This window comes from Gilliamella sp. App4-10 (assembly GCF_001690495.1).
GTDB lineage: Bacteria > Pseudomonadota > Gammaproteobacteria > Enterobacterales > Orbaceae > Gilliamella > Gilliamella apicola_G.
Window position 1 is genome coordinate 57,672 of sequence record NZ_LZGS01000002.1, and the last position, 57,671, is coordinate 115,342.

General features: G+C 36.5%; 55 protein-coding genes, 1 pseudogene and 1 CRISPR repeat array (2 of these 57 cut by a window edge). Of the genes and pseudogenes, 26 read left to right on the forward strand and 30 right to left on the reverse strand.

Features of this window, described 5'->3' with window-relative positions; all coding sequences use genetic code 11:
• The 4 genes from A9G23_RS00795 to rph form a co-directional block, all read right to left on the reverse strand.
• Positions 1-1,060, reverse strand: the 5' portion of a protein-coding gene (locus A9G23_RS00795) for a type I restriction-modification system subunit M (RefSeq protein WP_065585881.1). Its footprint begins 482 nt before the window's first position; only the first 1,060 of its 1,542 coding nucleotides appear in the window; the start codon lies at positions 1,058-1,060; its stop codon lies beyond the left edge, outside the window.
• A 624-nt stretch (positions 1,061-1,684) separates the two neighbouring features.
• A CRISPR array of direct repeats spans positions 1,685-2,374; the repeat unit is 28 nt; unit sequence GTTCACTGCCGTGTAGGCAGTTTAGAAA.
• A 335-nt stretch (positions 2,375-2,709) separates the two neighbouring features.
• Positions 2,710-3,807 carry a lactate oxidase gene (locus A9G23_RS00800; RefSeq protein WP_065585809.1) on the reverse strand — a complete coding sequence of 366 codons (1,098 nt, stop codon included), beginning with the start codon at positions 3,805-3,807 and terminating at the stop codon, positions 2,710-2,712.
• A gap of 456 nt (positions 3,808-4,263) precedes the next feature.
• Positions 4,264-4,911, reverse strand: a complete 648-nt coding sequence (pyrE, locus tag A9G23_RS00805) for an orotate phosphoribosyltransferase (protein WP_065585810.1) — start codon at positions 4,909-4,911, stop codon at positions 4,264-4,266.
• Positions 4,912-4,924: 13 nt separating this feature from the next.
• Entirely contained in the window at positions 4,925-5,641 is a 717-nt protein-coding gene (gene rph / locus A9G23_RS00810) for a ribonuclease PH (RefSeq protein WP_065585811.1), read from the reverse strand.
• A 158-nt stretch (positions 5,642-5,799) separates the two neighbouring features.
• On the opposite strand from rph, the gene A9G23_RS00815 reads away from it, so the two are divergent.
• Positions 5,800-6,666 carry a YicC/YloC family endoribonuclease gene (locus A9G23_RS00815; RefSeq protein WP_065585812.1) on the forward strand — a complete coding sequence of 289 codons (867 nt, stop codon included), beginning with the start codon at positions 5,800-5,802 and terminating at the stop codon, positions 6,664-6,666.
• Positions 6,667-6,835: 169 nt separating this feature from the next.
• Here the strand turns inward: A9G23_RS00815 and A9G23_RS00820 are convergent, their stop codons facing one another.
• The gene (locus A9G23_RS00820) at positions 6,836-8,215 is read right to left on the reverse strand and encodes an MATE family efflux transporter (RefSeq protein WP_065585813.1); all 1,380 of its coding nucleotides are present in this window, start codon (positions 8,213-8,215) and stop codon (positions 6,836-6,838) included.
• Between the two features lie 178 nt (positions 8,216-8,393).
• On the opposite strand from A9G23_RS00820, the gene yejK reads away from it, so the two are divergent.
• Together yejK and nfo are read left to right on the forward strand one after the other, a co-directional pair.
• On the forward strand, positions 8,394-9,398 hold the full coding sequence (gene yejK / locus A9G23_RS00825) for a nucleoid-associated protein YejK (protein ID WP_065585814.1): 1,005 nt from the start codon (positions 8,394-8,396) through the stop codon (positions 9,396-9,398).
• A 31-nt stretch (positions 9,399-9,429) separates the two neighbouring features.
• Positions 9,430-10,269, forward strand: a complete 840-nt coding sequence (nfo, locus tag A9G23_RS00830; RefSeq protein ID WP_065585815.1) for a deoxyribonuclease IV — start codon at positions 9,430-9,432, stop codon at positions 10,267-10,269.
• A gap of 60 nt (positions 10,270-10,329) precedes the next feature.
• Here nfo and yccS read toward each other — a convergent pair whose 3' ends face one another.
• The 3 genes from yccS to A9G23_RS00845 form a co-directional block, all read right to left on the reverse strand.
• The gene (yccS, locus tag A9G23_RS00835; protein ID WP_065585816.1) at positions 10,330-12,483 is read right to left on the reverse strand and encodes a YccS family putative transporter; all 2,154 of its coding nucleotides are present in this window, start codon (positions 12,481-12,483) and stop codon (positions 10,330-10,332) included.
• Positions 12,484-12,782: 299 nt separating this feature from the next.
• On the reverse strand, positions 12,783-14,420 hold the full coding sequence (pgm, locus tag A9G23_RS00840; protein ID WP_065585817.1) for a phosphoglucomutase (alpha-D-glucose-1,6-bisphosphate-dependent): 1,638 nt from the start codon (positions 14,418-14,420) through the stop codon (positions 12,783-12,785).
• A gap of 100 nt (positions 14,421-14,520) precedes the next feature.
• The gene (locus A9G23_RS00845) at positions 14,521-15,024 is read right to left on the reverse strand and encodes a hypothetical protein (RefSeq protein ID WP_065585818.1); all 504 of its coding nucleotides are present in this window, start codon (positions 15,022-15,024) and stop codon (positions 14,521-14,523) included.
• Positions 15,025-15,398: 374 nt separating this feature from the next.
• Between A9G23_RS00845 and A9G23_RS00850 the strand changes: the two genes are divergently transcribed.
• Positions 15,399-15,899: a glycine zipper 2TM domain-containing protein gene (locus A9G23_RS00850; RefSeq protein WP_065585819.1), complete on the forward strand. Its 501-nt coding sequence runs from the start codon at positions 15,399-15,401 to the stop codon at positions 15,897-15,899.
• A gap of 213 nt (positions 15,900-16,112) precedes the next feature.
• Positions 16,113-16,520: a lactoylglutathione lyase gene (gloA, locus tag A9G23_RS00855; protein ID WP_065585820.1), complete on the forward strand. Its 408-nt coding sequence runs from the start codon at positions 16,113-16,115 to the stop codon at positions 16,518-16,520.
• Positions 16,521-16,579: 59 nt separating this feature from the next.
• Here gloA and gmk read toward each other — a convergent pair whose 3' ends face one another.
• On the reverse strand, positions 16,580-17,203 hold the full coding sequence (gmk, locus tag A9G23_RS00860) for a guanylate kinase (protein WP_065585821.1): 624 nt from the start codon (positions 17,201-17,203) through the stop codon (positions 16,580-16,582).
• 226 nt (positions 17,204-17,429) lie between these two features.
• Here gmk and A9G23_RS11790 point away from each other — a divergent pair.
• Both A9G23_RS11790 and A9G23_RS00870 read left to right on the forward strand, forming a co-directional pair.
• A pseudogene (locus A9G23_RS11790) lies at positions 17,430-18,123 on the forward strand (AzlC family ABC transporter permease).
• Positions 18,120-18,443, forward strand: coding sequence for an AzlD domain-containing protein (locus A9G23_RS00870; RefSeq protein WP_065585822.1), 324 nt, complete (start codon positions 18,120-18,122; stop codon positions 18,441-18,443). The pseudogene A9G23_RS11790 and the gene A9G23_RS00870 overlap by 4 nt, the downstream one beginning before the upstream one ends.
• A gap of 95 nt (positions 18,444-18,538) precedes the next feature.
• On the opposite strand, the gene A9G23_RS00875 is transcribed toward A9G23_RS00870, so the two are convergent.
• The 8 genes from A9G23_RS00875 to A9G23_RS00910 form a co-directional block, all read right to left on the reverse strand.
• Positions 18,539-19,438, reverse strand: coding sequence for a heme biosynthesis HemY N-terminal domain-containing protein (locus A9G23_RS00875; RefSeq protein ID WP_065585823.1), 900 nt, complete (start codon positions 19,436-19,438; stop codon positions 18,539-18,541).
• Positions 19,439-19,448: 10 nt separating this feature from the next.
• Positions 19,449-20,921 carry a uroporphyrinogen-III C-methyltransferase gene (locus tag A9G23_RS00880; protein WP_065585824.1) on the reverse strand — a complete coding sequence of 491 codons (1,473 nt, stop codon included), beginning with the start codon at positions 20,919-20,921 and terminating at the stop codon, positions 19,449-19,451.
• Between the two features lie 126 nt (positions 20,922-21,047).
• Positions 21,048-21,776: a uroporphyrinogen-III synthase gene (locus tag A9G23_RS00885; RefSeq protein WP_065585825.1), complete on the reverse strand. Its 729-nt coding sequence runs from the start codon at positions 21,774-21,776 to the stop codon at positions 21,048-21,050.
• Positions 21,773-22,693, reverse strand: a complete 921-nt coding sequence (gene hemC / locus A9G23_RS00890) for a hydroxymethylbilane synthase (protein WP_065585826.1) — start codon at positions 22,691-22,693, stop codon at positions 21,773-21,775. Before hemC ends, A9G23_RS00885 begins: the two co-directional genes overlap by 4 nt.
• A gap of 141 nt (positions 22,694-22,834) precedes the next feature.
• On the reverse strand, positions 22,835-24,205 hold the full coding sequence (gene purB, locus A9G23_RS00895; RefSeq protein WP_065585827.1) for an adenylosuccinate lyase: 1,371 nt from the start codon (positions 24,203-24,205) through the stop codon (positions 22,835-22,837).
• Positions 24,206-24,253: 48 nt separating this feature from the next.
• Positions 24,254-24,901, reverse strand: a complete 648-nt coding sequence (gene hflD / locus A9G23_RS00900; protein ID WP_065585828.1) for a high frequency lysogenization protein HflD — start codon at positions 24,899-24,901, stop codon at positions 24,254-24,256.
• Position 24,902: 1 nt separating this feature from the next.
• Positions 24,903-26,021, reverse strand: a complete 1,119-nt coding sequence (gene mnmA, locus A9G23_RS00905; RefSeq protein ID WP_065585883.1) for a tRNA 2-thiouridine(34) synthase MnmA — start codon at positions 26,019-26,021, stop codon at positions 24,903-24,905.
• Between the two features lie 279 nt (positions 26,022-26,300).
• Positions 26,301-26,990: a LexA family transcriptional regulator gene (locus tag A9G23_RS00910; protein ID WP_065585829.1), complete on the reverse strand. Its 690-nt coding sequence runs from the start codon at positions 26,988-26,990 to the stop codon at positions 26,301-26,303.
• 152 nt (positions 26,991-27,142) lie between these two features.
• On the opposite strand from A9G23_RS00910, the gene A9G23_RS00915 reads away from it, so the two are divergent.
• Positions 27,143-27,370, forward strand: coding sequence for a helix-turn-helix domain-containing protein (locus tag A9G23_RS00915; protein ID WP_065585830.1), 228 nt, complete (start codon positions 27,143-27,145; stop codon positions 27,368-27,370).
• Positions 27,371-27,448: 78 nt separating this feature from the next.
• Here A9G23_RS00915 and tpiA read toward each other — a convergent pair whose 3' ends face one another.
• Positions 27,449-28,213 (reverse strand): triose-phosphate isomerase, encoded by a 765-nt coding sequence (gene tpiA, locus A9G23_RS00920; RefSeq protein ID WP_065585831.1) that lies wholly within the window; start codon positions 28,211-28,213, stop codon positions 27,449-27,451.
• 100 nt (positions 28,214-28,313) lie between these two features.
• Between tpiA and zapB the strand changes: the two genes are divergently transcribed.
• The 4 genes from zapB (at position 28,314) to A9G23_RS00940 (ending at position 31,789) form a co-directional block, all read left to right on the forward strand.
• Positions 28,314-28,559, forward strand: coding sequence for a cell division protein ZapB (gene zapB / locus A9G23_RS00925; protein ID WP_065585832.1), 246 nt, complete (start codon positions 28,314-28,316; stop codon positions 28,557-28,559).
• 78 nt (positions 28,560-28,637) lie between these two features.
• Complete coding sequence (locus tag A9G23_RS00930) at positions 28,638-29,945, forward strand: DUF2868 domain-containing protein (protein ID WP_065585833.1); 1,308 nt, start codon at positions 28,638-28,640, stop codon at positions 29,943-29,945.
• A 1-nt stretch (position 29,946) separates the two neighbouring features.
• A complete protein-coding gene (locus A9G23_RS00935; protein ID WP_065585834.1) occupies positions 29,947-31,302 on the forward strand; it encodes a DUF3482 domain-containing protein in 1,356 nt (451 codons plus the stop codon).
• Positions 31,253-31,789: a C40 family peptidase gene (locus A9G23_RS00940; RefSeq protein WP_081296884.1), complete on the forward strand. Its 537-nt coding sequence runs from the start codon at positions 31,253-31,255 to the stop codon at positions 31,787-31,789. The genes A9G23_RS00935 and A9G23_RS00940 overlap by 50 nt, the downstream gene beginning before the upstream one ends.
• An 81-nt stretch (positions 31,790-31,870) precedes the next feature.
• On the opposite strand, the gene A9G23_RS00945 is transcribed toward A9G23_RS00940, so the two are convergent.
• The 8 genes from A9G23_RS00945 to rsmE form a co-directional block, all read right to left on the reverse strand.
• Complete coding sequence (locus A9G23_RS00945) at positions 31,871-33,040, reverse strand: pyridoxal phosphate-dependent aminotransferase (RefSeq protein WP_141674880.1); 1,170 nt, start codon at positions 33,038-33,040, stop codon at positions 31,871-31,873.
• A 281-nt stretch (positions 33,041-33,321) separates the two neighbouring features.
• Positions 33,322-36,864: a pyruvate:ferredoxin (flavodoxin) oxidoreductase gene (gene nifJ, locus A9G23_RS00950; protein WP_065585837.1), complete on the reverse strand. Its 3,543-nt coding sequence runs from the start codon at positions 36,862-36,864 to the stop codon at positions 33,322-33,324.
• Between the two features lie 303 nt (positions 36,865-37,167).
• Positions 37,168-38,205, reverse strand: a complete 1,038-nt coding sequence (gene purM / locus A9G23_RS00955) for a phosphoribosylformylglycinamidine cyclo-ligase (RefSeq protein ID WP_065585838.1) — start codon at positions 38,203-38,205, stop codon at positions 37,168-37,170.
• Positions 38,206-38,304: 99 nt separating this feature from the next.
• Complete coding sequence (ruvX, locus tag A9G23_RS00960; RefSeq protein WP_065585839.1) at positions 38,305-38,715, reverse strand: Holliday junction resolvase RuvX; 411 nt, start codon at positions 38,713-38,715, stop codon at positions 38,305-38,307.
• A 3-nt stretch (positions 38,716-38,718) separates the two neighbouring features.
• The gene (locus A9G23_RS00965) at positions 38,719-39,276 is read right to left on the reverse strand and encodes a YqgE/AlgH family protein (RefSeq protein ID WP_065585840.1); all 558 of its coding nucleotides are present in this window, start codon (positions 39,274-39,276) and stop codon (positions 38,719-38,721) included.
• A gap of 21 nt (positions 39,277-39,297) precedes the next feature.
• Complete coding sequence (locus tag A9G23_RS00970; protein WP_065585841.1) at positions 39,298-39,750, reverse strand: GNAT family N-acetyltransferase; 453 nt, start codon at positions 39,748-39,750, stop codon at positions 39,298-39,300.
• Between the two features lie 3 nt (positions 39,751-39,753).
• Positions 39,754-40,710, reverse strand: coding sequence for a glutathione synthase (gene gshB / locus A9G23_RS00975; RefSeq protein ID WP_065585842.1), 957 nt, complete (start codon positions 40,708-40,710; stop codon positions 39,754-39,756).
• 235 nt (positions 40,711-40,945) lie between these two features.
• Positions 40,946-41,671 (reverse strand): 16S rRNA (uracil(1498)-N(3))-methyltransferase, encoded by a 726-nt coding sequence (gene rsmE / locus A9G23_RS00980; protein WP_065585843.1) that lies wholly within the window; start codon positions 41,669-41,671, stop codon positions 40,946-40,948.
• Between the two features lie 98 nt (positions 41,672-41,769).
• Between rsmE and folB the strand changes: the two genes are divergently transcribed.
• From folB to A9G23_RS00995, 3 genes are all read left to right on the forward strand, one after another.
• Positions 41,770-42,141, forward strand: coding sequence for a dihydroneopterin aldolase (gene folB / locus A9G23_RS00985; protein ID WP_065585844.1), 372 nt, complete (start codon positions 41,770-41,772; stop codon positions 42,139-42,141).
• 470 nt (positions 42,142-42,611) lie between these two features.
• A complete protein-coding gene (locus A9G23_RS00990; protein ID WP_065585845.1) occupies positions 42,612-42,818 on the forward strand; it encodes a hypothetical protein in 207 nt (68 codons plus the stop codon).
• Between the two features lies 1 nt (position 42,819).
• The gene (locus tag A9G23_RS00995; RefSeq protein ID WP_065585846.1) at positions 42,820-43,248 is read left to right on the forward strand and encodes an EamA family transporter; all 429 of its coding nucleotides are present in this window, start codon (positions 42,820-42,822) and stop codon (positions 43,246-43,248) included.
• 87 nt (positions 43,249-43,335) lie between these two features.
• Here the strand turns inward: A9G23_RS00995 and moeA are convergent, their stop codons facing one another.
• From moeA to rsmI, 3 genes are all read right to left on the reverse strand, one after another.
• Positions 43,336-44,562 carry a molybdopterin molybdotransferase MoeA gene (gene moeA, locus A9G23_RS01000; RefSeq protein ID WP_065585847.1) on the reverse strand — a complete coding sequence of 409 codons (1,227 nt, stop codon included), beginning with the start codon at positions 44,560-44,562 and terminating at the stop codon, positions 43,336-43,338.
• 166 nt (positions 44,563-44,728) lie between these two features.
• Positions 44,729-45,820: a redox-regulated ATPase YchF gene (ychF, locus tag A9G23_RS01005; protein ID WP_065585848.1), complete on the reverse strand. Its 1,092-nt coding sequence runs from the start codon at positions 45,818-45,820 to the stop codon at positions 44,729-44,731.
• A 215-nt stretch (positions 45,821-46,035) separates the two neighbouring features.
• Complete coding sequence (gene rsmI / locus A9G23_RS01010; RefSeq protein ID WP_065585849.1) at positions 46,036-46,863, reverse strand: 16S rRNA (cytidine(1402)-2'-O)-methyltransferase; 828 nt, start codon at positions 46,861-46,863, stop codon at positions 46,036-46,038.
• Positions 46,864-47,295: 432 nt separating this feature from the next.
• On the opposite strand from rsmI, the gene nlpD reads away from it, so the two are divergent.
• The 7 genes from nlpD (at position 47,296) to A9G23_RS01045 (ending at position 53,498) form a co-directional block, all read left to right on the forward strand.
• Positions 47,296-48,387: a murein hydrolase activator NlpD gene (gene nlpD / locus A9G23_RS01015; protein ID WP_065585850.1), complete on the forward strand. Its 1,092-nt coding sequence runs from the start codon at positions 47,296-47,298 to the stop codon at positions 48,385-48,387.
• Between the two features lie 117 nt (positions 48,388-48,504).
• Positions 48,505-49,257: a 2,3-diphosphoglycerate-dependent phosphoglycerate mutase gene (gene gpmA, locus A9G23_RS01020; RefSeq protein WP_065585851.1), complete on the forward strand. Its 753-nt coding sequence runs from the start codon at positions 48,505-48,507 to the stop codon at positions 49,255-49,257.
• Positions 49,258-49,368: 111 nt separating this feature from the next.
• Positions 49,369-49,947, forward strand: a complete 579-nt coding sequence (locus A9G23_RS01025) for a thymidine kinase (protein WP_065585852.1) — start codon at positions 49,369-49,371, stop codon at positions 49,945-49,947.
• Positions 49,948-50,127: 180 nt separating this feature from the next.
• Positions 50,128-51,336, forward strand: a complete 1,209-nt coding sequence (locus A9G23_RS01030) for an aldose 1-epimerase family protein (RefSeq protein ID WP_065585853.1) — start codon at positions 50,128-50,130, stop codon at positions 51,334-51,336.
• Between the two features lie 274 nt (positions 51,337-51,610).
• Complete coding sequence (locus A9G23_RS01035; RefSeq protein ID WP_065585854.1) at positions 51,611-52,204, forward strand: UbiX family flavin prenyltransferase; 594 nt, start codon at positions 51,611-51,613, stop codon at positions 52,202-52,204.
• 148 nt (positions 52,205-52,352) lie between these two features.
• Positions 52,353-52,655 carry a hypothetical protein gene (locus A9G23_RS01040; RefSeq protein WP_218058712.1) on the forward strand — a complete coding sequence of 101 codons (303 nt, stop codon included), beginning with the start codon at positions 52,353-52,355 and terminating at the stop codon, positions 52,653-52,655.
• A 516-nt stretch (positions 52,656-53,171) separates the two neighbouring features.
• Positions 53,172-53,498, forward strand: coding sequence for a Grx4 family monothiol glutaredoxin (locus tag A9G23_RS01045; protein WP_065585884.1), 327 nt, complete (start codon positions 53,172-53,174; stop codon positions 53,496-53,498).
• A 78-nt stretch (positions 53,499-53,576) separates the two neighbouring features.
• On the opposite strand, the gene rnt is transcribed toward A9G23_RS01045, so the two are convergent.
• Positions 53,577-54,266 (reverse strand): ribonuclease T, encoded by a 690-nt coding sequence (gene rnt, locus A9G23_RS01050; RefSeq protein ID WP_218059457.1) that lies wholly within the window; start codon positions 54,264-54,266, stop codon positions 53,577-53,579.
• Positions 54,267-54,488: 222 nt separating this feature from the next.
• Here rnt and A9G23_RS01055 point away from each other — a divergent pair, with 222 nt between their 5' ends.
• From A9G23_RS01055 to purC, 4 genes are all read left to right on the forward strand, one after another.
• The gene (locus A9G23_RS01055; protein WP_065585857.1) at positions 54,489-55,247 is read left to right on the forward strand and encodes a Nif3-like dinuclear metal center hexameric protein; all 759 of its coding nucleotides are present in this window, start codon (positions 54,489-54,491) and stop codon (positions 55,245-55,247) included.
• Between the two features lie 96 nt (positions 55,248-55,343).
• Positions 55,344-56,222: a 4-hydroxy-tetrahydrodipicolinate synthase gene (gene dapA, locus A9G23_RS01060; protein WP_065585858.1), complete on the forward strand. Its 879-nt coding sequence runs from the start codon at positions 55,344-55,346 to the stop codon at positions 56,220-56,222.
• Positions 56,223-56,258: 36 nt separating this feature from the next.
• Positions 56,259-57,014 (forward strand): outer membrane protein assembly factor BamC, encoded by a 756-nt coding sequence (gene bamC, locus A9G23_RS01065; RefSeq protein WP_065585859.1) that lies wholly within the window; start codon positions 56,259-56,261, stop codon positions 57,012-57,014.
• Positions 57,015-57,079: 65 nt separating this feature from the next.
• Positions 57,080-57,671 carry the 5' portion of a phosphoribosylaminoimidazolesuccinocarboxamide synthase gene (gene purC / locus A9G23_RS01070; protein ID WP_065585860.1) on the forward strand. It continues 119 nt past the right edge of the window, so 592 of the gene's 711 nt are visible here — the first part of the coding sequence; its start codon is at positions 57,080-57,082; its stop codon lies off the right edge, out of view.

Genomic DNA, 57,671 nt, shown 5'->3' on the forward strand with positions numbered 1-57,671 from the left:
CAATCGCGGCTCGCCCACACTCGGACAGGTAACTTAATGCATGCATAATAAAGGCAAAATCGGCTTTCGATTTTGGTGCTAGCACGCCAGCGGGCGCATATCGGTCATCATTAATTAAGGTTGGATCATCACTGCCAATCCATTTAATTGAATAGGGTGGATTAGAAACGATTGCATCAAATGGTTTTTCGTCGCCAAACTTTGGATTAAGTAACGTGTCGCCTAAAGCAATTTCGAATTTATCATAGTTGATATTGTGTAAAAACATATTCATTCGAGCAAGGTTATAGGTGGTATGATTAATCTCTTGACCGAAAAATCCATCCTCAATGATATGTTCATCAAACTGTTTTTTCGCTTGTAACAATAAAGAACCCGAACCTGCCGCTGGGTCATAGATTTTATTGACCTTTGTTTGATTATGTAAGGCTAATTGTGAGATTAGTTTCGATACATTCGGTGGTGTAAAAAATTCACCACCAGATTTACCGGCATTCGAGGCATAATTAGAGATCAAAAACTCATAAGCATCGCCAAACAGATCGATTTGATTGTCGGCAAAATCACCAAAATCCAGTTCGGCAACACCATTAAGTACTGCCGCTAACCGTTTGTTTTTATCGGCAACAGTATTACCTAATCGGTTACTGGTGGTATCAAAATCGGCAAATAATCCTTTAATATCGCTTTCTGACGGGTAACCATTAGCTGAGCTTTCAATTGCATTAAAAATATTGGCCAAATCAGTATTTAAACTTGAATTGGTATTGGCTTGAGCTACAATTTTACAAAATAATTGGCTAGGATAAATAAAATAGCCTTTGGTTTTTATTGCGTCTTTTTTAATTTCATCGGTAATGACATCGTCGGATAAAGTGCTGTAATCGATACCTTCTTCACCACCTTCAATATAATTAGCGAAATTTTCACTAATAAAGCGATAAAACAAAGAACCAAGTACATACTGTTTAAAATCCCAACCATCGACCGCACCACGGACTTCGTCGGCAATTTTCCATATTTGGCGTTGTAGTTGATCGCGTTGTTGCGTTCCGGACATTGATTGGGTGTTATTAGAAGTCATATTTTCAAAATTCCTAAATAAAAAATAGGTGTTGCCTGATTAGAAAGTAACTAATTTTTACTTCCTTATTAGTCATTTTATCGCTCACTGTTATAGGTGCTATATCATAGCTGATTTGTTATTAATTTTCTATCTATGAGCTTTGATTTGCTTTATTAAGGTTGATAAATCCAACCTTAATCATTTCTCTGACTTTCATGTATCCCAAAAATTTGAGCTGGTCGCGCTTCTTCATTCTATTGTTGCTTGAAAGTTGTTGATGAAAATCATTCAATATCTTTTAAGAAAGATAGGGAAGAATTTAATTGATATAGGCTATTTTTCTATTGATAGGTAGATAAAATCAGAATCCGAAAACGCTTAACGCTATTTTTAAGGCTTTTATTAAAAAATTAAGCAAATTGATCTTTTGGTTTTTAGGTTTGGGTAGTACTAAGTCATGACACAGTCAAAAAACTAAAAAACAGAACCCTTTTTTTTTGCCATATTTTAAAAATAAATAAAATCAAATAATTAAAAACTCACCGCAAAAAAGGGTTTTTAAAACCTAAATAGCTATTTGCCTTTTTACATACAATATTGATAGTATATTAGCTTCTAGTTCACTGCCGTGTAGGCAGTTTAGAAAATCTGATAGTCAAATAAACAATTGGAGAAAAAGTTCACTGCCGTGTAGGCAGTTTAGAAATTCAGAAGTTTTAGAAATTAGCAATAAAAATGGTTCACTGCCGTGTAGGCAGTTTAGAAATATCTTTTTACCGGAGGAAGTTGATGAATATCGTTCACTGCCGTGTAGGCAGTTTAGAAAGTCTAGGCGGTTATTATTTTTTGAGCGTCATTGTTCACTGCCGTGTAGGCAGTTTAGAAAAATAGTAACACACTGCGTATACTAATAGTAACGTTCACTGCCGTGTAGGCAGTTTAGAAAGTATTTCGCACTAGAACTCGTGGACGAGTTTTGTTCACTGCCGTGTAGGCAGTTTAGAAATAGGTGTCCAAACGTCTTTATGTCTAGCCGTCGTTCACTGCCGTGTAGGCAGTTTAGAAATTCAGTTAACTCACAGTACTCATCTCAACATTGTTCACTGCCGTGTAGGCAGTTTAGAAATTGGAGTAGTGACAACGATTTAGGATCGAAAGGTTCACTGCCGTGTAGGCAGTTTAGAAAAAAATGGTTATACTCAAAATTATATAATGATTTAGTTCACTGCCGTGTAGGCAGTTTAGAAATGATACCCGAAAAAAAATTCCTGATACCCGATGTTCACTGCCGTATAGGCAGTTTTAATTCATCACGAAACGGTATAGAATCCTGAATATTTTTTACAAAAATATAGCCTAAAACGTAACAGTTGTGTAAATACTTCATAATGAGCATACAACTTAATAAATAATTACGCCGCTTGTTTTTGTGTTGTATATGCAATGGAAATCATGTTAGTTGATGTTTCATGAGGTCTTTTGGGGGTAGATAGCAACGGGTCATAATACGTTTAGCCAAATCAATGACGGCTATTTTTTTATATCATCGCCATAACACTTGTTGATGATATGGCGTTGTTTTTTTATATATTTATTAGAGTCATTTTTTTACTACTGTAACCGAAGCAAGTAATTTCTAACCATTATATTAATAGGGTATTTTTAATATCTTCGATCGTTTTTGTGCCAGCTAATTGCATGGTAATAGACAGTTCTTTGTTAAGATGATCAAAGACGGATTTTACTCCCTCAGCTCCACCTAAATTTAGACCATAAAGAATAGGGCGTCCAATAGCAACAAGATCAGCGCCACTTGCTAAAGCTTTAAATACATGTTCGCCACGGCGTATACCGCTGTCAAAAATGATTGGAACACGTTTAGCAACAGCAGCTGAAATACTAGGTAATACCTCAAATGAAGCGGGAGCGCCATCTAATTGTCTTCCACCATGATTTGATATCCAAATCCCATCAGTTCCAGCAGATATTGCAATGGATGCATCTTCAGGTGACTGAATGCCTTTTACAATAATAGGTAAATTTGCCATATCTTTAATTTTTTGAATATCAGAAGGAACGATACCTTGTTTTGCTGCGGCATAAATTTCGCTAATGCCTTTACCTGAACCATCGCCATTGCCGTTTGATTGACTGTAAGCACTGAGATTTTTCATAGGAAGTGGAAATTGAAATTTATTGACGATATCCTCTTCGCGATAACCGCCTAACGTTGAATCAACTGTTAGAATGATTGCTTTTGCGCCTGCTTTAACGGCTTTATCGATAATAAATTGGTTAAAATCATCATCTTTACTCATATAGAGTTGAAAAAAATACGGAACATTGGGCGCCGCATTTGCGGCATCTTCAATAGAGGTATTTGCATAAGTACTAATACAGAAAATAGAGCCAGCGGCAGCGACGCCTTTAGCGGTGTCTTTTTCGCCTTCTTCGTGAGCCAATCCTTGGGCTGCTGAAGGTGCTTGAATAATGGGTGTTTTTAATGAGATATCCCATAATTTTGTTGATAAATCTGCATGATCAATACCTTGTAATACCCGAGGGATAATTTTTTTGCGATTAAACGCTAAGGTATTTTCTCGCATTGTCCATTCGTCTTCCGCACCACCCCGAATATAACCAAAAGCACCCAACTCCATTCTGGCTTTGACTAATGCTTCTAAAGAAGCAATATTAACAATCTCTATAGCGTGTTCTTCATTACTTGTATGGTATGACATGATTCGCTCCTGATTATGAGAATTAATGTTGCAGTATTGTTATATCACAGCTTTTTTATTTAAAATTAAATAAAAATCATTTTTGACAAAATAGCATTTTTTATATTTATCTTTCTAGGAACTGTTTTAAATACCATTTTATAACAGTTATTGGTTGTTGTATTATTAATGCTTTTTTCTGTGGTTCAATATATCAATAGATGACAGTATGGTAGAAAAAAATTAAGGTGTTAAGGAGTATGTTTATATAGAATCAGCTTTTGTTTTTGTAAGGCTATAAATTAGTTTTCTAAAACTGTTTAATTATTTAAAATGTATTCAATAATTTCAATGTTACTATTACTTCAAATAGTACTGAGTTGAATATCTATTTTATTCATCAGTAAAAATGCGAAAAAAGCATCTTTCGATACTTTTATATTATAGCAGGGAATGTATATTCAAATTACTTATGATTTATTTTATTCCATACTCTGCACGATAAGCTTCAACTTGTGTGACTTGATCTTTTCGTGACGGATCTTGGTAAAGGTATTGGATTAAATCATCAAGCGTAATAATGGAAATAACATCACAATGATAGTTTTGTTTAATTTCTTGAATAGCGGATAGTTCACCACGACCTTTTTCTTGACGGTCTAGGCAGATGAGTACGCCAGCCAGTTTAGATTGGTTATCTGCTAATATATTCATCGATTCACGAATCGCAGTTCCGGCAGTAATAACATCATCAACCAGCATAACGCGTTGTTGATAGATCGAACTACCAACTAAGTTACCTCCTTCACCATGGTCTTTGGCTTCTTTGCGGTTAAAGCAGTAAGGCACGTCAACATTATGATGTTCAGAGAGTGCAACAACGGTTGATGAAACAATAGGAATACCTTTATAAGCCGGACCAAAAATGACATCGTATTCTAAATTAGCATCCATGAGCGCAGCTGCGTAAAAACGACCTAATAAAGCTAGATCTTTACCGGTATTAAACAATCCTGCATTAAAAAAATAGGGGCTTTTACGTCCTGATTTTAAGGTGAATTCACCAAATTTTAATGCTTGCCTATTTAAAGCAAATTCAATAAATTCACTTTTATATGATTTCATCGATTTTCTCCAATTACTCTTTTAAGGCCTGTCTTTGAGCATCAATAATGGTTGCAATGCCACTTTTTGCTAGCGCTAACAGTTTTAATAATTCGTCATGACTAAATGGTTCGCCTTCGGCAGTGCCTTGCACTTCAATCATACGTCCATCGTCAGTCATCACAATATTCATATCGGTTTCTGCGTTTGAATCCTCTATATATTCTAGATCACAGACCGCTTGACCATCGACAATACCGACAGAAACAGCAGCAACCAATGATTTAATTGGATTTTGCTTTATTTTACCTTCTTCAACCATTTTGTTGATTGCATCATTAAGTGCCACACAAGCACCAGTAATTGACGCCGTTCGAGTGCCACCATCGGCTTGAATGACATCGCAATCTAACGTGATGGTGTATTCGCCTAATAATTTAAGGTCAATCATGGCGCGTAGTGAACGGGCAATAAGGCGTTGAATTTCCATAGTGCGACCGGTTTGTTTGCCTTTAGCCGCTTCGCGCTGGGTGCGTGAATGGGTTGCACGCGGTAGCATGCCATATTCAGCCGTTACCCAACCTTGGTTTTGACCTTTTAAAAAACGTGGCACACCTTCATCAATAGTAGCATTACAAAGTACTTTAGTTTCACCAAATTCAACTAATACAGAACCTTCTGCATGCTTAGTATAATGACGGGTTATTTTGATAGGGCGGACTTGTTCCGCAGATCGACCAGACGGGCGCATGCAATTCTCCAACTGTTACAATTAAAAAATATTTTTGAACTAATTATTTAGGAGGACATCAACAAGATATGGTTGATGTTTAGCCTAAGCTAAGAGCGTATTATACAGAATATGTGATACAATGCCCAGTAAGTTTTTTACAAATTTAGGAAGCAATTATGATTTCCAGCATGACCGCTTATGCCAGAAAAGAGTTAAATCAACCTTGGGGAACTGCCTCATGGGAACTCCGTTCAGTTAACCAACGTTATTTAGAAACCTATATTCGCCTACCGGAACAGTTTCGCTCACTCGAACCGATAATCCGCGAAAGACTGCGCAATCGATTAACTCGAGGCAAAATTGAATGTAATTTACGCTTTGAATTAGATCCCACTGCGCAGAATCAAGAACTGTCATTAAATCAAGATCTTGCCAAGCAAATTTTAGATGCAGCGACCTGGATTCAAACAACACATCAATCAGGTCAAGTCAACCCGATTGATGTGTTGCGTTGGCCGGGAGTGTTATCGGCAAAAGAACAAAATCTTGATACTATCTCACAAGAAATTTTAGCGCTGCTTGATTCAGCTATCGACGAATTTATCGTCGTTCGTGAGCGTGAAGGTAAAGCACTGAGTGATTTAATTGTTAAACGCTTAGAAGCCATTACTGTAGAAATCGATAAGATTCGTGCTTGGATGCCTCAAATACTTGAGTGGCAAAAAGAACGCTTAAAAAGTAAATTAGCTGAAGCTAATATTGAACTTGATCATTCGCGCTTAGAGCAAGAAATAGTCATGGTTGCTCAGCGAATTGACGTTGCCGAAGAGCTTGATCGGTTAATGACGCATGTTAAAGAAACTTACTCAATCTTAAAGAAAAACGAAGCTATAGGACGCAGATTAGACTTTATGATGCAAGAATTTAATCGAGAATCGAATACTATAGCCTCTAAATCAATTAATGCGGATGTGACTGCTAGCGCTATAGAATTGAAGGTCTTAATAGAACAGATTAGAGAACAAGTGCAAAATATTGAATAATTTTATTTTTTAAAATTATTTATTAGCACACCCCCAATATAAATGTAATAAATTTTGCATTTATATTGGAATCTTCTTTATCTTTTTTGTTGCTAATTTAGTCTAATAAAATATTAAGGGGCATTTCGCCCCTGTTGATGTAATCTATCTTTGTATTAAGTGACCATTATTAATTACAATAATGTCTATTTTTAATAGATTTAAAATACCAATAAAGCACAATACAAGCCGTACCGGTTGATAACAGATCAGCCGTAGGTGCAGCAGTCCAAACACCATCAAAGCCAAAAAATAATGGCAAAATATAAAGTGCTGGTAATAAGATCAAAATTTGCCTTGAAAGACTTAATAAAATAGAAATTTTTGCCATGCCTATACATTGGAAAAAGCTCGTTGTCACCATTTGAAAGCCAACAAAAGCAAAAGACAGCGTAGTAAAGCGTAGCGCAATGGCTGATAGGGCAACAAGATCTTCTTCTGAACTAAATGCACGTACCAATGTATCAGGAATAAAAAATCCAAGCACAAAACCGAGCGAAGTCACCACCGTTGCCACTTTAACCGCATAAAAAAAGGTATTTTTAACTCGATCATAATTTTTAGCACCATAATTATAACCAATAATGGGTTGCATACCTTGGTTAATACCGATCACAATCATAATGACTAACGTTATAAGTCGATTAGCATTAGAAAAAGCGGCAATTGAATCATCGCCCGATACGTTAGCAAGCGGTGCATAACGATTAAGTTGCCAGTTAATGAATACTACGACAATTGACGCGGCCATTTGCATTGAAAAAGGCGATAAGCCAATTGATATAACAGATTTTGCAATTGACAGATCAAGCTTAAAGTTGCGGCGATAAAGCTTGATATTACTATTTTTATTTAAAAAATGCTGCATAACAAAAGCAAAACTGATCATCATGGACAGTGTAGTTGCCAGTGCCGCACCATGCATTCCCCAATCTAAGCCAATAATAAAAATTGGCGCCAAAATAATATTGGCAATCACACTGACAAACATAGTCACCATGGCTTTAAAGGGATAACCGCTGGCACGCATCATATTGTTATAATTAAACGTGAGCGTTAAAAAGATACTACCAGGTAAAAAAATCTCTAAAAACTCTTTAGCGTAAACATGATTAACAGGGCTTGAACCAACAAAGTGTAACACTGGATCTACAAAGTAGAGCAATAATGAAAGTGTAATTCCGCTCAATATTGCAGTTAATATAAACGAGGTTCCGGCGACTTTTTCGGCTTTTTCGTTTTCACCCCGACCTAAAAAAATCGAAATTCGACTGGCTGAACCGATCCCAACTAACATACCAATTGCCGCAGCTAAATTCATTACCGGCAAAATAAGACCGGCGGCACTTAATGCCTCGCGCCCGATCCAATGCCCAATAAAAATACCATCAATAATATTATAAAGTGTATTAACAATTGTACCGATAATTGCTGGTAACGCATATTGCCAAAATAAAGCGCTAACTTTTTTATGCCCAAAATCATGATAAATATCGTGAGATTTCATCATATTTTTTAATTCCCACTGTTAGATATTGTTAAAAAGTTTCAGATAAGGTATATGTTTAAGTATAATTTTGCAATTTAGGGACTATTAGTCTATCAGACTTATTAATTGTTGATAGCACTTTTTTAGCGCTTTGATAAAATAGTCGCTAATTTTTCGCGATCCAAACAGGAATCCCACAATGAGCGTACAATTAGAAAAGATCGTACTACATAAATTAATTAGAAAAAGCGATACCGAAATCGAATTACAACTGCGTGAGTCAATGTTAGGTAGTGAGCAAGCAGTTGTTAATCTAATTGAAGATATCAACCGTATCTACAACAACAAAAGCAAAGCCTATGGACTATTTAATAGCGACAGTTTATTTGAACAATCACTTAAAGAACTACGCCTTGGCAATCAAAACTTCTTACATTTTAGCCAAGAATCCACCAAACAACTGCGCAATGAACTAGCCAAATACCCTTTTGCGGAAGGGGGAACAGTAGTATTTTGCCAGTATCGTTATTTGGCGGTTGAATACTTGATTATTGCGGTTTTAAATAGTTGTTTAAGTATGCTAGTTAATGAAGACTTAGATATCAGCGAAACACAATACCTAGATATTGATCATGCCGATATTATTGCCCGTATAGACATCACCGAATGGGAAACCCAAGCCGACTCAAAGCGATATTTGACCTTTCTAAAAGGACGAGTCGGGCGCAAAGTATCTGACTTTTTTATGGACTATTTAGGTGCAAGTGAGGGATTAGATACAAAAGCGCAAAATAAAACACTGGTTAAAGCGGTTGATGATTACTGCCAAGAAATGCAATTTGACAAGCAAGACAAAACCAGCGTGCGCGAAAACGTTTACAACTACTGCCAAGCCCAATTACAAGCAGGTGAAGAAATTGAACTGAAAAATTTGGCCAACGAACTACCTGCCAGTGTTGACAATAACTTTATTGAATTTATTAAAAACAGTGAATATGATTTAGAAGAAACGTTTCCTGTTGATCGTAGTGCACTGCGTCAGCTTAAAAAATTCTCAGGTAGTGGTGGGGGATTAACATTAAGCTTCGATTCGAATTTATTAGGTGAGCGCATTAAGTGGGATCCGCAAACTGATTCTCTAGTGATTAAAGGGATTCCACCTAATTTACGTGATCAGCTACAACGCAATAGCGGTTCCAACTAATTATCAACCAACAACGTTATTAGGACAAAACATGAAATACATTGGTGCACATGTAAGTGCAGCAGGTGGGGTAGATAATGCCCCAATTAACGCTTACCAAATTGGCGCAACCGCATTTGCGCTATTTACCAAAAATCAACGACAATGGCACGCTAAACCGCTTGAGACCACAGTCATCGACAGCTTCAAAAAGCGTTGTGAAAGGTATGGCTTTACTAGCAAACAGATCTTACCGCACGATAGTTACTTAATTAATTTAGGTCATCCAGATCGAGAACAGCTTGAAAAATCTCGCACCGCCTTTTTAGACGAAATGCAACGGTGCGAACAGCTAGGACTGACATTACTTAATTTTCACCCAGGTAGTGACTTAAAACAGATTTCGGTTGATGAATGTTTAGCACGTATTGCCGAATCGATTAATATCACGCTTGATAAAACACAAAATGTCGTTGCTGTTATTGAAAATACTGCCGGACAAGGATCTAACTTAGGCTATAAATTTGAACATCTTGCCCAGATCATTGACCAAGTTGAAGACAAAAGCCGAGTTGGCGTTTGTATTGACACTTGCCACGCCTTTGCTGCTGGCTATGACTTGCGCACTGAAAAAGCTTGCCAAGAGACCTTTGCCGAATTTGAAAAAATTGTTGGATTCCAATACTTGCGAGGCATGCACTTAAACGATGCTAAAAGTGAATTTGCCAGTCATGTCGATCGCCATCACAGTTTAGGCAAAGGCAATATTGGTGAAACTGCATTTAAATATATAATGCAAGATCCAAGAATTGACGAAATTCCTCTTATCTTAGAAACCATCGATCCCGATATCTGGGCGCAAGAAATAAGCTGGTTAAAGGAGCAATGTTAATTGCAATAAAAAACTAGTTAGTCATAAAGGCGAATAATAGACAGCGATTTAAAAAATGCTCTATGTCGTTTTTGTATCAAGTATGGTAACCAGCTCAATAACCTCGGGCAGAATATCTAAAATTAAAGCCAATTGTTGCATCACTAACAGATCATTATTGGCTTTCTCATCATCAGTCGAAAGAACCGAAATTGTCTCAATATAATCGGTCACGGACTTTTTAATGGGTTGGTATTCGCCGTCCAACTTTTTATCGCTTAACAGATTAATAATATAGACTGACAAATCATCAAACAGATCGAGTGTCTGTTTTGAAATACACTTATCACGGTGGGCACCTAAAGTTGAAAGATAACTAATCAACGTATGATTCAGTGTCAATAAACGAAATCCCTGATCAATAGCTGCTGGATTCATATGCGGCTCTTTAGTCATCAAACTAATTAAAGAGGATAAATCCGCATTACTATCATGCGCTGCTCGTCTTGCTAATCGATATTGCGGATCATTAGTTTTGCCAGACAAATACTGACGCCCAATTAACGCCAAGTAATGGCTATCGTCATGACAAACACGATCGACAAGTTTAGGTAGATTTCTAAACTGCCAGTCAGGCCAAATAAAGCTCACTGCAAACCAAGCAATAAAACAACCAATCAATGTTGCAATAATGCGCGAAACCGCTACGTCTATACTGCTTTCACCAATCAAACTAAAGCTAAAAAACACCAGTAACGTAATAAACGCCGTAGCATAAGCGTATTGAGAATTCTTAAATAGAAAAAATAGCCAACCGGTAATAATAATTAACACTAATTGTTCAGGTACGCTTGGAAACAAAAATGTTAACGGAATACCCACTGTAATCCCTAAAATAGTGCCTATTACGCGCAATTTTAACCGATGCTTTGTGGTAGAATAGTTAGGCTGGCACACAAATAAGCTGGTTAAAATAATCCAATACCCATGTGGTAAATTAGAAAAACAAATGACCATATAACCCACAAAAAATACCACACACATACGAATTGCGTGGCGAAACAGTGCGGACTTAACCGTCACATTTCCTTTGATTTTGACAAAAATATCATGAAAACGAGTTAACTCCTCATCAATTAACTGATTATCTTCTTGCGCTTTTGACAAATGCTGCTCGGTATCAATATTGGCAAGTAACAGATCGATAGACAGCAAATTTTGATGTAAACTTCTTAGCGCCTTCACCATTATCATATCGGCCTTATTGCTTGCGTGATACTGATTAATTGCCTCTTCAAGGTACAAAAAATAACGCGAAAACAACGGATCATGCTGATAAGTTTGATTTAGCTTAATTGCCATTGCCAGTTGTGCACAAGCCTTAGCTTGTAAATTTAAAATACGTGCAAACCGAAATAAAATATCACTATGCTTAAAATGCACACTCAGCGCCTGATAATGCCCATGCGCCGAACTTGCACGTTCATGAATATCTTGCGCCACAAAATAATAGCTAAGCATCTTTCTAATATAAGCTTGTCCACGATAACTCTTTAAGCGATTAAATAGTGAGCGCTTGGTGTTATTAAAAGCACTAATTAATTGATTATTGCTATCGGTTAACTGCAAAGTTTGCTTTTTAAATCCATCTGACTCATCTGGATCGAACATTGCTGCCTTAGCATCAAGATATTGAGCCAAATGAATAAAACACATCGATAACGATTGTTGGGTTGTACGAATGGGTTGGATGATAGATTCAATTAACGAAACAACATTATACCAAAGTGCACCAAGCAACAAAAAACAAGGCAAGGTATAATTATCGGTATATAAATTATGCCCAAGCATAGTATAAGCGGCAATCAAAAGTGAGCCAAAGGCAATTACTCCATAACGTTGCCCAAGCGATCCAAGCATAATAAAAATAAACGTCGAAGATACTAAACCAATAATAAACAATATAGGATAATCAAATAACAATTCGACCGAAAACGTCGCAATAGTAAAACAGATCAACGTAAGGACTAAATTAATACAGCGGCTTAATAAACGCGTATCGATCTCGGTCAAACCTGCTGCTACAACGCCAAGTGTAAGAGGAATCACAAGCGAAGTGTACCCAAAATACCATGGAACCAAAGTCGAACCTGTTAAACTAATTAACATCCGAAGGCTAAAAAGAAGATTACTACTGTAAAAGACTTTACGTAATGTCAAAGTAAATGCGTGCACGGTATATGGGTTTTGTGTGAGTTCAAATGATAACCAGTAGGATACTATATTGTGGGGATTTGGGGAAGAGTTGTTTATTTTTTAGATATAAAAGATAAATAAAAAATCAAATAAAATCAATAGTAAACCTGAAGTTTTTTGACGTGTTTTAAGTCCTTTCTAAAAAACTATTTGTTTTTGGCTAGGTTGAGGACGTGGTGACCGTAGCTATTTTGATCTCAAAACTTAAAATGTCCTAAACCAACCTAACCTAATAACAGCAACCATATGGCTGCTGTTATTTATTGTGTTTTGAGCGGTTATTTAATCACTTTTGCCACAATTTCTTGCGCTTCTTGTTGAAGTGTATTTAAATGCTTGTTGCTTATAAAGCTTTCAGCATAAATTTTGTAGGCATCTTCTGTGCCTGAAGGGCGAGCGGCAAACCAGCCATTTTCTGTGATTACTTTAAGTCCACCAATTGGCGCATTATTAGCTGGCGCAGTCGTTAGGCATTGGATGATCTTTTCGCCGGCGAGTTTGTCAGTAGTTAATTGACTAGCATCAAGTTTGGCTAGTTTTTGTTTTTCACTAAACGATGCCGGTGCTTGAATTCGTCCATAATAAGAAACCCCAAATTTAGCTTCGAGTTCTTGATACTGTTCTTGTGGGTTTTTACCTAATTTAGCTGTCATCTCGGCAGCAAGTAGGCATAAAATAATACCGTCTTTATCGGTTGTCCAAACTTTGCCGTTAGTTCTTAAAAACGATGCGCCTGCGCTTTCTTCGCCTGCAAAACCAAGTTTGCCGTGGTAAAGCCCATCGGCATACCATTTAAAGCCAACTGGGTATTCTAGGTACTGTTTGTTCAAGCTATTTGCCACGCGGTCAATCATCGAGCTTGTGACAAGCGTTTTACCAATCGCGATATTTTTGTGCCATTGTGGACGGTTTTGGAACAAGTAATTAACACAGGTTGAAAGATAGGCATTTGGATTCATTAGTCCTTTTGGCGTTACAATGCCATGACGGTCAAAGTCAGTGTCATTGCCAAAAGCCAAATCAAATTGATCTTTTAATGTTAATAGCCCTGCCATCGCCCAACGGCTTGAGCAGTCCATGCGAATCACTTCGTCATGATCTAGATGCATAAAGCTGAAGGTTGGATCGACATTATTATTGACAATATCAAGGTTAATACCATATTTTTCGGCAATTCGTGGCCAGTAAGTAATGCCTGCACCACCGAGTGGATCAACTCCAATTTTGATCGATGATGATTTGATAAGCGACAGATCTAAGATGCTTTCAAGATCATTAATATAATCGGTCTCGTATTCTTTATTGTGGATATAATTTGAATTTATAGCCTTATCTAAGGTAATGCGTTTCACATCATTTAATTTGTTTTTTAGTAGTTCGTTAGCGCGGTTTTCAATTTGTTTGGTGATGTTTGTATCCGCAGGTCCGCCATTGATAGGGTTATATTTTATACCACCATCTTCTGGTGGGTTATGCGATGGAGTGATTACAATGCCATCTGCCAGTTGTGATTGTTTGCCCTGATTATAGGTCAAAATAGCATGCGAAATGACAGGCGTTGGTGTATAGCCCCAATCATGCGCCATAACTACGGTTTGTTGGTTAGCCGCAAACACTTCAAGCACTGATTTTAGTGCAAGTTCTGATAGGGAATGGGTGTCTTGTCCAATAAAGCAGGGACCCGTAATATTATTGGTTTTGCGGTATTCGGCAATCGCTTGGGCAACGGCTAAGATATGTGCCTCATTAAATGTACCTTTGTTTGAACTCCCTCGATGGCCTGATGTGCCAAAAATAACTAATTGGCTAGCATTATCCGTATCAGGTTGGATTTGGTAATAATTATTGCGTAATGTTTCAACGTTAATAAGATCCGATGGTTGTGCTAACATTCCTGCGCGGTTTTGCTTGGCCATTTTTTACTCCTTTTTCATAAAATAATATTTTTATACGGCTAAAAACATGAATTGCTTGAGTGAATATCACGTTTTTAGCTTTATATTTTTTATTTAACCGTTAAGGTAAAAAAGCATTGGTGACTTGATTTATCATGGTTTCAGATATACCCATGTCACTCATTATAGATTCAATAATATACAGCTTTCTGGCAGTATTAGTGTTACTAATAACCCAATAAGGCGTGCCAATGATTTCGCGGGGCTTAGTGTTTTTGCCAGATGTTTCAAGTAATTGTTTATCTTTGGCCAAATATTGTCGTTTGCTGCCATGTAATGATGTAGCGGCAATGGCAAAAAGTGCAGGGTTATAATTATACAAAGCACTAAGCAATAATAAAAAGCGACTAATAATGGATTTTTCGTTTGTGAAGGTGTCACTCGTTAATAAGTCATTAAAAAGGGGATAGTGATTTCCTTTTTGTGCGATAGTTTGTTGTTTTGCCAATGCCGGCTGGTTTATATTCAATAAACGTCGTAATATGCTTGATGCATCTTCGCCAATGTGTTTAGTTTGGCCTGCAATAAATTGGTATAATTCTTCGTCTATTTCGATAGTTTTCATTATTTTACATATGCCTATTAAATTATTTTACGGGACATCCTAAAGCAGGAATTTTGTCAAAATGCGAGTCTTTAGCCGTTTGGTTATTTAAACAATCATTTGATGTCTTTTCAAAAAACGCATTATCGTGTTTTTATGGCGTTTGATTTACATCATGACTGTCAATTATCATAACTGATAATATTAATTGAAAAAATAACCGTTTCATATACTCATTGCATGCTTGATAAACTATTGTGCTGAGTATAACTCAACTTAAACATAAATTGTATTGACTATTGATAAAATAATGAAAATGCTATTGTCGTTTTTTCAAAACGATATTATGCTGAATAATATATAACAAGTTTATACGAATATTATATGAGGAATAAATCATGAAAAAAATCATAACATTAGCTGTTTTAGCTGCAATCTTATCTGGATGTAGTAATAGTGATCTTTATTCTGGCGATGTTTATACCGCGGATCAAGCAAAACAAGTTCAACAAGTGAGTTATGGTACAGTTGTTTCAGTACGACCAGTTAAAATTCAAGCTAATGCGTCAAATGGTAAGAGTGAAAATGTAGCAGGTAGCTTAGGTGGTGCTGTTTTAGGTGGCGTTTTAGGTAATACTATTGGTGATGGTACTGGACGAGTATTAGCTGTAGCTACTGGTGCTATTGGTGGCGCAATTTTAGGTGATGCTATTCAAGATAAAACGAGTCAAGCCAGTGCAGTTGAATTAGAAATTAAACAAGAAAATGGCTCAAATATTGTTATTATACAAAAAGGTTCGGCTAACAATTTTTATGCTGGACAACCTGTTCGTTTAGTCACTAATGGTAAAAAAATTAGCGCTTCGCCACGTTATGATAACGGTTCAAGAGAATAATACTTAATTTTTATTTTTAATTTTCTTGGGGGTATATTGCCCCTAATTTACCTATAACTTTCGCTCATCTTCATAGTAACGTGTTAAGCTGAGTTAGTCATGATTGCTTGCCTTTTATCCATAATCACTAAACCTTTAATAAAAATTTGCCTGTCTAAACACTAACGTATAAACTCAACCCAATTCTTAATCGTTATAAGGAACAATAAAGCAATGCGTATATTACATACTATGATCCGAGTTGGCGATCTACAGCGCTCAATCGATTTTTATACTCGTATAATGGGAATGCGAGTGTTAAGAACTAGCGAAAACACACAATACAAATATTCATTAGCCTTTGTGGGTTATGGCGATGAAACAACCAGTTCAGTTATTGAATTAACTTATAATTGGGATACTGATAAATACGATCATGGTTCCGCGTTTGGTCATATTGCTATTGGTGTTGATGATGTAGCTAAAATGTGTAATGATGTAAAACAAGCTGGAGGCAAAGTAACACGTGAAGCTGGGCCTGTAAAAGGGGGCACAACTATTATTGCTTTCGTTGAAGATCCTGATGGCTATAAGTTAGAGTTAATTCAAAACGATCAGGCCGATAAAGCGTTAGGTCATTAATTTATTTCATAAAAAATATCGCCGAGAGATCAGCGATATTTTTTGTATTTTAATTCGAATCAGTCCCCTAACAAATCTTTTAATAATTGCTTATTAACGATAGCTTGCTTTGGTTGTTCTAGGCTAGCAGCGGTAATAATTGCACTTAAGGCGTGTAATGAGGTATCAAAATCGTCATTAATAATGACATAGTCATATTCGCTATAATGCAAAATTTCGGCTTGCGCTTTTTGCATTCGTTTTTCAATCACACTACTATCATCTTGACCGCGTTTAACAAGGCGATTTTCAAGTTCTTTTAGCGAAGGTGGCAATATAAATATGCTTTTAGCTTGAGGCATTTTTTTGCGTACTTGCCGCGCACCTTGCCAATCAATATCTAAAAAAACATTAATTCCTTGCAATAGGCTTTGTTCGATTTCGGCTTTAGATGTACCGTAATAGTTGTCAAATACGTTAGCATATTCGACAAACGCCTGCTGTTCAATTAAAGATTCAAAGTGTTTGTGATCCACAAAATAATAATGTTCGCCATGTACTTCGCCTGGGCGAGGGTTACGTGTAGTATGGGAAATGGATACCTTGGCTTGATGCCGATTTTTTTGGGTTAGATAAGCTTGAATAAGACTTGATTTACCCGCACCGCTTGGTGCAGAGATGATAAATAGAGTTCCTGTATACATAGATATGTTTGCCACGTTAATTGCTATTGCGTTCTTTTGATTGTCATTAATATTAGTTAAGCGATATTATAGCAAAATTTGGCAATATATTGTGGCTTATTGTGAGTTAAGCTGTTTAATTTGGTGTTCAGGTTATTAGTACATAATAAACTCAATCAGTACGCCTTATTACGTATTTACAATAAACCAATATTAAATTGTAACATTTTGTTATCGTTAAGAAATTATGATGCCTTTAATATTTAAAGATGGTGTTTATGCTTGTGTTCCAACTTTACTTGGCTATATTGGTATTGGATTTACCGCCGGTGTAGTAGGTAAATCAGCTCATCTATCTGTATTAGAAGTGACATTATTAGCTGTCATTGTTTATGCTGGGACTGCACAATTTATTATTACTGGATTAATGATGGTTGCAACGCCCATTTCAGCCATTATTTTTACTGTTTTTTTTAGTTAATTCACGCCATTTTTTAATGAGTATGGCAACAGCCCCGCTTTTCGAAAATTCTCTTTGTTAAATAATATTGATATTGGTAGCTTATTGACAGATGAAAGCTTTGCCGTTGCAATGCATGCTATTACCAATAAAGTGCCGGTTATGCCACTTGGATGCATGGTATTAATTTAACTGCTTATCTTACTTGGATTTTATCTTGTTTGGTGCTTTAATTGGTGAGTGGTTGCTAGACCCGACTCAATTTGGTCTAGATTATGCTTTAGTTGCCATGTTTGTGGGTTTGCGCTATTTCCAATTGCTTGGCGATAAAAGCAAAATTCTTAAAAATCGACTTTTAGCCATGTTAACCGTTGCAGTTATGCTGATTATATTAATACGTTTTATGTTACCCGAAATGGCAATTTTAATCAGCACTTTTGGCAGTTGTTTTATGGGCATAGCAATGGATAGTGATGCATGACAACTTATAGCTTATATATCATGTTAGGTTGTGGCCTAGTGACTTGGTTGCCAAGAGTTATTCCATTTGTGTTGATTCGAAAGTTGCAGTGGCCCAATGCTGTGATTCGGTTCTTGTCGTATGTACCTTTATGTATTTTAACAGCACTATTAGTACAAAATCTATTTGTGAAAAAAGAAGGGCATTTTCCTGATTTTAACGTAGAATATTGCTTAGCAACAATTCCAACCACAATTGTTGCCTTTGTGACTAAGAATTTAATGTGCATTGTGGTTGCAGGTATGTGTTCTATGGCGTTAATTCGCTATTTTATGATTTGATTGATATCAATAGCTAACTGATTTTTAAAGATTATATTTGTAAAATGAATGGTGAGTTAAAATAAAACAGGGCAATTACCCTGTTTTTATGCATTTTATGTTCTTTCTTTTTGTTCCAGTTTACTAATCGATTTTAATAGCTTTTCAGCTTGGCTATTTTCACCTAGTTGGTTAAGATAATTGACCATCGCTTTTTGATAAGTAATATTATTCAAAATAGCTTTTGGTTGTGAGTTCCACCATTTTACGAGTGTTTGTGCATCACTATTAGTTGATAATTGCTTAATTCGACCGATATAGGCTGCTTGTTTAAATTGATCTAATTGCGATTCGCTATACACTTTAGCTTTATACATTGCAGGCAATAGGTCAATAATCGCTTGGTAATCACCTATTTCATAATAAAGTTGATCAGCCAATTTAAGCACTTCAGCATTACGAGGTTTTTCGTTTAGTAGCTGATCTAATGTCATTCGTGCGGCGGTGTATTCACGGTTTTTTAATTGCAATCTAATTTGCACTAATTGAAAGGCAAACAACTCTTTAGGCTGGCAACTTCTAGCAGCTTGTTCTAGCGATTGGTTGGCTGGAATTAATTCATCATTATCGATTTGGGCTTGCGCGGCAAGTAAATACGATAAGGCGGTATTTTTTGTTCCTTTAGCGCTTTTTAGGAATAGTTTAGCGGCTTGTTGATAATCACCCTCTAGCAATAAGATTTGCGCTTGTTCGATACGTTTTATCGATTTTTTAGGTGACTTTAAGCGTAACCAATTGCCAAATGCTGTTTTAGAATTAAAAATTTTATTAAAAAAACAATAAATTAAATAAAGGCAAAGTAGGCCAATTAATTCAAGTATCATAAATGAATTAAACGACATACTGACACGATACTTGGCAAACTCAAATACCGCTGAACCTTGGTGTCCTTGTAATAGTGGTCCAAGAAAGAATCCACTCACTAGCACTAAGAAAATAATTAGTATTTTTATCATCATTATTCTCCTATTTTGTCAACATTGAACGAACGCGGGTTTGCATGAGTTTTTCAAGCTTGCCAATGCTAGTTAGGTTTTCAGGTACATTTTGATTGCTGATTGATTGACTTTGTAAATTCTCGAGTTCATTAATGAACGCTTTAACGCTTGGTGCATTGCCATCAAAATAAGCATTAACCCAAATTGCGGTATCGTTAAGCGCACGTTGGTAAATAAGATCTTGATGTCTTGGCACCGCTTGTGCTGCAATCAATAGGCGGAAGCGGATGTTTTCTCGCAGGTAAAGTGATTGTTCTAAACTTAGTGGTGCTTTTAATATTTGGCACTTGACGATTTGTTTTTCGTCTTGGCCTGCTTGTTCTAAGCACGCTTTAAAGTTGTTATCTTTATCGTCAATTTTTTCAATGGTGATAAATTTATCCATAAAAGTCTTGGTATTGCTTAACAAATTATCTGACCAATCGCCGACCGATGATACGTCATTGTTAGCGTCGTCAGTCATATTGTTAGTATTCGTTTGGTAGTTATTTGTTACACTAGCGTTTTCTGTTTTAGTTACATTGGCGTCTGTATTTGTGGCATCTTCGGCATATTGGGTCATGCCAAGATCAAGATCTTTGTAATTACCTACTAATGGTAATTCGGTAAGTGATTCAGACAAACCAATCAAATTCATAATAATACCATCAGTATCAATAAAGCTCACTTGAGCGAGTGAGTTAATATCTTTACTAATAGCTTGTCGTGCAGGTAATAGACTCGGGTCATCAGCTTGGGCTAGACTTTCATCGGCACTTTTTAGTAGTAATCGGGCTGATGTGTAATCTTGGTCATTCCAAATTTTTCGACCTGCTAAATGTACTAAATAATTCGCTTGTGAAATTAACCAAACATTATGATCGGTAGTTGACATAGCCGCTAAGCGCTCATTGATGTTTTGCAGGCTTTGCTCGGTGATTTTTGATGCATCATTAACTTGATTGCTTAATTGTTGTTGTAATTTTTGTTGATCACCCAGTTCTCGATTAACACGTTGCTCTAACAAGTTAAATTGCTGATTTTGTTTATTAGCAGCCTCGATAATACTATTTTGCAAATCGGTTGTTATACTTTGCTTAGTTGTTTGTTTTAAATTGGCCAGTTCAGTTTGCAAGGTTGAGATGGTCTTTTTTTGCTTCTCAATTTGCTGGTATCCATAATAAAAACCAAAACCCCCCAAGCAAACGGTTAATGCTATAGCAATAATCGATAGTTTTGAAACAGGCGTGTTGTTTGTGTTATTGGTGTTACTGCTATTATTAGTTTTTGACTGAGCTGTAGATTCTACTGTTGTGCTGGATTGTGCGTTTGCTGGATTTTTTTTATCTTCTTTCATAGTCTTATTCACTTCATTTTGAATCGCTGTGATTGTTGATTGACTAAATGAAGTTGTGCTTATTGTTGAAAGTGTTGCATTGGCACCATAATATTTTGGTGGCATAAATGACCTCATCTAGATGTGTTAGAAATTTATATTGGCATTATGACATAGAGTTAACATTGTTTTAAATAAATTTTAATTATTGTCTTACTGATCAACTATGATATACCATCTAATTTATTTAAATTATTGGGTATGACGATAGTTTATCGTTACCGCATTAAAAAGATTTTGATTATTTGCGCTATTGACCAGTAGAATTTTTTGCCATTTGAGTTGTTTGGCTTTTACAAAGATTCGTTGACTGGTTACAACAAGATTAGCCTGCGTTTTATGTTCAAGATTGCTATATAATTCAAGCTGGATTAGGTGTTCTAGGCTAGTAATAATGATTATTTGTTTTTTAATATTACTAGATAAGATATTTGGCAGATAGGGAATCGATTCGCGGCAGTAACAAACAATTGATTTTACTTTGACTTTTCGATTTTCTAGCGTTTGCGTTAATAATTGCCGACCTGAATTACCGCATAAAATTAAAATAGTGTGGTTTTGAATCGGTTCTTGTTGAAGTTTTGCTAATAGTCCTTCGCTGTTTTCTTTGTCAGGATAATTGACTTTTGTAGTGGTAAATTGGTTAAATAATTTTGCCGACTTTTTACCTATCGCATAATAACGAATATTATCCGGTAGTATTAAATTGGGAAGGTAAGCGTTAATAACATGTGTAACTTGTGGCGACACAACGATGACAATATCGTTGGGTAAAAGTTGATTTAGTTGCTCTTGTAAATTGAGTAGATCATTGCCTTGTGACATATTAAAAAATGGAAGATGCTGTGCAGGCAGGTTTGCTTGGTTAAATAATTGGGTGAGTTTTTCACCCTCTGGAGAGGGTCTAGTAACATAAATCATCCGCCATTTAATTCCTGTAATATTGCTTTTGCACCTTGATCTAATAAACGTTTTGCTAATTCTTTCCCTAACATTTCGGGTTCAGTTATATCACCTGTTAGTGCAACTTTGACTATTTTAGAACCGTCAATGCGCCCAACAAGACCTTGTAATGATAAGACATCATTATTTAATTGGCTATAACAAGCAATGGGCACTTGGCATCCACCTTGTAAGGCTTTATTCATTGTTCTTTCGGCTTCGATACAAACTCGACTATTTTTATCATCAAGCACAGAAAGAACCTCTAGGATTTGTTTATCATCTGTTCGAGTTTCGATGCCAATTGCGCCTTGTCCAACAGCGGGTAAAATTAAGTTTGTATCAATATACTGCTTGATTCTATCTTCTAATGATAAACGTTTTAAGCCAACTGCAGCTAAAATAATGGCATCATATTCTTTATTATCAAGTTTAGCTAAGCGAGTGCCAACATTACCACGAAGATCTTTAATTTGTAAATGGGGGTATTTTTCCCGTAACTGACATTGACGTCGTAGGCTTGATGTACCAATTACAGCACCATTTGGTAACTCATCTAAACTTAAATATGTATTTGAGATAAACGCATCACGCACATCATCACGCTTACAAATAGTGGCGAGTGTTAGCCCTTCAGGAAACGCGACAGGAATATCTTTTATAGAGTGAACGGCAATGTCTGCTTCGTTATTTAATATGGCTTGCTCAAGTTGTTTAACAAACAGTCCTTTGCCGCCAATTTTTGATAGTGGACTATCTAACAATACATCGCCTTTAGTGACCATGGGAATCAATTCCACCGTCAAATTTGGATGAGCAGCTAAAAGTTGTTTCTTAACAAAATTTGCTTGCCATAGTGCTAATGGGCTTTTACGTGTTGCAATGCGAATGTTCAATTGATTTCTCTATTTTTCTTTTTTGCTTAGGTGATTTGTATTACCGCGTAACTTGCATATCAGATTGATTAATGCGATTACATGAAAGTCAATATTGCCTAACACAGTGTGACCAATATTAGGCTGATTGATTTTAAGTTGTTATTCTAAATTATCAACAAAGCTAACAGCATAACCAACATAGTTAGCCGGTGTTAACTGCTTTAATCGTGTTTTTTCACTTTCGGGCAGATTTAACGAGTCAATAAATTCTTGTATACCTTTTGCATCCACTCGTTTACCACGAGTCAGTTCTTTCAACTTCTCGTATGGCTTTTCAATGCCATAACGTCGCATTACTGTTTGAATGGGTTCAGCTAATACTTCCCAGTTGCGATTCAGTTCTTCAAGTAAGTAGTCTTGATTGACTTCAAGTTTATTTAAGCCTTTTAAAGTTGATTGGTAAGCTATAATGGCATAACCAATACCTACACCTAGATTACGTAGTACTGTTGAATCAGTTAAATCGCGTTGCCAGCGAGAAATTGGTAATTTGCTACCTAAATGGTTCATGATTGCATTGGCAATTCCTAAGTTGCCTTCTGAATTTTCAAAGTCAATTGGGTTAACCTTGTGTGGCATCGTTGAGGAGCCGATTTCGCCAGCAATGGTTTTTTGCTTAAAGTGATTTAATGAAATATATCCCCAAATATCACGATCGAAGTCAATCATAATGGTATTAAAGCGCGCTATACAATCAAAGAACTCGGCAATATAGTCGTGTGGTTCGATTTGGGTCGTATAAGGATTCCATTTTAATCCTAGTGAGCTAACAAAATCCTCACTAAACTTATGCCAATTAACATGTGGATATGCTACAATATGCGCATTATAATTGCCTGTGGCTCCATTAATCTTACCCAGTATTTCAACCGATTGTAGTTGTTGTAATTGACGTTTTAGTCGGTAGGCTACATTGGCAAATTCTTTACCGATAGTTGATGGCGTAGCGGGTTGGCCGTGCGTTCTTGAAAGTAACGGTAAATCACGATAGGCTTTTGCCTGCGAAGTAATTTTATCAATCAATTTATTCCAATATGGCACTAAGACATCTTCTCTAGCTGTTTTTAGCATTAACGCATAAGATAAATTGTTAATATCTTCTGATGTACAGGCAAAATGGATAAATTCATTAACCGCATGTAATTCTTTATTGGTGCTGACTTTTTCTTTTAAAAAATATTCTACCGCTTTGACATCGTGATTAGTGGTTTTTTCGATTTCTTTTATGCGATTTGCATCTTGCTCACTAAATTGGTCAACAATTTGATTAAGGTGATCAATAGCTGCTTGACTTAAGGTTGGAACCTCTAAAATATCTGCGTTCGAGGCTAACTTTTGTAACCAACAAATCTCGACTTGAACGCGGTATTTTAATAAACCATATTCGCTAAAAATAGTGCGTAGCTCTATTGTTTTGTTACCATAACGTCCGTCAATTGGCGAAAGGGCAGTGAGTGCAGATAATTCCATCGGTTTAACTCCGTTACTATATTTGAAATATCAGTTATAAAGTGTAAATTAGATTGCTCGATTAATTTGGTCTAATAGCTGTTGTGCAGCATTACAAATGCGTTTACGGCTAAAAATAAACTGAAAGCGATTGCCACCAACTTGATACCATAATATGGACGATCGAACACACCCCAAAAGTGCTGTTCTTACTTTTGCTTGTACTAATGTGTTTTGCAAAAATTCGACTTTGCCAATCACTTTAATTTTAGTTGATATTGGGCTGATGATATCAGAATAAATTCCCGCTAATGAATAGGACAGATCATCAACATTAGCGCTAACAGTTTCATCATTCATCTCTGAATAAAGTCCTGCAATGCGTTTTAATCGCTGGTCTATCTTATCTAATGCGTCATTATTTTTTAATAATTTGCTTGTAATACTAAGCGTACCAAACAGATAACGTATAATTTGGACTTGTTCTTTTTGTTCTGACGATAATAATTGTATGAGCGTTTGTAACCCTGTTTTGATATTTTTAATGCCATCATAAACATCATCCGTTGTTTTGGGTGAGGTTTTAAACACACTTTTAATGGTTTGTTCATACAGAGTGGCAGTGCAACTCCCGGTGTTAGCAAGTTGAGGCACCAATATTGCGCTTTGCACTGCACCAGCAAGGGCAATAGTAATATGATTATATTTATTATCCACTCTAGCACTCCTTAATGCTTTTAATCCGTTCCTCTATAATACCTCCACCAAGGCAGACTTCGTCCTTATAAAAGACGGCAGATTGACCCGGCGTAACAGCCGCAACAGGATTATCAAAAATGACTTTGATTTTGTCATCGTCTAGTGGGATAACTTGACAAGCGATATCTAGTTGGCGATAGCGCGTTTTTACGGTACAACTAAATGGTTTGGTTACTACTTTACGGTCGACCCAATGGAGTTGCTGTGCAATTAGTCCTTCGGAAAATAGCGCAGGATGCTCATGACCTTGTGCCACAATTAATTCATTATTGATAAGATCTTTGTCAACTACATACCATGGTGTATCATCGGCTTGTTTTAAGCCACCAATACCCAGTCCTTTACGTTGTCCTAACGTATGGTACATCAGACCTTGATGTTGACCAATAACCTTTCCATCAACAGTGCGAATATTACCTGCTTGAGCAGGTAAATATCGAGCTAAAAAGTCGCTAAATTTACGTTCACCAATAAAGCAGATGCCAGTAGAGTCTTTTTTAGTGGCAGTTGCTAAGCCAAGTTGCTGCGCAATTTTGCGTACCTCAGTTTTTTCAAGTTCACCAACTGGAAATAAGCTTTGACTTACTTGTGCTTCGCTTAGGGTATAAAGAAAGTAACTCTGATCTTTGTTAGTGTCGATCCCACGTAATAATTCAACTTTATTGCCTGTTTCACGTTTACGAACATAATGCCCTGTGGCAATAAAGTCAGCATTGAGATCTTCAGCCGCATATTCTAAAAAAGCCTTAAATTTAATTTCTTTATTACATAAAATATCAGGATTTGGCGTTCGCCCTGCTTTGTATTCCGATAAAAAATGTTCGAATACGTTGTCCCAGTATTCGGCAGCAAAGTTAACAGTGTGTAATTTGATATTTAATTTATCACAAACTGCTTGTGCATCCGCTAGGTCAACAGCAGCAGAACAATATTCTTCTGTATCGTCTTCTTCCCAATTTTTCATAAATAATCCAACAACATCGTATCCTTGTTGTTGCAATAAATAAGCTGAAACAGAAGAATCCACGCCGCCAGACATGCCGACAACGACTTTTTTTCGAGTATTTATATTTGACATAGTTATTATATTAATAGATAAAATTAATAAAAATTTTGACACTAATTTTAACATAATTAGCGGAAAAAGCATAAAGTTATGCAGACAACGATTGCTGTGTTGATTTGTTTTTTATACTAATTTTACACTAGCTTTATACTGAAACGTATACATTTCTGAAACTTTTTGCCATTTTTTAATGTATTGATTGCCGTAGAAAAAAATGAAATTGCACCAGATTAAAATAGCTTTATAAACCAGCGTTTATAAAGCTGTAATTATATAAAGGTTAAATGAGCGTTAGTTAAGATCTTTTAAAAGGTAAACAACAAGCCCAATAATTTTAAACTCTTGTGGTCCGTGCTTATCACCAATGATGGCTGGATACTTAGGATTATCACAAAGTAATGCTAAATTGGCTCCTTGATTCTGAATGCGTTTAATACTGATTTGATCTTCATATTCAACAGCATACAAATAGCCATCAATAGGTTTGTAATGCGCTTTATTGATAATAAGAATATCATGGTTTGATATCGTGGGTTCCATGCTATCGCCTTTAGCCCATACGGCGGTTAAGTCTTCGTGGTTGCAACCTTGATGTTTTATTAAAGTAACATCAAATGGAATTGATTTGATTTGGGAATATGATTTACCCATTTCATTTATATGATGAAATGGAATATGTACTGAGCCACGGCCTTCAGAGTCTGGTAATAATCGACATTCTCCTTTTCCTGTTGCTAACCACTCAATAGGGACATCACATTTTTGGGCAATAATGGCTAATCTATTTAATGCTGGATAGGTTTTGCCCGATAGGTAATCGCGTATTACCGCTTCTGACATGCCGACTTTTTTGGCGAAGGCATTGCCAGATATACCTTCTAATACTAGATTTAATCTATTCCTAAAGTTAATTACTCCTGTATCAGTCAAGATTCGTGTTTTTTCTTTCTCATCTTGCTTTTTTACTTTGCTTTTATTCATTTTCTATTACATTCCATATATTTTTTGTTTTTTTATGTTTTAATTCGTTTTTTTGTGTGATATTCTTTGTTGGTAATTTTTTATCTTTATAAACATTGTAATACCGATAATCTTTACAATGACAAAAAATTTAACCAATAGAGGATCTCATAATGAGAGAGCAAGATCAAGACTGGACAGCATCTAGAGTTGTTGGCGAAATTAAAATTAGAGGCGGAAATTTAAGAGCGCTTTCAAGAGATAGCGGATTGCAGGCGGATACTTTAAGAAACGCATTATATCGGCATTGTCCTAAGTATGAGCGAATAATTTCTGACTATTTGCAAGTTCCTGTTGAGCAAATTTGGCCATCACGCTATCAGCCAAAAGCTAAAAAATAATATTAGTTTCAATAATAAAAAGACGCTAATAAGCGTCTTTTTATTATTTGCTATTTTGTAATTTATTACGTTTTTGACTTATTTTTTAGCTTTTTCAGCTGCTTTAACAATTGCTGCAAATGCGTCAGCTTTTAATGATGCACCACCAACTAATGCACCATCAATGTCTGGTTGCGCAAATAGTTCTGCTGCATTTTTATCATTAACAGAACCACCATATTGAATGATTACTTGTTCAGCCACTTTTGCATCTTGTTTGGCGATATGATCACGAATAAATTTGTGAACTGCTTGTGCCTGTACTGGCGTTGCTGATTTGCCAGTTCCAATCGCCCAAATTGGCTCATAAGCAATAACCGCCCCGTTAAATGCTTGAACGCCAATCGATTTAATTACTGCATCAATTTGACGTGCGCAAACAGAATGCGTTTGACCTGCTTCGTTTTCAGCTTCGGTTTCACCAATACATAATACAGGCACTAAACCAGCCTCTTTAATTACACCAAACTTTTTAGCAATAAACTCATCAGATTCTTTGTGATAAGTGCGACGTTCAGAATGGCCAATGATAATATGAGTCACACCAATTTCTTTTAACATATCTACTGATACTTCACCGGTAAAAGCACCCGACAAATTAACACCCACATCTTGTGCACCTAAAATAATATTAGATTCACCTAATTGGTGCTTTACAAAATCAAGGTAGACCACAGGAGGCGCAATTGCAATATCGCATGCTGTGTCGTTTGATAGCTCATTTTTTAGTCCTGTGACTAAGTTTTTAGCCATATCGAGGCTACCATTGAGTTTCCAGTTACCCATAACGAGAGGTTTTCGCATAATTTTCTCCAACTTAAGATTTAAAAAGGTGTTGATTTCAGAATGAATTGGTTATAATGCTATCTATTATACATCAAATAAATTAAGCTTGAGGAAAAATATGTCATTAGAAATACTAAATCAATTAGAAAGCCGTATCCAACATACTGTAAATACTATCAATACATTACAACAAGAGATCGCAACATTAAAGCAAGGTAATCAAGAGTTGGAACAACTGATTAATGAGAGTTCTGATGAAATGAAAGCGCTACGCGACGAAAACGAAAAACTAAAACAAGATCAGCAAGCATGGCAACAGCGTATTCAAACATTATTAAGCAAAATTGGTGAAATAACACAGTAATTAACTTGATTTTTTTAACGCGACTTAGGTCGCGTTTCTTTTATATTTTATTGAGAATAATGGCGAAGATTGAGTCTAATGCGACAAAAGCTAAAATCACTCTGGCTGACCGAAACGATTCATTTAATTGAAACCAAATCTGGGCGGTTTGCTGACCAAGACATCAACCGACAAGTAAGAGTAGAACAAATACCGCTCACAGATCGAATTGTGATGCGAGCAACTATGTTGTCTAAACAAAATGGGCTATATTTGGCGCAAAAAATACTATTGCGATCGGTAAAGCTATCGTTTGCATTATTGCTAGTATTATCTATTTTTTTGGGTAGCTCTTTAGCGTTGGGGGCGTTAAGTCAAAATCCTATCAACCTGTATTGGGCACTTTTTAGTTTATTAGGTGTGCATCTAATTACACTATCTATTTGGTTGAGTTCGTTCTTATTTTTTGCTAATTTTGGTGGTAGTTTATTGATTCATTGTTGGTTATGGTTAGCTAAAAAACTATCTCAAAAAAAGACAGTACAGCAACTTATACCGGCGTTTGTTGAGCTGTTTGGCGTGCGCATTCGTTGGCTCATCGGTTTTGTACTTAATCTGTTTTGGACTGTGATTTTAAGCAGTGCATTATTGGTATTAGTTGTACTATTTTCAACCAAACATTATAGTTTTGAATGGCAAACTACTTTGCTCAGTTCGGATACGGTTATTGCACTAACTCACTATTTAGGTTATTTACCGTCGTTATTTGGTTTCGAAATCCCTAAAGACGAAGTTATAAAGCTAAGCGAACATGCGTTAAGCGCTGGCGATGTACGCTCATCATGGGCTGTTTGGTTGCTTGGTGTGTTTATTGTTTATGGATTAGTAGTACGATTTTTATGTATGGCATTTTGTGGTGTTAATTGGCTGATTAGCTGTCATCGAATTGAGCTAAATATTGTGCATCCTGATTATCAAATATTAGCAAATCAATTACAGCCACTGTTTGTTAATATTGAAGATGCCGATAAATTGGGTAATGATGGCTACCAATGGCATTTGCCTACACATTCAATTGAAGACGGTGAGGGGGCATTTTTGGTTGCCATAGATGTACAAGAAAGTTGGCATTCTCCTGAATCTGTTTCTTTTTTAGGTTTTTTGAATACTCGTGAACAGCGCGGTAACATGTTAGATTATCTGCAATTAATACCAGCCAAAAAACTATTAATTGCAATTGATACCGATAGAACACCTGATAGAGGGTTATTGAATTTTATTAATCAGCTGATTAATAAATCACAGCAAACTCGTATCTGGTTTATTAATCAAGGCAAACAGTACCATAATTGGCAATCGCTATCTTTTCAGTTAGCTGAACCTGACTGGCTAATCGAGGATATTTAATATGCTATCAACGTTAAAATTAGCCGTGGTGGGTCATGCAAATGTTGGCAAAACGTCATTATTACGTACTTTAATCCGTAATAGTCATTTTGGTCATGTGTCCGATCGTCCGGGTACCACAAGACATGTTGAATCAATAACATTACCACTAGATCATAATCAATCGATTGTTTTTTATGATACCCCAGGGTTAGAAGACAGTTTAGCGCTGTATGATTACATTAACCACCTATTTCCCGCCAACGCAAAACTTGATGGCATTGATAGATTGACACTTTTTTTACAAAGCCCAGAAGCCGAAAACGCATTTAATCAAGAGGCTAAAGTTATCAGACAAATATTAAATAGCGATGCATCTATCTATGTGATAGATGTGCGTGAACCAGTATTGGCCAAATATCACGATGAATTAGCTATTTTATCCAATAGTGATAAACCTATATTAGCGGTTTTAAATTTTATCGCTGATAATGATCAAAATGAAAAAGAATGGAAAAGTTTGCTTTCACGGATTGGGATTCATGCTATTATAAGGTTTGATGCTGTATTCCCATCCTTGGACGGCGAGGAGCGTTTGTATCATAGCCTTGCTTTACTGGTTGAGCCTGCTAAAAAAATATTAGATAATTGGCTAGATAAAATCGCACAAATTCGTGATTCTCGTAATCAAACTGCTAATTGGATTATTGCTGAAACGCTCGTTGATGTTACCGCCTTTTACGAAATGGCTAAATTAGACGATAAAAAAGCAATTACTGCTATGCAAAATAAAGTTAGAAAGCGGGAACAAATAGTGATCAACGAATTACTAAAATTGTATCAATTTGATTCAACTCAAGAGAGCGAAGAAAGTTTGCCTTTAATTAAAGGTCGCTATAAGGCTGACCTTTTTAATGTTGATGCACTAAAAGCGATGGGTATTCATTTAACTAAAGGCTTTGTGTCAGGTGCAACGATTGGTGCTAGTATTGACTTAGCAACCGGAGGGCTTTCGCTCGGCTCAGCTACATTAATTGGTGCCGCGATGGGTAGTTTAATGCAAACAGCAAAACATTATGGTGCTAGAATGCGTTATCATCTTTCTGGATACAGTAAATTAAGTGTTGATGATGTTATTATTTGTTTTCTTTCTTTGCGTTTAATTCGCCTTAAAGAAAGTTTAAATCATCGCAGCCATGCGGACACCAGCCCAGTTAGGTTATCTAAATTAGATAAAACCGATTGGGAAAAAGGTGTGTTACCTAGCTGTTTAAAGGTAGCTAGACGTTATTCGCATTGGTCGACGTTAAATAAAGGAACAAAAAGAAATGACAAAAAAAGACAATCGACTATTAGGAACGTTGCTCAGCAACTTTAGTAGTAGTATGAATAAACTTTTTTTTATAACCACATTGATCTTTTCTCTGTTTATGTTATTTGGATGTAGTACCAGCCACGGTCAAATTTCTGTTATAAATACAAAATCTAATCCAACTATGTTAGCTAAAATAGAATCTCACTATAAAAAATGGCAAAATACGCCGTATCGGTACGGTGGTACGACTTTAGCCGGTAGTGATTGTTCTGCTTTGGTGATGAACTTTTTCAAAAACAAACTTTCAAAAAACTTGCCGAGAAGCGCTGCTGAGCAAGCTAAATTAGGTATCAAGGTGAACACTCCTAAAGCAGGCGATTTGGTGTTCTTTAAAACAGGACGTAGCCGTAGTGGTTTACATGTTGGTATCTATTATACTGATGGTAAATTTTTACATGCTTCAAGTTCAAAAGGTGTAACTTATTCAAGCTTGTATGAAAGTTATTGGAAGAAGCATTACTGGATGACACGACGTATAACCGATAGCTAATATCAAGATTTATTTAAATCATAAATTAAAACTCTTTAAATCGATCATATTTAGAGAGTTTTAATTGTTTCCTCTCTATAATTAAATCATCGATTTTTCTCTTAATTCGCGTATTACATTTGCTACATAAAGCATTTCACCTGGCGTGCCTAGTGATATACGGCACCAATTGGTTGCAGGGGCAAAATCTCGACCAACTAATATGAATTTTTGTTTCATTAATTCCCGATAATCATTTAACCCAATTGGTGTTTTGTGAAACATAAAATTAGTTTCTGATTTAAGATAATGTATTCCCAACTCTGACAATACTTTTTCCATAATATCGCGTGACACATCAACCACTTTTTTGGAGTAGGTCAAATATTGAGTATCATTTATCGATGCTAATGCCGCACAAACACCACAATAGTTTAATTTTTCACCTGCCACATACTGGGATATATTTTTTATGTTTGCCTCTGTGCTAACAATGTAACCTACACGTAATCCAGCCATTGCATGAATCTTAGAAAATGTTTTAAGCAATACAATATTTTCATATTTTTGTGTAATAAATTTCTCTGCTGATTCAAAAGTAGGATCATTAACAAATTCGGCATAAGCTTCGTCGAAAATAAAAATTGTGTTTTTAGGTTTACTTTTTATCCATGATTCGATCTCATTTAGATCAAACACTGTAGAAGTTGGATTGTTAGGATTAACCAAATAAACAATCGAAAAACCTCGATATCCTTCAACTACTTTTTTTAAACTAGTTATATCAATTTTCCAATCAGTTAAACATGGAACTTTGGTTATTTTTAAATTAAAAATTTTTGCAAAATGCTCACCATCACCATAAGTAAGTTCTGGTATAACTAGTTGTGTATCTGGTTTTACAAAAGCGGATATAGTACTGCGGATTCCTTCTGACGAGCCAGCAGTTAATAATATTTGACTTTCTACCACTTGGTGATGTTTAGCTAATGCTTTATTTAAAAGCGGCATCTCGGCTTTTGCATATCTATTAGCTTTAGGTATGGCATCAATAGCTGCTTGTTTGGCTCTTGGTGACATGCCAAGTGCATTTTCGTTAAAATTAAGTCGAATAGGATGAGTTGCATCTGGCGTTACTAGTTTATCAAGCACAGGTAGTGAGAATGAAATTGATTTTTGTACTTCTTGAGCATACGCTTTCGATAACAGTTGATTAACAGATAATCCCGCTATAGCAGCACTGGAAAATGTTAATAGTTTTCTTCTACTCATATTTAAATTTGACACCATGATTCACCTCCTATTTTAATTGTTCCTCATGTGTTCAATTATTAACCATGCAAAAATAATACCAATTTTTTAAAAATGATAAGAGTGCTTGATTTGTACAGTAATCAATAATAAAAGGGCAATGATGTTTGGTTACTTTTTTGGGCTAACTTGATTTAAATATGCACAATTATGGTGCTTTATTGCTCAAAAACAGCATTTAAAAAAGGACTGTTATAAATAAACAGTCCTTTGGAATGTTTTGTTAAGTACCGTGGTTACTGTTAGCTATCTGCCGGTGTTTCAATATCTGAATAGGTTGCCAGCATCTGCAAAAACTTATATTTAGAATTCACCATTTTGGTTGAACGCTCATGCAAGGTGTTGGCAATCACGGGTTCAAGTGTTTCTAAACGGCGAAAACGCTGTTCTTTTAGTAAGATACCAGTTAATGACTCGCTGTTTGGCGCTTTTGAATCTAATACCAAAGCTGGTTTGTCTTCTGCCATACGGCGTGGATCGTAACGATACAAAGGCCAGAATCCTGATTTAACTAAATCTTTCATCTGCTCATGCGATTTAGCAAGATCATAGCCATGTTCTTCACAAGGGCTATAAGCAATAATGAGCGATGGTCCATCATATGCTTCGGCTTCTTGTAAGGCTTTGAGAGTTTGATTTAGTTGTGAGCCTAACGCAATTTGTGCCACATACACATGCCCATACATCATTACACTCACACCAAGATCTTTACGGGCTTTATGCTTACCTAAATCAGCAAATTTTGATACCGCGCCCATTGGGGTGGCTTTTGATTGTTGACCTCCTGTATTAGAATAGCACTGAGTATCTAACACCAATACATTTACGTTATCGGTTAAGCTCATGACATGATCAAGCCCGCCAAATCCAATATCGTAAGCCCAACCATCACCTCCAATGGCCCAAACTGATTTATCTATCAAGTAATTTGCATCTTGCATCAATTCTTGCGCTTGAACTGAGTCGAGATGCGCTAGCTGTTCACATAATAACTCGACTTGTTGCCGTTTTTCAGCGATAGATGTCTCTGATGATTTTAACGCTATGACAATTTCGGGCGAAATGTCACCAGCAACATAATCAAGTAAACGCAATGCCCGTTTTTTATGTTGATCATAAGTAATACGATATCCTAATGCAAATTCAGCATTATCTTCAAATAGTGAATTTGCCCAAGCCGGCCCACGACCAGCATTATCAGTAGTGTAAGGTGATGATGGAAGATTACCGCCATAAATGGATGAACACCCAGTGGCATTAGCAATCGCTAAATGGTCGCCATAAAGTTGCGTTAACAATTTAATGTATGGCGTTTCACCACAACCAGCACAAGCACCTGAATATTCAAATAGCGGTGTAAGTAATTGCGATGTACGCACATCAATGCGTTCAAGCGTATTAATATCGCGATCTGGCAATGTCGTAAAGTACTCAAAATTGGTGCGTTGAGTATCAAGGTTGTCGATACGCGATTGCATGTTAATAGCTTTAATTTCAAAATTATTGCGATCGCGGGCAGGGCAAACTTCGACACATAAGTTGCAGCCAGTACAATCTTCTGGGGCAACTTGTAACACATAGCGTTGTCCTTTCATATCACGGGCTTTGACTTCAAGTGAACTTAATGAATCTGGCGCATTGGCTATGTCATCAGGAGTAACGACTTTAGCACGAATGGCCGCATGAGGACAAGCAACGGCACAATGATTACATTGGGTACACAGTTCGGGTTGCCAAATAGGAATTTCTTCAGCAATGTTACGTTTTTCCCATCTAGTTGTGCCTATTGGCCATGTACCATCGGGTGGGAATGCTGATACAGGTAAGCTATCACCCAAACCAGCTAACATAGCTGCAGTGACTGTTTTAACAAAATTAGGCGCGTTAGCTGGCACAACTGGTGGCATCATAGCACTACTTTGGTCAACACAGCTAAGAGGAATTTGCTCAAGTGAGGCTATAGCTAAATCGAGTGCTTTCCAGTTATTTTCAACCAAATCTTGTCCTTTACTGCTATAACTTTTTGCAATGACTTCTTTTAATTGGGTAATATTAAAATCATTTTTAAAAATTCCAGCTAGGTGAAAAAACGCCGCCTGCATAACAGTATTAATTCTTGCTCCTAAATTACATTCACGTGCAATTTTTGTTGCATTAATGATATAAAAATGGGCTCGTTTTTGAATTAATTGTACTTGGACTTCTTTCGGAAGGCGATGCCAAATTTCATCTTTGCTATAGGGTGTGTTAAGCAAAAAGATACCATCGTCTTTTAATTTATCAACAATTTGATATTTATCGATAAACTGATCTTGGTGGCATCCAATAAAATGGGCACTGGTAATTAAATAGGGGGAATCAATTGGTTCCAAGCTAACTCGTAAGTGCGAAGTAGTCAAGCCACCTGCTTTTTTAGAGTCATAAACAAAATACCCTTGCACATAAAAAGGCGAACTATCACCGATAATTTTAATATTATTTTTGGTTGCCGACACTGTGCCATCACTACCAAGTCCATAAAATAGGGCTTCAAGAGCGGATTTTTGTGGAATAGATTGTTCGGGTAACGGTAAAGAGAGCCCAGTTATATCATCATAAATACCAACGGTAAATCGTGGTTTAGGTTTATCTAATCCCAGTTCGGTAAAAATGGCAAGTACACAACGAGGATCAAACTCTTTAGACGATAACCCATAACGCCCTCCTACAATGATCGGCATGCTGGTACGTTCACCGCGTGATAAACTTTCAGCAAATGCAGTCATAATATCTAAATAAAGTGGTTCAGCTTGGGAGCCGGGCTCTTTGGTTCTATCAAGAACAGCAATTTTATTCACAGTACTTGGAATAATCTCTAGCAAATGGTTGGCAGAAAAAGGGCGGAATAGTCTAACTATAACAACACCGACTTTTTCGTTTTGTTTAAGTAATACATCAACCACCTCTTTGGTAGTGCTTGCTCCTGATCCCATAACCACTATAATGCGCTCGGCATCATTTGCACCATAATATTCAAAAGGTTGATATTTTCTGCCAGTTTCTATTGTAAAAGCGTCCATAGCATCAACAACATGTTGATAGACATTATCATAATAGGTATTTATTGCTTCACGACATTGAAAGTAGGTATCAGGATTGGCTGATGTACCCCGTGTCACAGGTTTATCAGGCGTTAAAGCTCGCGTACGATAGGCTTTAATGGCTTCGTGTGGTAATAAGTTACGGATTTGATCATCACTAATTGGATAAATTTTATTAACTTCGTGCGACGTTCTAAATCCATCGAAAAAATGCACAAAAGGAACGCGACTATTAAAGCTGGCTATTTGCGAAATTAAGGCAAAATCTTGCGCTTCTTGCACTGAACTTGAACAAAGCATCGCAAACCCCGTTTGCCGAATTGCCATGACATCAGAATGATCACCAAAAATTGAAAGAGCATGCGTTGCAACGGTACGCGCGGCAACATGCAAAACAAAAGGAGTTAGTTCACCCGCTATTTTATACAGCGATGGGATCATTAAAAGCAAACCTTGTGATGAAGTAAACGAAGTTGCTAGTCCACCTGTCATTAATGCACCATGAACAGTCGCAATTGCACCAGCTTCGGACTGCATTTCAATCACTCTTGGCGTGTCGCCAAATACATTTGGTTTGTTAAATTCTGCCCATGTGCCTGCCTGTTCAGCCATTGTTGAGCTTGGCGTAATTGGGTAAATAGCAATGACTTCGTTCGTACGATAAGCGACGGATGACACTGCACTATTTGCATCTGATATGATCATTAAAAAAACCTTTTATTTTAAAGTGTTATAACATTACTTTGTTATAATGTTTTTTTTTGTTATTGTACCAAAAAGTCATATAGCTTTGAGCTATTTTATCTTAATTTCTTGAGTAAACCGTTGAGTTTTTGAGCTACTGGATAGACGAATAATGACGATTGAAAAAAACAAAACCATAGTATCTTGGTAGGGATACTATCGGTTATTGTTTAAACGGTTATTGTTTAAATCGATAAACCTTGAAATAATCTTAGATATTACCCACTTGTTTAAAATTAAGTAATATGTTAAATAGAATACTTACTACTTAATAATAACACGTTCACTTGATGTAGCGTGTTTAATTTCACCCAATAACCATGCTGTTTCACCATGATTATTCAGTAAGGTAATGGCTTTATCAGCTAATGATCTAGGTAAGGCAATAATTAAGCCAACACCACAGTTAAAAGTGCGGTACATTTCGTGACGACTAACATTGCCAGCTTGCTGTAGCCAATCAAATATGGCTGGCCATTGCCAACTTGTTTCATCAATAACTGCTTGAGTATTTGCAGGTAACACACGCGGAATGTTTTCCCAGAATCCGCCACCAGTAATATGGGCAATAGCGTGCACGTCAACTTGGGCGATGAGATCAAGTACAGACTTAACATAGATCTTAGTGGGTGCAAGTAGGTAATCAGCAAGAGGTGTACCGTTTAATTTTTTAGTTGTTGGGTTTACACCACTGACTTCGATAATTTTACGCACTAATGAATAGCCATTAGAATGAGCGCCGCTTGAAGCTAATGCAATTAATGCATCACCGTTTTGCACTTTACTGCCATCAATCATTTTAGATTTTTCAACGACGCCAACACAAAATCCAGCTAAATCATAATCATTATTATGGTACATACCCGGCATTTCGGCTGTTTCACCGCCCACTAAAGCGCACCCTGATTGTTTACATCCTTCGGCAATGCCAGTGACTACAGTAGTTGCAACATCAACATTAAGTGTGCCAGTAGCATAATAATCAAGGAAGAATAAAGGTTCGGCACCCTGTACAATCAAATCGTTAACACACATGGCGACTAAATCAATACCAATTGATTCATGACGGTTTAAATCCATTGCAAGGCGTAATTTAGTCCCCACACCATCAGTGCCCGATACTAAAATAGGTTCTTTATATTTTTGAGGAATAGCACATAGCGCTCCAAAGCCGCCTAGTCCACCCATAACCTCTGGTCGTGTAGTTTCTTTAACGACAGATTTGATGCGATCAACAAGTTCATTGCCAGCATCAATATCGACACCAGCATCTTTGTAACTGAGAGATGTATTATTTGACACAGCAAGTAATCCTTACAATAGAATATTGGCTACTATTTTAGCAAGGATGAAATTTAATGGCGATTAATTCTTGACAAAATAACCAATTAATTAAAATCGCTAATTATTTTCAAACCAACTTTCTAAAATAATAATGGCAGAAGTTGCATCAACGATGCCTTTTTCAAGCGCACGATAACCACGAGAAGCAAAAATATGGGATTTTGCTTCAACGGTTGATAACCGTTCATCTTGTAAATGAACTTGATAACCAAACATGCCATGTAAACGATTAGCAAATTTACGCGCTCGGGCGGTTAAAGGTTGCTCGGTTCCATCCATATTTAAGGGTAAACCAACGACTAAAAAATCGGGTTTCCACTCTTTTAAAACCTTTTCGATAGCTTGCCAGTTGGGAATGCCATCACGCGCTTTAAAAGAGCACAAAGGATTGGCAGTTTTAGTAATATCTTGACCAATAGCGGCACCAATACTTACGGTGCCAAAATCAAACGCAATAATGGTTGCCATGGATTATGCATTTCCCATTTGGTGCGAGATAGTATTCATATTGACCCCAAGCGTTTGAGCAGCTTTTTGCCAGCGCTCATCGATGGCAACTTCATAAATAATTTGGGGATCAGCATTGGTAACTAACCAATCATTACGAGCTATTTCGTCCTCAAGTTGTAATGACTGCCAGCTTGAATATCCTAATGCCAAAAAAATATTTTGGGGTTGTTCAGGAGAGCCAATTGATTTAAGTGCATCGAGCGAAGTGCTAATCATCACATCATCCGAAATTTGAATGCTAGAAGCAAATCCTTGCTGAGGTGTATGTAAAATAAATCCTTGCTCATCAGCGATTGGTCCACCACAAAATACAGGATACTCTAATTCAGCACAACTTGTGGGCGAAGTGATTTCTAACCGTGTAAGGACTGTTGCTACATTAAGATCAATAATCGGTTTATTAATTATAACTCCCATAGCACCATCACGGTTATGTTCACAAATATAAATAACTGAATGACTAAACAATGAGTCATCGAGTGTTGGCATAGCAATAATAAAATGATCTTTTAAATTCATAGTTTCACATTTAGGTAATTTTTATAATGCACATTTGCCAATTTTAACGTTATGCTCAACAATACAGCGCATTAATAATTCATGTTCATTGGTTTCTTCATTGATCGATTCTGAAACAATATCAAAATTTTGTGAAAGATAAAAATCAATCGCTATAGTGTTTTTTTTATAAACATGCACTAACAGTTCATTGTGGTGTTGTTTCGCTTTGTTAACTAGTGCGTTACCGATTCCTTGGTGACGGTGATTTTGGTCAACAAATAACCCTGAAATGTAGTTTTCAGTTAAACCAATAAATCCTTTTATACCGTCAAGATCTTGCACATATAAAGTGGACATTGGAATTAGCATTTTCACTAAATCGTAATTTTGTTTAAAAAATTCAGAATCGATAAAGTCATGAGCTTGCAAATTCCCTTGTAACCAAATTGTCATTACGCTATTTAAATCTTCGGGTTTATATTCTCTAATCATTGTTTAACTCTTTTTATTTAATCGATGTTCGATTGCGTCCATTAGCATACCTGTGATTGAAAGATCTGGATTGGCAGCTTCTATTTCACGAACGCAGGTTGGGCTGGTAACGTTAATTTCGGTTAACTTATCACCAATAATATCAAGTCCTACAAACAAAAGACCTTTTTCTTTTAAAATAGGGGCGATGCTTTTAGCTATATGCCAATCACTATCGCTTAATGCTCTAACTTCACCATGGCCACCGGCAGCAAGGTTGCCTCGTGTTTCGCCTTTTTGTGGAATTCGCGCTAAACAATAAGGTACAGGTTCACCATCGACCACTAAAACACGCTTATCGCCTTCTTTAATGGCAGGAATAAAGTCCTGAGCCATACAATAACAAGTGTTATGTTTGGTTAATGTTTCTATAATTACCGAAACATTAGGATCATCCTGTTTGACTCTAAAAATTGACGATCCTCCCATACCATCCAATGGTTTTAAAATAATATCATGATGCTTTTGAAAAAACGCTTTAATCTGCTGTGTTTGGCGAGTAACCAAGGTTTTGGGTGTAAACTCAGCAAACCAAGCGGTAAACAGCTTTTCGTTACAATCGCGCAGACTTTGTGGTTTATTAACTACCAACACACCTTTAGCTTCAGCACGTTCTAAAATATAAGTCGCATAAATATATTCAGTATCAAAAGGGGGATCTTTTCGCATTAAAATCGTGTCAAGGTCACACAAAGGGAGCGTTTGTTCTTGGCCAAGGTCAAACCAGTGATCTTTATCGTTATAAACCTTCAAAGGACGAGTTGTTGCATAAGCTTCGCCAGTGTCTAAAAATAGGTCATTCATTTCAATATAAAAAAGCGAATAACCTCGTTTTTGTGCCTCAAGCAACATAGCAAAACTGGTATCTTTTTTAATATTGATATGACTAATTGGATCCATAACAATACCAAGTTTAATCATGGTGACTCCTTACTGATTTTTTTGTTTTAGCGAATAATAGGTTGATAATGCGTATTATTCTATATCCGTTATTTATTGGATTAGGTGAACATTCGACAGTGAGTGTTTTAAAGCACTATTATCTTAAATCATTATTAAAAGTGTGCTGGTAACTATCATACTCGTTACAGTCTAAGATGCAAAGCAAACATTAACAATAGCGGGTTAATTTACCTTATAACAATATGACTTTATATTATCCTAAATCACCGAAATATACTTGCAGAGCAGTTAGGGCCGTTAATGCTGCTGTTTCGGTACGCAAAACGCGTGGACCAAGCAAAATATCGGTAAATTGATAATTATGGGTCATACTGATTTCATCTTCTGATAAACCACCTTCAGGTCCAATTAATAAGCTAATGTCATTATAACCGTTAGGCAACTGCTTTACGCCATGTGTAGCTTTAGGGTGAAGATTTAAGCGTAACGGCGTTGTTAAATTTGCGCACCAAGTTTCAAGCTTCATTACTGGGTTAACGACGGGAACCACATTGCGACCACATTGCTCACAAGCCGAAATCACAATCTTTTGCCATTGTTGGACTTTTTTATCGAGTCTATCAGCATCCAATTTCACTCCACAACGTTCAGAAAGTAGGGGAGTAATGCTATTAATACCTAACTCCACTGATTTTTGAATTGTAAATTCCATTTTTTCGCCACGTGATATTACTTGCCCTAAATGGATATTTAAAGGGGATTCGTGATTCTCTAAAACAGACGACGCGGTTTTAACCGTAACTGATTTTTTATTAACTTCATAAATCACCGCAGGGGTAATATGATTAGAACCATCAAATAGGATAATCTCTTCACCAACTTTCATGCGTAACACACGAATAAGATGGTTGAACGCATTGTCATCTAAAGTAACTAGACTATTTTGCACAATTGTAAGAGGTTGAAAAATTCGGGTCATAATTGCTAGTATTTTAAAATATATTGCAATAAATTATAGCGTAATTTATCAAGATTCGGTAATCTCTATTTAAGAAAAATCGACTTTTTGGATTTAGTATGAATACATATAGCAAAGATAGAGTATTAATTGAGGGATTAACTGTTTTAACCACCATTGGTGTGTATGAGTGGGAAAAGACCATTAAGCAAAAGTTAATTATCGATCTTGAAATGGCATGGAATAATAAACCAGCCGGAGAAAGTGATAACGTCGAACTTTGTTTAGATTATTTTGTCGTTAGCCAAACCGTAACACAACTAGTTGAATCATCGAATTTTGAATTGATTGAGTGTGTTGCTGAACACATTGCTGAGCGTGTTATTCAACAATTCTCGGTTAATTGGCTTAAAGTCAAAGTGTCTAAACCGAATGCGATAGCTAATGCTCGAAATGTTGCCATAGTAATTGAACGTACAGCAAATGATTAAACTAATTAGTGGTAAAAAATACTGTAACAACGATGACAAATCAAAAGCAAGATTTAACGCCTAAAAAATACATCATACTTCTAAAAGGTTTTAGCACGATGAATCTTTTTAAATAAAAATAAGTGAGTTTTTGCGTTGGTGCCATGCGAGTAAAGAGTTAGCACCTAAAGCCCAAAGTAGATTACCACACATCAGACATGGTTTGACCATATAAATCTTAATTTGTCTGAAGATAGAAACTGGCAGATTGCTCACTCAACAATCTTGATTCGTTTAGGCGCAAAATGATATTGACTGATCCTATCTTTTCTAAACAGGTTTTGCCATCGCAGTTGATTGGGTCTAAACGCTGAACGTTATCAGCTTTAAAACTAGCTATTAATCACCTCGATTCTGTATTAAAATAATCCAAATAAAACAAACATAATATTGCTAATTATTTCAATGCACTTACTAAAAAGGAGAAAGAAATGAAATTTGCAGTTATTGGGGTATCTTGTTTAATGTTTAGCTTAGCATTAGTTGGATGTGGGGGCAAAAACGACAAAGGTAAAACCTATCATTGGTCAAAAGCTCACGGAGTTTTAGAAGATTGTCGCGGTATAATGAATAAATCACAACAATGTAATACCAATTCGAATAATCAACAATATCTATTTAAAGTCGATAAATACTAATATGAGTGCATGGCTTATTTATGCATTACTTTCGGCTATTACCGCGGCGAGTGTTGCTATTTTAGGAAAAATTGGTTTACAACATCTTGATGCTAACACCGCAACTGCAATTCGTGCAATTGTAATGGCCATTTTTTTAGTCGGAGTGGTTGTTGTTCAAGGTAAATTAAACCTTATCAACACCTTTTTTAATGATAAAAGGGCATTACTCACTATTGCGCTAAGCGGTATTGCTGGTGCGCTATCTTGGCTATTTTATTTTATGGCAATCAAAGACGGTAAAGTCTCGCAAGTTGCACCAATTGATAAATTAAGCGTAGTTTTTGCTGTAGTATTTGCTGCTGTTTTATTTGGTGAAAAGATCTCGTTAGTAGCGGGTATTGGTGTTGCCATGATTGCAGTTGGTGCAATATTAGTGGCGCTGTTTTAATTGTGCACCAACGCTATTACTTCGGTTTATTAATATACGTGGCTTTATTGGACGCAGAATTCACAAACCATGGCTTAAACTATAACGTTACTTAAGTAATGTATTAAACAGTTCAACGGTTACCATTTCGCCTTTATTGACATTACCTCGATCTTGCTCAAGTACAATAAAACAGTTAGCGCCATTAAAAGATTGAGTAACATGTGAGCCTTGTTGTCCTGTTGTTGTCACTACTAACTCACCGTATTCATTACTTTGTAATATACCTCGTTGAAAATCTAATCGACCAATACTTTTCTTTAGATTATTAATGGTTTTAACCTTAAAAGATAAATCGATAGGTGCTATTTGTTGTCCTGAAAGTGTTAAAATCAATGGCTGAACTAATTGATAAAAAGTTATCAAAGCCGAAACAGGATTACCGGGCAAGCCACAAAATAGTGCGTCCCCAATTTTGCCAAAAGCAAAAGGTTTGCCTGGCTTCATTGCAATCTTCCAAAAATTGATTTTACCCAATTCTTCTAAAGCAATTTTTGTATAATCCGCGTCACCAACAGATACGCCGCCACTTGTTATCACCAAGTCAGCCTGACTTGATGCAGTTATTAACGCGTGTTTGATTTGGGTTGGGTCATCAGGAATAATGCCGAGATCAACGATTTCACAGTTAAGTTTGGTTAATAATAATTTTAGTGTGAAGCGGTTGCTGTCATAAATAGCGCCATTGCCAGATAATGGCTGACCAATTGGCGTTAATTCATCACCGGTAGATAAGATAGCGACTTTTAACTTTTTAAAAACCACAAGATCACTAATGCCGAATGTTGCAAGTGTCGATAGTGTTGGTATCGTTAATTTAGTCCCTTTGTTGACTGTGATCGCACCTTTTTTAACATCTTCACCTATACGACGAATATTATCGCCAGTTTTTACGTTACCTAAAAAAGTAATTCCCAAATCAGATTTTTCGGTCTGCTCTTGCATGACAACGGCATCGGCTTCATTTGGCACTGGAGCTCCCGTCATAATACGCAAACAAGTACCTTGTGGCCAGTGAAGTTTGTTTATATCATCTCCCGCAAAAATAGCACCGGCCAACGGCAACAATTTTGATTGCTTAAGATCTGCTAACCGAACCGCATAACCATCCATTGCTGAATTATCAAAACTAGGTACATTAATGGGGGAAATCACAGACTCAGCAGTAATTCTGTCTAATGCATCAAATAACGTAACTTTTTCGCTATGCAGCGATTTTATGGTTGATGCGCTTTGAAGTACTTGCTGTTTGGCTTGCTGAAAAGTGAGTAACATAAAAAGTGCTGTCCTTATGTATCTTTATTAATCGATTATTAGATTTTTTGAAAAGAAGTTTTGGTAATTTATACGTTTAGGTAAAAAATAATTTTTGAGTAATATTAATTATTTATTATGATAGCTGATATAACAACGTCGCCAAAAGGCGACGTGAAATAAACAACTAAACATTAAATAAGAAGTTCATAATATCGCCATCTTGCACGATATAATCTTTACCTTCAGCGCGCATTTTGCCTGCTTCTTTAGCGCCTTGTTCGCCACCGTATTTAATAAAATCATCAAAAGCAATGGTTTGAGCACGAATAAAGCCTTTTTCGAAATCGGTATGAATTTTTCCTGCTGCTTGTGGTGCAGTATCGCCAACCGAAATTGTCCACGCACGAACTTCTTTAACACCTGCTGTAAAATAAGTTTGCAGGTTAAGTAAGCTGTATCCTGCGCGAATCACCCGATTTAATCCTGGTTCTGTTAAGCCTAAATCTTGCATAAACTCCTCACGATCAGCATCATCAAGTTCGGCAAGTTCAGCTTCAATTGCGGCACATACAGTTACAACCACGGCCTTTTCTTGCTCGGCAATAGCTTTGACCTTATCTAAATAAGAATTGTTTTCAAAACCATCCTCATTCACATTGGCGATATACATCGTTGGTTTTAAGGTTAAAAAATTCAAGTATTTAATTGCATCAAGTTCTTCTTTACTTAAATCAAGTAACAACAACTTTTTACCTTGTTCTAAATGCGGTAAACATTTTTGAAGAATTTCTAACTCAAATTTAGCGTCTTTATCGCCACCTTTAGCGCGTTTTTGCAGGCGTGTCATTGCTCGTTCACAAGCTTCAAGATCGGATAGGGCAAGTTCGGTGTTAATAATTTCGATATCTTCAGCAGGATCGATTTTGCCTGCGACGTGAATAATATTGTCGTTTTCAAAGCAACGTACAACATGACCGATCGCTTCGGTTTCACGAATGTTAGCTAAAAATTGATTACCCAAACCTTCACCTTTCGATGCACCTTTAACTAAACCAGCAATATCAACAAATTCCATGGTGGTTGGCAACGTGCGCTGTGGCTTAACAATTTTAGCCAGTTCATCTAAACGTGGATCGGGCATTGGCACAACCCCAGTGTTTGGCTCGATAGTACAAAACGGAAAGTTAGCCGCTTCAATACCAGCTTTAGTTAGTGCGTTAAAAAGCGTTGACTTACCTACATTGGGTAGTCCAACAATCCCACATTTAAATCCCATACTGTTTGTTACCTTTTGTCATAAAATGTCTTAAAAATAAGGGACGATTATATACTAAATTGTGCTATTTGTGCCAATGTTCTTACCGATAAATCAACGGATAATGAAACAAATTAGGAATAACTATTTAGCTTAAAGCATGTCATGAATTGCTATAAATCATTGTTAAAAATATCGGTTATAAACATTTCTATCAATACTGGGACGCCATTCAATTATTGCTCTGCATTCAAACCGATTTGATATAGTTGATTCTTTTTAATCCCATATATTTCAGCAGTAATGGCTGCGGCTTTTTTTAATGGTAGTTCTTTTTGTAATAATTTAAGAGTGGTAATCGCCTTAGGATCGATGTCATTATTAGATTTTGTATGACCTTGTACAATTAATACAAACTCGCCTTTTTGACGGGCAGAATCTTCATTTAGCCAATTAATCAACTCGCTGACCTTGAAGCTAACAATGGTTTCCCATGTTTTGGTCAGTTCTTTAGCTAAAATGATTTGCTTATCTTTCCCCCAAATAGTTTGCATATCACTAAGCGTGTCTAATAAGCGATGAGTTGATTCATAAAAAATCATCGTGCGCGACTCATCTAGTAACTTTGTAAGACTATCTTGGCGTGCTTTAGTTTTAGCGGGTAAAAAACCCTCATAAATAAATTTATCCGACGGCAAGCCCGAAGCACACAGAGCCGTAATCGCAGCGCAAGCACCGGGAATTGGCACCACCTTAATGTCATTTTCGCGACAAGCTTTAACTAAGTGATATCCAGGATCATTAATTAACGGAGTGCCAGCATCAGAAATTAAAGCAATCGATAACCCTGATTTGAGTTTTTCGATCAAAAAATTGGATTTTTCTTGTTCGTTATGATCATGCAAAGCGAACAGCTTCGCTTTAATGCCAAGATGTTGTAAAAGTAAGCCGCTATGACGAGTATCTTCAGCCGCAATAAGATCGACACTTTTGAGTGTACTGATGGCTCTAAGTGTAATGTCATCTAAGTTTCCGATGGGTGTGGCAACAATATATAAAGTCATTATTTTAAATCACATTAAATTTTTATAGAAATACAGTAAAGATACTGTACGAAAGCCTATTTTATTGTATATACTCACTACTTTCAAAATAAATCCGACAAAGCTTAATAAATAGTTAATTAATGATAGCAAAAAATAGTTTGTTTGTAGCAAAATTGTGTCTGGGTTTGCTTGAGTTATTTATTTGATTAATAAATAAAAATTTATGCTAACTTAGTTTAAATGCCAGCGGTTATAAATCACTAAAACAGTCTACATTAATCATAGAAAAAACTTTATAGGAAAGAATAACCAAACTCTAAATGAATTTATTTAACCAAAATAAGTAATCAATGTAATAGCTTTTTGCTGTAAAAACGCTAAAATGTGCCAGTAAAACGATATGTATAAAATGCTACTTAACACAAAATAGAGAAAAAATAACATTCACGAATGAAAGGTGTTACTTTGAAAAAAATATTGACATTAAGTTGTTTAAGTTTGTTAATCACTGCGTGTACACAAACTGAGCAGGCCGAAATCGAAGATATTTCTGGTGCAGGCGGGACATCAACGTCTTCCGTTTATACCAAACCACCAGCTAATATTTCAACGGGAGGTAGAGTATCTTCTGCTCCTACGACTTATAATCCACCATCATCAAGAAAAACAACCGCGTCAAATTCTCATACCACTAACAGTACTAGCAATAATGGTACGGTAATTAGTAATGAGCGCATTGTTTATAACCGTAATTACGATGAAATTCCAAAAGGTGGATATCAAGGTGATACCTATACTGTTAAGCGGGGTGATACCTTATTTTATATTGCGTGGGTAACTGGCAATGATTATCGTTCATTAGCAGCTAAAAATAATATCAAAGAACCTTTTGCTGTTAACGTTGGGCAAGTGTTAGACGTTAGTGGTGGAACAGTTGTAGTCACCCAAAAAACCACAACAAACCAACCAACGGAACACAAAACCAGTAACAATACTTCTGCCATCACAATGGGGCAAACTAAAACTCAACCAACAATAACCAAAACAACAACCACATCAATCACCACTACCGGTAAAAATCAACAACCAACGACAATTGAAACAACTGAAACCATTACAGAACCTTTAAACGATTCCACTAGAAGTATGCCTGCCACGGGTGCGTTAAAATCGAAAGTTGCCAATATTTCATGGCAATGGCCTGCACGTGGTAAGATTATTGAAAAATTTTCGAATGCAAGCAAAGGCATTGATATATCAGGCTCAATTGGTGACAAAGTCATGGCTGCAGCTAATGGGCGTGTCGTTTATTCAGGCAATGCGTTACCAGGTTATGGTAATTTAATCATCATTAAACATAATGATGACTATTTAACAGCATATGCACATAACCAATCCATATTAGTAAAAGAGCAGCAGGTAGTGCGTGCAGGTGAACAAATTGCTACAATGGGGGCAACAGGCGCCTCGTCAGTCAGATTACATTTTGAAATTCGATATAAAGCGCAATCAGTTAACCCGTTAAAATACTTACCAAAATAATAAACGTTTTGAGTTAAGAGCATTAGCTCAAAACAAATGCACATGCATGGGGACTACTCAGCATGTCCTTAAAAAATATACTAAAAATTTAATCTACGTAATAAAGGAGTTATACTCATGGCTGTAAAAAAATTAGTGCTAATTCGACATGGAGAAAGTGTTTGGAACCAAGAAAACCGTTTTTGTGGTTGGACTGATGTTGATTTATCAGACAAAGGTAACAAAGAAGCTGCTGAAGCAGGTAAACTACTTAAGAAAGAAGGTTTCACATTTGATTATGCTTACACTTCAGTATTAAAACGTGCCATTCACACATTATGGCATGTTTTAGACGAAGTTGATCAAGCATGGTTACCGGTTGAAAAAAGCTGGAAGCTAAACGAACGTCACTATGGTGCATTACAAGGCTTAAATAAAGCCGAAACGGCAGCAAAATATGGAGATGATCAAGTAAAATTATGGCGTCGTGGCTTTGCCATCACACCACCTGCGCTTGAAAAATCTGATGAACGCTTTCCGGGTCACGATTCACGTTACAGCAAACTACCTGAATCAGAATTACCGTTAACCGAAAGCTTAGCATTAACCATTAAACGTGTATTACCTTATTGGGAATCAACCATTGCCCCACGCGTTGCTAAAGGTGAACGAGTTATTATTGCCGCTCACGGTAATTCACTACGAGCATTGGTAAAACATTTAGATAACATCAGCGATGATGACATCATTGAACTTAACATCCCAACAGGTGTGCCATTAGTGTATGAATTTGACGACAACATGCAAGTTATTAAACACTACTACTTAGGTAATGCTGATGAAATCGCTGCCAAACAAGCAGCAGTTGCAAACCAAGGTAAAGCAAAATAATTATTGATTAAACAAACTCAAAGGTAGGTTATTTAACTTACCTTTTTTATTACCTACACTATAGCTTTTTATTCATTCACTTTTATTGATTTTAATTTTGAGAGCGTTATTTTGTCTAAGATCTATTATATATATGGCGTAATGAATGCCGGAAAATCCACCGAACTGTTGCAAATTGATCATAATTACTTAAGTAATAACATGCAAACATTACTACTTAAATCATCGGTTGACACGCGCGACTCGGCTGTCGAAATCGTCTCTCGTTTAGGATTACGTAAAAGAGCATTACAACTTGATGATAATAGTGTTAATGAGATCATTGCACTGATAAAGAAAAATAATTATGCGTGCGTCTTAATTGACGAAAGTCAGTTTTTATCTAAAAGTACCATCTGGAAACTATCTGATATTTGTGATGAGTACGGTATACCAATGATGTTTTTTGGTTTAAAAACCGATTATATGGGACAACTTTTTGAAGGTTCAAAAACATTATTAGAAATTGCGGATAATTTTAGAGAACTAAAAACCGTCTGTTGGTGTGGAAAAAAAGCAACGATGAATCTATTAGAAGGACAAGATGGACAAATTGTTAAATTTGGAAATTCTATTCATCTCGGAGATAGTGAATTCCACTCAGTTTGTCGTAAACATTGGAAAGCTGGGCAAGTTAGACCTAAAAGCTGATCTTCTCAATATTTCACACTTATTCATGCAATTAATCATCTTTATATATGTGATTATTTGATGTTAAAAAAGTGTGAATTATCTCTCAATTTTAAGATTTTCTTTTTGTTGATTCTTTCTATTTTATGTCATATTGACTGAAACGATTCAGTACTATTTTATTAACTATGAGGGATCACAATGAAAGTCAAAATTATTTCATTAGCTGTATTACTTAGTTTGACTAGTTATAATGCTAATGCTAAAGAATTTGTATTAACTGATAATGAGAAGAACGTTGCTAAAGGTAATTGGTCTATTTCTAGCCGAGATTTGGGTGTAAAAGGGGAAAAATTTACCATTCAAAACACGGTGCTTAAAGGCGGTAAACAAGAAGGAACTGAACTGCTAACTATTTCTAGTGATAATTTTACTATTCAATTAATTCCTACTAGAGGGTTAGGAATTTTGTCCGTTGTTGGTGATGGTATCCGTATGGGATGGGACTCTCCAGTCAATGAAGTTGTCAATCCTAAGTATATCAATTTAGAAAGCCGTGGTGGCATAGGTTGGTTAGATGGCTTTAACGAAATGATGGTTCGCTGTGGTTTTGAATGGACTGGTCATGCAGTACAAGCGGATGGGATGATGTACACACTTCATGGACGAGCTCAAAATACTCCTGTATCTAAGTTAATTGTCGATATTGCTGATAAAGAGCCGTACACTATTACTATTAAAGGTTTAATTAAAGAAAATACTTTTAAAAAAAGCAATTTAGAAACGTGGGCATCGCTTAGCTATATACCTGGAAGTAAAGAATTTACAATCCATGATGTAGTCACCAATAAAAGTGATTATACTCGTGATTATCAGATCATCTATCACAGCAATTTTGGTACACCTATTCTTGAAGAAGGTGCTAGGTTTGTGGCTCCAGTGAAAGAGATTTCACCATTTAACAACTATGCGAAAGGAGGTCTTAATACTTGGCAAACTTATCTAGGGCCGACTAAAGATTTTGATGAAATGGTATTTAATGTATATCCTTTTGCTGATGCTACTGGTCAAACACAGGTAATGGTAACGAATAAAGCGGGTGATAAAGCAGCAGGAATTGCCTTTAATACTAAAGAATTACCCGTACTTTCATTATGGAAAAACACCGATACCCTTAAACAAGGTTATGTCACGGGCTTAGAGCCAGGGACCAGTCTTGCTTATCCAGTGACTATCGAACGTAAGCAAAAGCGTGTTCGTCAGTTAGAACCAGGACAAAGTACCGAATTTACCTTAACTTATAGCTTATTATCTAGCAAAGAAGCTGTCACCAAATATGAAGAAAAAATTAAAGCTATTCAAGGTAAACAAGAAACTAAAGTTATTAATAAACCAATGGCTAGAGAGTAAATCATTAAAATGGCTACCAACCTTACTTGGATAGCCATAAAAATTATTTAATAATTTAACTAACATTTCTTTGATTTACCTATTATTAAGGTAATAGTTATGCTACGGGCAATCTACTACCTGCTTGATTCGTTAACAATAGACAGGTATAGTCATCTATTTCATGACTAACTTTAATATCGTTTTTATTAATAGTATGATTTCACTTGTTAACTATTTTAAATAGCCATTAACGATTTTATTGCAATATTGATATTAATAAGTAAGGACTGACATGGCAACGCAGCGAATAATAATTGGCATTAGTGGTGCAACAGGGATTGCCTATGGTATAAAAGCGTTAGAGCTATTAAAACCAACGGATATTGAAGCCCACCTTGTTATTTCTAAAGCGGCACAAATAACAAGTGCGTACGAAGTCCCCAACATGAGTATACAACAAATCGCAGCCCTAGCCGATAAGGTGTATTCCATTAACAATATTGGCGCCGCCATAGCAAGTGGATCGTTTAAAACCATGGGTATGTTAATAGCACCTTGCTCAATGCGAACGCTTGCTGCCATTGCCCAAGGATTATCTGATAACTTACTCACCCGTGCGGCCGATGTTGTATTAAAAGAGCGTCGACGCTTAGTATTAATGGCTCGCGAATCGCCACTAAATTTAGCTCACCTAAAAAATATGGAAACTATTACCCTTATGGGAGGCGTAATTTGCCCGCCTGTGCCAGCGTTATACCAACATATTGACAGCGTGGATGATATAATCACGCATAGCGTAGCTAGAGCGCTTGACTTATTTGGAATTGACATTTCATCGCTACCACGATGGGGCGAAGATCTACACCTTAACACTAAGCCAGAATAACGCCAGCGAAACCAAACATATGCAAATCGATCCTAAAATCAGCAAATTCATTAAAAAAAACCATGTATTATCGCTAAATGTCATCTTGCCTGATAACAAACCATGGGCATGCAACACCTTTTACGTTTTTGATGAAAGGAGGATGTGTTTGTATCTTCTTTCTGAATTAAAAACAGAACATGCCAAAGCGATGTTAAAACTTCCACAAGTTGCTGGTACCATTAGTGTTACCCCAAAAACTATTGCACAGATTCAAGGTATTCAATTTCAAGCTAAAGCAACGCAATTACAAAAAGAACAAGCCAAACAAGCTTATGCCCTATATTATCGAGCATTTCCCTTTGCAAGAATGATAAAAGCACCAATTTGGGAGTTGCAATTACAATATATAAAAATGACTAATAATTTGCTGGGATTTGGATGTAAGATCTATTGGCAGAAAGAAAGGTAATTTTAGTATGATTTTTCTATATTTTTTAATGGTAAAATTTCCTGACTATCAAAAATCGCAAAACCCTGCCAATCTTTTTATTGAAAAATAAAAATCCTATTTGTCTTTTGCGAAACAACGTTTATAGTATATTGGTTTCTAGTCCACCGACGTATAGCGTATAGATAGTAAGTCTTATAAAAACAGAAGCTATCATGTAATTAATTGATTTAACTAAAAATATCAAAAGAAAAAATTAAATAAAATCAGTATGCTACCTGAACGCTTTTTATAAAGAAAGCACACCAGTCTTAAATAGTCTTTTAAGGGAACCTAAAAGCCAGTCAGGAATAATATTGATTTTATTAAATTTTTTATTTGATTTGTTTTAAACAAAAAACATTTCCACACAAGTTGCTTTAAAAATCTCCATTAAACAACGTAGTTACAAGATAGCAGTAGGAACAACACCAAATGTAAGTTAGAATAGCCGGCTTTATTACGATTAATTACCAAGGAAATCGCATGACGACTGAGATGACAACACTCGATAAAATCAAAAAACAAATTGCCGACAACCCGATTATTTTATATATGAAAGGTTCGCCAAAATTGCCAAGTTGTGGCTTTTCGGCTCAGGCGGTGCAGGTTTTGTCACAATGTGGTGAGGCGTTTGCTTATGTTGATATTTTACAAAATCCTGATATTCGAGCTGAATTACCTAAATTTGCTAATTGGCCTACATTTCCCCAATTATGGGTGGAAGGCGAATTAGTAGGGGGCTGCGATATTATGTTAGAAATGTTTCAAGCTGGTGAACTGCAAATGCTGATTAAGCAAACTGCTGAAAAGTATAAATCCTAATTGGGTGATGAATTAAGCGCGCAAGGTGAGCGCGCTTTTTTGTTCGTATTTTTGAGAATTACAGCTGTTTTATCTTTTCTACTCTTCCTGTTTTTCGTTGTGCTCTGTATTATCTAAATCCATTTCCATTTTTACATCTGTCTCGATAAATTCCAACGGCCATCCCCCCAGAGATTTAAGTCGATTGACAATTTTGCAAAAAAGTATAGCGGTTCTTTGCGTGTCATATAGGGCACTGTGGGCTTGTTTGTGATCGAATGTGATGTGTGCCACTTGACAGGCTTTGGCTAGCACCGTTTGCCCAAAAATCAGACCACTGAGCGATGCCGTATCAAAGGTGGCAAATGGATGGAAAGGATTACGTTTGATGCCTGCGCGTTCAGCTGCTGCCATTAAAAAGCTGTGATCAAAGTGCGCATTATGCGCAACCATTACTGCACGCGTACATTCGCTCGCTTTTATACCAGATCTAACCATTTTAAAAATTTCGTCTAAAGCGTGCTTTTCGTCCACCGCGTTGCGGAGTGGATTATCGGGATCAATACCGTTAAAGGCAAGGGCGGTTGGCTCTAAAATTGCATCGTTAAACGGATTGACATTAAATTGTAAAGTTTGATCGGGCTCTAGCCAACCATCGGGGGTCATTTTTAAGGTGATAGCGGCAATTTCTAATATAGCGTTGAGTTTTGGATCAAATCCTGATGTTTCAATATCAATCACAACTGGATAAAACCCACGAAAGCGTTCACATAATTTGGCGTTTGGCACGTTAATCTATCTTATCTACGAAAAAAGGGCTATTATGCCAGTTTTTAACTGGTTCGCCTAGCATTGGCATAGAGAGTTTGCATTCAATTCGTTAGTTTTTGTAAAGTGTCATTATAGCAACCTTTATGCTAATCATATTAAAGCGAACGAATAGATGCCATTATTGGTTAAAGTGATTATAATCATCAATCATAATTAAACGAGCTTAAAACCGAGCAAATAATGCACAACTTTGAATTAGAAAAGATTATTAACAATGAACTGCAAATTACCCGCTATCGCGACTATGCGCCAAATGGATTGCAAGTACAGGGGCGAGAACAAGTCAATAAAATTGTGACAGGGGTTACTGCTTGCCAGTTATTGTTAGACAAAGCGGTCGAACTGCAAGCCGATGCGGTGCTAGTACATCATGGTTATTTTTGGAAAAACGAAGCACAAACCATTACTGGTATAAAATACCAACGGCTAAAAACGCTATTAACTTACGATATTAATTTATATGGTTACCACCTGCCATTAGATGGTCACCCCGTTTTTGGTAATAATATTGAGCTGGCTAATTTGTTGGGTATTTTGGTCGATAAGCGCAATGATATTACTGATCTGCTTTTTACGGGCACACTGAGCACGCCACTGACGGCTTTGCAATTTCAACATAAGCTTGAGCAAGTGTTACACAATAACGAACGGCAAGTGCTATTTTGTGGTGATAATGCGCCTGAAGTGATTAATCGTATTGCGTGGTGTAGTGGTGGTGGGCAAGATTATATCGAGCAAGCTGCGCAAATGGGCGTAGATGCCTTTTTTACAGGTGAGGTGTCAGAGCGTACCATCCACCTTGCGCGCGAATATGGCATTAATTTTTATGCTGCTGGGCATCATGCTACCGAGCGTTATGGTATTAAAAAATTGGGCGAATGGTTAGCAAGTTGCTATGGTATTGAGGTTATTTTTGTTGATATAGATAATCCTGCATAACAAAAGTTGAATTTACCTTAGAAATATCGCATACTTATTCGCAGATTTTTTATTCTTTACCTTATGTTATAAACCGATTATATGAGAGGTCATTTTATGTTTACAGGAAGTCTGGTCGCACTTGTTACTCCTATGGATACGAAAGGAAACGTTGACCACGTAAGCTTAAAAAAATTGGTCGAATATCATATCGCTAATGGAACATCGGGTATTGTTTCGGTTGGTACAACAGGCGAGTCGGCGACCCTGGATCATCATGAACATATCGATGTGATTAAACGAACAATCGACTATGCCGACGGGCGTATTGCTATTATTGCGGGTACAGGTGCAAACGCAACGAAAGAAGCCATTGAATTAACCAGTCGGGTTGAAAATATCGGTGTTGTTGGTTGTTTAACCGTTGCGCCTTATTATAACAAGCCAACGCAAGAAGGCATGTATCAACACTTTAAAGCCATTGCCGAAAGCACTGCATTGCCACAGATTTTATATAACGTACCGGGACGCACTAGTAGCGATATTAAACCCGAAACCGTTGGGCGTTTAGCGAAGATCAAAAATATTGTTGCATTAAAAGATGCAACGGGTGATCTTTCAAGAGTTTATCCAACGCGCAAACTCGTTGGCCCTGATTTTAAATTGCTCAGTGGTGATGATTCAACCTTTTTAGACTTTATGATTTTAGGAGGCGATGGCGTAATTTCGGTGACGGCTAATGTTGCGGCTAAAGCCGTTGCTACTGTGTGTCAGCTTGCTGCTAATAATCAAATTCAAGAAGCCCGCACCTTAAACGATACTTTAATGGCTTTACATCACAATTTATTTATCGAACCCAACCCAACGCCAGCGAAATGGGCTTGTGCAAAATTAGGTTTAATGCAAAGCGCAACTATTCGGTTGCCAATGGTATCGCTAAGCACATCGTCGATTCCTGCGGTTGAACAAGCGTTAAAAGAGGCAAATTTACTGTAATTTTGTATAACCTTTAATTTAAAAAAGCAGATATCTATGTTAAATAACACATTGAACAGAACCTTATGGCAAAGCAACGTCATTAAAAAAGCAGCTGTTTTAACCGTTGTGACGTCGTTATTTCTTGCCGGTTGTGGTAGCGATCAACATTTTAAGCGCGAAGTCGAAGGTAATGAAGATTACCTTAAATCACCGACCTTAAAACCATTAATTATTCCTAAAGGGGTTAAGGTACCGGCTGAAAGTGGTGACTTTTATGTTATTACAACCGAGTTTCAAGGCGATTTAGGTAAAAAGCTGGATATTAGGCCGCCAAGTTTACCAATTCCAACAATCCAAGATGCGTTTGCATTTTATAATAGCGGTTCAGTTACTTTTAATGTACCATTAAGCAACAATGTATGGGGTCGTATTCCTAACAGCTTAAGTAAAAAAAATATCCCCATTGTTAGTCGCGACAATAACACCATTAAAACGGATAAAACCTTTATGGTTCGTGCAGACGAAGAACAAGCTGTTCAAGCCACTTATTCAATTAAACGACAATTATTAGACAATACTGAAACTATCACTATTTCAATCACTTCGTTAGCTCGAGGTATGGACGATTTGATGTCGCAACCGATCGAAGTGCAGCGTTATGTGGTTGGTTTGTTTAATGACATAATGGATGATGTTGCACCTGATTCAGTGCGAGTTGTGCCACCCAAAGCACAAGATAACGATACTGAAAAAGACAATGCCGAAAGCAAGAAACCCGCAACAGCCGTGAACGGTACCAGTCAAGAATAAGTTTGGAATTTAAGGAGCGCAGAGCTCCTTAATCATTTATTGGCAATTGATATAAGGTTATAAACATGAAAAAGTTGGCTGAGCTTTATCGTGGTAAAGCTAAGACGGTATATACCACCAAAAACCCCGATTTATTAATTCTTGAGTTTCGTAATGATACATCGGCATTTGATGGGTTGCGTATTGAGCAGTTAGATCGGAAAGGTATGGTGAATAATAAATTTAACTATTTTATTATGACCACCTTGCGTGAAGCTGGCATTCCAACTCAGGTTGAGGCCTTATTATCAGACAATGAAGTGCTTGTTAAAAAACTGCAAATGATACCTGTTGAATGTGTGGTGCGTAATCGTGCTGCGGGATCTTTAGTTAAACGTTTAGGGGTTGAAGAAGGTCAAGTTTTAAATCCTCCTACGTTTGAATTGTTCCTAAAAAACGATACATTGCACGATCCAATGGTCAATGAATCACACTGCAAAGCCTTCGGTTGGGCTAGCGATAATCAACTAGCCAAAATGAAAGAACTTAGCTTTAAAATTAACACTATTTTGAGTGATCTATTTGATAAAGCAGGGTTAATATTGGTTGATTATAAACTCGAATTTGGCTTATTTAAAGGTGAAGTCACTTTAGGCGACGAGTTTTCGCCCGATGGTT

Bases quoted from the DNA above. Each gene is read 5' to 3' on its own strand.
- pyrE (WP_065585810.1), bottom strand. From the start codon at position 4,911: ATGAAATCATATAAAAGTGAATTTATTGAATTTGCTTTAAATAGGCAA.
- A9G23_RS00845 (WP_065585818.1), bottom strand. From the start codon at position 15,024: ATGAAAACTATCGAAATAGACGAAGAATTATACCAATTTATTGCAGGC.
- A9G23_RS00875 (WP_065585823.1), bottom strand. From the start codon at position 19,438: ATGATAAAAATACTAATTATTTTCTTAGTGCTAGTGAGTGGATTCTTT.
- A9G23_RS00995 (WP_065585846.1), top strand. From the start codon at position 42,820: ATGAGTGCATGGCTTATTTATGCATTACTTTCGGCTATTACCGCGGCG.
- A9G23_RS00930 (WP_065585833.1), top strand. From the start codon at position 28,638: ATGCGACAAAAGCTAAAATCACTCTGGCTGACCGAAACGATTCATTTA.
- A9G23_RS00870 (WP_065585822.1), top strand. From the start codon at position 18,120: ATGACAACTTATAGCTTATATATCATGTTAGGTTGTGGCCTAGTGACT.
- gmk (WP_065585821.1), bottom strand. From the start codon at position 17,203: ATGTATACAGGAACTCTATTTATCATCTCTGCACCAAGCGGTGCGGGT.
- A9G23_RS00935 (WP_065585834.1), top strand. From the start codon at position 29,947: ATGCTATCAACGTTAAAATTAGCCGTGGTGGGTCATGCAAATGTTGGC.
- folB (WP_065585844.1), top strand. From the start codon at position 41,770: ATGAATACATATAGCAAAGATAGAGTATTAATTGAGGGATTAACTGTT.
- moeA (WP_065585847.1), bottom strand. From the start codon at position 44,562: ATGTTACTCACTTTTCAGCAAGCCAAACAGCAAGTACTTCAAAGCGCA.
- A9G23_RS00970 (WP_065585841.1), bottom strand. From the start codon at position 39,750: ATGATTAGAGAATATAAACCCGAAGATTTAAATAGCGTAATGACAATT.
- gloA (WP_065585820.1), top strand. From the start codon at position 16,113: ATGCGTATATTACATACTATGATCCGAGTTGGCGATCTACAGCGCTCA.
- tpiA (WP_065585831.1), bottom strand. From the start codon at position 28,213: ATGCGAAAACCTCTCGTTATGGGTAACTGGAAACTCAATGGTAGCCTC.
- nifJ (WP_065585837.1), bottom strand. From the start codon at position 36,864: ATGATCATATCAGATGCAAATAGTGCAGTGTCATCCGTCGCTTATCGT.
- A9G23_RS00885 (WP_065585825.1), bottom strand. From the start codon at position 21,776: ATGATTTATGTTACTAGACCCTCTCCAGAGGGTGAAAAACTCACCCAA.
- gpmA (WP_065585851.1), top strand. From the start codon at position 48,505: ATGGCTGTAAAAAAATTAGTGCTAATTCGACATGGAGAAAGTGTTTGG.
- yejK (WP_065585814.1), top strand. From the start codon at position 8,394: ATGAGCGTACAATTAGAAAAGATCGTACTACATAAATTAATTAGAAAA.
- nlpD (WP_065585850.1), top strand. From the start codon at position 47,296: ATGAAAGGTGTTACTTTGAAAAAAATATTGACATTAAGTTGTTTAAGT.
- A9G23_RS00815 (WP_065585812.1), top strand. From the start codon at position 5,800: ATGATTTCCAGCATGACCGCTTATGCCAGAAAAGAGTTAAATCAACCT.
- A9G23_RS00915 (WP_065585830.1), top strand. From the start codon at position 27,143: ATGAGAGAGCAAGATCAAGACTGGACAGCATCTAGAGTTGTTGGCGAA.
- A9G23_RS00800 (WP_065585809.1), bottom strand. From the start codon at position 3,807: ATGTCATACCATACAAGTAATGAAGAACACGCTATAGAGATTGTTAAT.
- pgm (WP_065585817.1), bottom strand. From the start codon at position 14,420: ATGGCCAAGCAAAACCGCGCAGGAATGTTAGCACAACCATCGGATCTT.
- rsmE (WP_065585843.1), bottom strand. From the start codon at position 41,671: ATGACCCGAATTTTTCAACCTCTTACAATTGTGCAAAATAGTCTAGTT.
- A9G23_RS01045 (WP_065585884.1), top strand. From the start codon at position 53,172: ATGACAACACTCGATAAAATCAAAAAACAAATTGCCGACAACCCGATT.
- ruvX (WP_065585839.1), bottom strand. From the start codon at position 38,715: ATGGCAACCATTATTGCGTTTGATTTTGGCACCGTAAGTATTGGTGCC.
- purB (WP_065585827.1), bottom strand. From the start codon at position 24,205: ATGGAATTATCTGCACTCACTGCCCTTTCGCCAATTGACGGACGTTAT.
- A9G23_RS00965 (WP_065585840.1), bottom strand. From the start codon at position 39,276: ATGAATTTAAAAGATCATTTTATTATTGCTATGCCAACACTCGATGAC.
- A9G23_RS01035 (WP_065585854.1), top strand. From the start codon at position 51,611: ATGGCAACGCAGCGAATAATAATTGGCATTAGTGGTGCAACAGGGATT.
- A9G23_RS00880 (WP_065585824.1), bottom strand. From the start codon at position 20,921: ATGCCACCAAAATATTATGGTGCCAATGCAACACTTTCAACAATAAGC.
- nfo (WP_065585815.1), top strand. From the start codon at position 9,430: ATGAAATACATTGGTGCACATGTAAGTGCAGCAGGTGGGGTAGATAAT.
- A9G23_RS00990 (WP_065585845.1), top strand. From the start codon at position 42,612: ATGAAATTTGCAGTTATTGGGGTATCTTGTTTAATGTTTAGCTTAGCA.
- A9G23_RS00910 (WP_065585829.1), bottom strand. From the start codon at position 26,990: ATGAATAAAAGCAAAGTAAAAAAGCAAGATGAGAAAGAAAAAACACGA.
- mnmA (WP_065585883.1), bottom strand. From the start codon at position 26,021: ATGTCAAATATAAATACTCGAAAAAAAGTCGTTGTCGGCATGTCTGGC.
- dapA (WP_065585858.1), top strand. From the start codon at position 55,344: ATGTTTACAGGAAGTCTGGTCGCACTTGTTACTCCTATGGATACGAAA.
- A9G23_RS00945 (WP_141674880.1), bottom strand. From the start codon at position 33,040: ATGAGTAGAAGAAAACTATTAACATTTTCCAGTGCTGCTATAGCGGGA.
- rsmI (WP_065585849.1), bottom strand. From the start codon at position 46,863: ATGACTTTATATATTGTTGCCACACCCATCGGAAACTTAGATGACATT.
- bamC (WP_065585859.1), top strand. From the start codon at position 56,259: ATGTTAAATAACACATTGAACAGAACCTTATGGCAAAGCAACGTCATT.
- rph (WP_065585811.1), bottom strand. From the start codon at position 5,641: ATGCGCCCGTCTGGTCGATCTGCGGAACAAGTCCGCCCTATCAAAATA.
- gshB (WP_065585842.1), bottom strand. From the start codon at position 40,710: ATGATTAAACTTGGTATTGTTATGGATCCAATTAGTCATATCAATATT.
- A9G23_RS01030 (WP_065585853.1), top strand. From the start codon at position 50,128: ATGAAAGTCAAAATTATTTCATTAGCTGTATTACTTAGTTTGACTAGT.
- A9G23_RS00820 (WP_065585813.1), bottom strand. From the start codon at position 8,215: ATGATGAAATCTCACGATATTTATCATGATTTTGGGCATAAAAAAGTT.
- A9G23_RS00940 (WP_081296884.1), top strand. From the start codon at position 31,253: ATGACAAAAAAAGACAATCGACTATTAGGAACGTTGCTCAGCAACTTT.
- A9G23_RS01055 (WP_065585857.1), top strand. From the start codon at position 54,489: ATGCACAACTTTGAATTAGAAAAGATTATTAACAATGAACTGCAAATT.
- zapB (WP_065585832.1), top strand. From the start codon at position 28,314: ATGTCATTAGAAATACTAAATCAATTAGAAAGCCGTATCCAACATACT.
- ychF (WP_065585848.1), bottom strand. From the start codon at position 45,820: ATGGGATTTAAATGTGGGATTGTTGGACTACCCAATGTAGGTAAGTCA.